Origin of the sequence: Micromonospora sp. DT228 (genome assembly GCF_049841595.1) — a bacterium.
In the GTDB taxonomy this organism is placed as follows: Bacteria; Actinomycetota; Actinomycetes; order Mycobacteriales; family Micromonosporaceae; genus Micromonospora.
In genome coordinates, this window is record NZ_JBNCKO010000027.1 from 1 (window position 1) to 57,671 (window position 57,671).

The 57,671-nt window shown below is 70.2% G+C and carries 43 protein-coding genes and 4 pseudogenes (1 of these 47 running past the window's edge); 22 read left to right on the forward strand and 25 right to left on the reverse strand.

Annotated elements, in window-relative coordinates; genetic code table 11:
• Positions 1 to 1,193: 1,193 nt before the first annotated feature.
• From ACLQ29_RS32960 to ACLQ29_RS32970, 3 genes are read right to left on the reverse strand one after another with little or no spacing between them, the layout of a single operon-like run.
• Complete coding sequence (locus ACLQ29_RS32960; RefSeq protein WP_425775278.1) at positions 1,194 to 2,015, reverse strand: S-methyl-5'-thioadenosine phosphorylase; 822 nt, start codon at positions 2,013 to 2,015, stop codon at positions 1,194 to 1,196.
• A 40-nt stretch (positions 2,016 to 2,055) separates the two neighbouring features.
• A complete protein-coding gene (locus ACLQ29_RS32965; RefSeq protein ID WP_425775279.1) occupies positions 2,056 to 2,529 on the reverse strand; it encodes a hypothetical protein in 474 nt (157 codons plus the stop codon).
• Positions 2,530 to 2,584: 55 nt separating this feature from the next.
• Positions 2,585 to 3,952, reverse strand: coding sequence for a molybdopterin-dependent oxidoreductase (locus tag ACLQ29_RS32970; protein WP_425775280.1), 1,368 nt, complete (start codon positions 3,950 to 3,952; stop codon positions 2,585 to 2,587).
• Positions 3,953 to 4,069: 117 nt separating this feature from the next.
• Between ACLQ29_RS32970 and ACLQ29_RS32975 the strand changes: the two genes are divergently transcribed.
• Positions 4,070 to 5,131, forward strand: coding sequence for an NAD-dependent epimerase/dehydratase family protein (locus tag ACLQ29_RS32975; protein ID WP_425775281.1), 1,062 nt, complete (start codon positions 4,070 to 4,072; stop codon positions 5,129 to 5,131).
• A gap of 17 nt (positions 5,132 to 5,148) precedes the next feature.
• On the opposite strand, the gene ACLQ29_RS32980 is transcribed toward ACLQ29_RS32975, so the two are convergent.
• Positions 5,149 to 6,549: a hypothetical protein gene (locus ACLQ29_RS32980; protein ID WP_425775282.1), complete on the reverse strand. Its 1,401-nt coding sequence runs from the start codon at positions 6,547 to 6,549 to the stop codon at positions 5,149 to 5,151.
• A 145-nt stretch (positions 6,550 to 6,694) separates the two neighbouring features.
• On the opposite strand from ACLQ29_RS32980, the gene ACLQ29_RS32985 reads away from it, so the two are divergent.
• The 3 genes and pseudogenes from ACLQ29_RS32985 (at position 6,695) to ACLQ29_RS32995 (ending at position 8,864) form a co-directional block, all read left to right on the forward strand.
• Positions 6,695 to 7,369 carry a glycosyltransferase family 2 protein gene (locus tag ACLQ29_RS32985; RefSeq protein WP_425775283.1) on the forward strand — a complete coding sequence of 225 codons (675 nt, stop codon included), beginning with the start codon at positions 6,695 to 6,697 and terminating at the stop codon, positions 7,367 to 7,369.
• A pseudogene (locus ACLQ29_RS32990) lies at positions 7,366 to 7,968 on the forward strand (TIGR04282 family arsenosugar biosynthesis glycosyltransferase); the annotation flags it as partial. The gene ACLQ29_RS32985 and the pseudogene ACLQ29_RS32990, both read left to right, overlap by 4 nt.
• 206 nt (positions 7,969 to 8,174) lie before the next feature.
• Entirely contained in the window at positions 8,175 to 8,864 is a 690-nt protein-coding gene (locus tag ACLQ29_RS32995) for a class I SAM-dependent methyltransferase (protein WP_425775284.1), read from the forward strand.
• A 258-nt stretch (positions 8,865 to 9,122) separates the two neighbouring features.
• Here the strand turns inward: ACLQ29_RS32995 and ACLQ29_RS33000 are convergent, their stop codons facing one another.
• A complete protein-coding gene (locus tag ACLQ29_RS33000; protein WP_425775285.1) occupies positions 9,123 to 9,773 on the reverse strand; it encodes a hypothetical protein in 651 nt (216 codons plus the stop codon).
• Between the two features lie 12 nt (positions 9,774 to 9,785).
• On the opposite strand from ACLQ29_RS33000, the gene ACLQ29_RS33005 reads away from it, so the two are divergent.
• Positions 9,786 to 10,076 (forward strand): PucR family transcriptional regulator, encoded by a 291-nt coding sequence (locus ACLQ29_RS33005; protein WP_425775286.1) that lies wholly within the window; start codon positions 9,786 to 9,788, stop codon positions 10,074 to 10,076.
• An 86-nt stretch (positions 10,077 to 10,162) separates the two neighbouring features.
• Here ACLQ29_RS33005 and ACLQ29_RS33010 read toward each other — a convergent pair whose 3' ends face one another.
• From ACLQ29_RS33010 to ACLQ29_RS33025, 4 genes are all read right to left on the reverse strand, one after another.
• Positions 10,163 to 10,462 (reverse strand): BON domain-containing protein, encoded by a 300-nt coding sequence (locus ACLQ29_RS33010; protein ID WP_425775287.1) that lies wholly within the window; start codon positions 10,460 to 10,462, stop codon positions 10,163 to 10,165.
• A gap of 138 nt (positions 10,463 to 10,600) precedes the next feature.
• Positions 10,601 to 10,876 (reverse strand): GlsB/YeaQ/YmgE family stress response membrane protein, encoded by a 276-nt coding sequence (locus ACLQ29_RS33015; protein ID WP_425775288.1) that lies wholly within the window; start codon positions 10,874 to 10,876, stop codon positions 10,601 to 10,603.
• Between the two features lie 126 nt (positions 10,877 to 11,002).
• Entirely contained in the window at positions 11,003 to 11,620 is a 618-nt protein-coding gene (locus ACLQ29_RS33020) for an STAS domain-containing protein (protein WP_425775289.1), read from the reverse strand.
• A 152-nt stretch (positions 11,621 to 11,772) separates the two neighbouring features.
• The gene (locus tag ACLQ29_RS33025; RefSeq protein WP_425775290.1) at positions 11,773 to 12,141 is read right to left on the reverse strand and encodes an STAS domain-containing protein; all 369 of its coding nucleotides are present in this window, start codon (positions 12,139 to 12,141) and stop codon (positions 11,773 to 11,775) included.
• A 202-nt stretch (positions 12,142 to 12,343) separates the two neighbouring features.
• Between ACLQ29_RS33025 and ACLQ29_RS33030 the strand changes: the two genes are divergently transcribed.
• From ACLQ29_RS33030 to ACLQ29_RS33045, 4 genes are all read left to right on the forward strand, one after another.
• Entirely contained in the window at positions 12,344 to 13,033 is a 690-nt protein-coding gene (locus ACLQ29_RS33030; protein WP_425775291.1) for a response regulator transcription factor, read from the forward strand.
• Entirely contained in the window at positions 13,030 to 14,385 is a 1,356-nt protein-coding gene (locus ACLQ29_RS33035) for a sensor histidine kinase (protein ID WP_425775292.1), read from the forward strand. The genes ACLQ29_RS33030 and ACLQ29_RS33035 overlap by 4 nt, the downstream gene beginning before the upstream one ends.
• Complete coding sequence (locus ACLQ29_RS33040; protein ID WP_425775293.1) at positions 14,382 to 14,942, forward strand: GerMN domain-containing protein; 561 nt, start codon at positions 14,382 to 14,384, stop codon at positions 14,940 to 14,942. Before ACLQ29_RS33035 ends, ACLQ29_RS33040 begins: the two co-directional genes overlap by 4 nt.
• A gap of 284 nt (positions 14,943 to 15,226) precedes the next feature.
• Positions 15,227 to 16,516: an SLC13 family permease gene (locus ACLQ29_RS33045; protein WP_425775294.1), complete on the forward strand. Its 1,290-nt coding sequence runs from the start codon at positions 15,227 to 15,229 to the stop codon at positions 16,514 to 16,516.
• A 3-nt stretch (positions 16,517 to 16,519) separates the two neighbouring features.
• Here ACLQ29_RS33045 and ACLQ29_RS33050 read toward each other — a convergent pair whose 3' ends face one another.
• From ACLQ29_RS33050 to ACLQ29_RS33070, 5 genes and pseudogenes are all read right to left on the reverse strand, one after another.
• Positions 16,520 to 16,966, reverse strand: coding sequence for a CBS domain-containing protein (locus ACLQ29_RS33050; protein WP_425775295.1), 447 nt, complete (start codon positions 16,964 to 16,966; stop codon positions 16,520 to 16,522).
• Positions 16,967 to 17,036: 70 nt separating this feature from the next.
• Complete coding sequence (nhaA, locus tag ACLQ29_RS33055) at positions 17,037 to 18,323, reverse strand: Na+/H+ antiporter NhaA (protein ID WP_425775296.1); 1,287 nt, start codon at positions 18,321 to 18,323, stop codon at positions 17,037 to 17,039.
• A gap of 106 nt (positions 18,324 to 18,429) precedes the next feature.
• A complete protein-coding gene (locus tag ACLQ29_RS33060) occupies positions 18,430 to 18,798 on the reverse strand; it encodes a hypothetical protein (RefSeq protein ID WP_425775297.1) in 369 nt (122 codons plus the stop codon).
• Between the two features lie 215 nt (positions 18,799 to 19,013).
• Positions 19,014 to 19,274 (reverse strand): annotated as a pseudogene (locus tag ACLQ29_RS33065) (transposase); the annotation flags it as partial.
• A 115-nt stretch (positions 19,275 to 19,389) separates the two neighbouring features.
• Positions 19,390 to 22,497, reverse strand: coding sequence for a BTAD domain-containing putative transcriptional regulator (locus tag ACLQ29_RS33070; RefSeq protein ID WP_425775298.1), 3,108 nt, complete (start codon positions 22,495 to 22,497; stop codon positions 19,390 to 19,392).
• 241 nt (positions 22,498 to 22,738) lie between these two features.
• Between ACLQ29_RS33070 and ACLQ29_RS33075 the strand changes: the two genes are divergently transcribed.
• From ACLQ29_RS33075 to ACLQ29_RS33085, 3 genes and pseudogenes are all read left to right on the forward strand, one after another.
• Positions 22,739 to 23,341: a hypothetical protein gene (locus ACLQ29_RS33075; protein ID WP_425775299.1), complete on the forward strand. Its 603-nt coding sequence runs from the start codon at positions 22,739 to 22,741 to the stop codon at positions 23,339 to 23,341.
• Positions 23,342 to 23,357: 16 nt separating this feature from the next.
• Complete coding sequence (locus ACLQ29_RS33080) at positions 23,358 to 23,930, forward strand: OmpA family protein (RefSeq protein ID WP_425775300.1); 573 nt, start codon at positions 23,358 to 23,360, stop codon at positions 23,928 to 23,930.
• 460 nt (positions 23,931 to 24,390) lie between these two features.
• Positions 24,391 to 25,390: pseudogene (locus ACLQ29_RS33085) on the forward strand (IS701 family transposase).
• 550 nt (positions 25,391 to 25,940) lie between these two features.
• Here ACLQ29_RS33085 and ectB read toward each other — a convergent pair.
• Together ectB and ACLQ29_RS33095 are read right to left on the reverse strand one after the other, a co-directional pair.
• Positions 25,941 to 27,191 carry a diaminobutyrate--2-oxoglutarate transaminase gene (gene ectB / locus ACLQ29_RS33090; RefSeq protein ID WP_425775301.1) on the reverse strand — a complete coding sequence of 417 codons (1,251 nt, stop codon included), beginning with the start codon at positions 27,189 to 27,191 and terminating at the stop codon, positions 25,941 to 25,943.
• 178 nt (positions 27,192 to 27,369) lie between these two features.
• Positions 27,370 to 27,567 carry an MbtH family protein gene (locus tag ACLQ29_RS33095; protein WP_425775302.1) on the reverse strand — a complete coding sequence of 66 codons (198 nt, stop codon included), beginning with the start codon at positions 27,565 to 27,567 and terminating at the stop codon, positions 27,370 to 27,372.
• Positions 27,568 to 27,745: 178 nt separating this feature from the next.
• On the opposite strand from ACLQ29_RS33095, the gene ACLQ29_RS33100 reads away from it, so the two are divergent.
• The 8 genes and pseudogenes from ACLQ29_RS33100 to ACLQ29_RS33135 all read left to right on the forward strand — a co-directional run bounded on the left by ACLQ29_RS33100 (position 27,746) and on the right by ACLQ29_RS33135 (position 48,135).
• Positions 27,746 to 28,693, forward strand: coding sequence for an ornithine carbamoyltransferase (locus tag ACLQ29_RS33100; RefSeq protein WP_425775303.1), 948 nt, complete (start codon positions 27,746 to 27,748; stop codon positions 28,691 to 28,693).
• Entirely contained in the window at positions 28,690 to 30,162 is a 1,473-nt protein-coding gene (locus ACLQ29_RS33105) for an amino acid adenylation domain-containing protein (protein ID WP_425775304.1), read from the forward strand. The genes ACLQ29_RS33100 and ACLQ29_RS33105 overlap by 4 nt, the downstream gene beginning before the upstream one ends.
• Positions 30,159 to 31,079 (forward strand): annotated as a pseudogene (locus ACLQ29_RS33110) (threonine ammonia-lyase); the annotation flags it as partial. The gene ACLQ29_RS33105 and the pseudogene ACLQ29_RS33110, both read left to right, overlap by 4 nt.
• Before the next feature lie 131 nt (positions 31,080 to 31,210).
• On the forward strand, positions 31,211 to 32,221 hold the full coding sequence (gene sbnA, locus ACLQ29_RS33115) for a 2,3-diaminopropionate biosynthesis protein SbnA (RefSeq protein WP_425775305.1): 1,011 nt from the start codon (positions 31,211 to 31,213) through the stop codon (positions 32,219 to 32,221).
• Positions 32,215 to 33,225 carry a 2,3-diaminopropionate biosynthesis protein SbnB gene (gene sbnB / locus ACLQ29_RS33120; protein WP_425775306.1) on the forward strand — a complete coding sequence of 337 codons (1,011 nt, stop codon included), beginning with the start codon at positions 32,215 to 32,217 and terminating at the stop codon, positions 33,223 to 33,225. The genes sbnA and sbnB overlap by 7 nt, the downstream gene beginning before the upstream one ends.
• Positions 33,222 to 39,686: an amino acid adenylation domain-containing protein gene (locus ACLQ29_RS33125; RefSeq protein WP_425775307.1), complete on the forward strand. Its 6,465-nt coding sequence runs from the start codon at positions 33,222 to 33,224 to the stop codon at positions 39,684 to 39,686. The genes sbnB and ACLQ29_RS33125 overlap by 4 nt, the downstream gene beginning before the upstream one ends.
• Complete coding sequence (locus ACLQ29_RS33130; protein ID WP_425775308.1) at positions 39,683 to 46,843, forward strand: amino acid adenylation domain-containing protein; 7,161 nt, start codon at positions 39,683 to 39,685, stop codon at positions 46,841 to 46,843. The genes ACLQ29_RS33125 and ACLQ29_RS33130 overlap by 4 nt, the downstream gene beginning before the upstream one ends.
• Before the next feature lie 5 nt (positions 46,844 to 46,848).
• Positions 46,849 to 48,135 carry an MFS transporter gene (locus tag ACLQ29_RS33135; RefSeq protein WP_425775309.1) on the forward strand — a complete coding sequence of 429 codons (1,287 nt, stop codon included), beginning with the start codon at positions 46,849 to 46,851 and terminating at the stop codon, positions 48,133 to 48,135.
• A 277-nt stretch (positions 48,136 to 48,412) separates the two neighbouring features.
• On the opposite strand, the gene ACLQ29_RS33140 is transcribed toward ACLQ29_RS33135, so the two are convergent.
• Genes ACLQ29_RS33140 through ACLQ29_RS33170 form a run of 7 tightly spaced genes read right to left on the reverse strand, consistent with a single transcriptional unit; the run spans position 48,413 to position 54,511 of the window.
• A complete protein-coding gene (locus tag ACLQ29_RS33140; RefSeq protein ID WP_425775310.1) occupies positions 48,413 to 49,342 on the reverse strand; it encodes an LnmK family bifunctional acyltransferase/decarboxylase in 930 nt (309 codons plus the stop codon).
• Complete coding sequence (locus ACLQ29_RS33145) at positions 49,342 to 50,403, reverse strand: histidinol-phosphate transaminase (RefSeq protein WP_425775311.1); 1,062 nt, start codon at positions 50,401 to 50,403, stop codon at positions 49,342 to 49,344. The genes ACLQ29_RS33140 and ACLQ29_RS33145 overlap by 1 nt, the downstream gene beginning before the upstream one ends.
• Positions 50,396 to 50,623: an acyl carrier protein gene (locus tag ACLQ29_RS33150; RefSeq protein WP_425775312.1), complete on the reverse strand. Its 228-nt coding sequence runs from the start codon at positions 50,621 to 50,623 to the stop codon at positions 50,396 to 50,398. The genes ACLQ29_RS33145 and ACLQ29_RS33150 overlap by 8 nt, the downstream gene beginning before the upstream one ends.
• Positions 50,616 to 51,680: a 4-hydroxy-2-oxovalerate aldolase gene (gene dmpG / locus ACLQ29_RS33155; protein ID WP_425775313.1), complete on the reverse strand. Its 1,065-nt coding sequence runs from the start codon at positions 51,678 to 51,680 to the stop codon at positions 50,616 to 50,618. The genes ACLQ29_RS33150 and dmpG overlap by 8 nt, the downstream gene beginning before the upstream one ends.
• Positions 51,677 to 52,573, reverse strand: a complete 897-nt coding sequence (locus ACLQ29_RS33160; RefSeq protein WP_425775314.1) for an acetaldehyde dehydrogenase (acetylating) — start codon at positions 52,571 to 52,573, stop codon at positions 51,677 to 51,679. Before ACLQ29_RS33160 ends, dmpG begins: the two co-directional genes overlap by 4 nt.
• A 31-nt stretch (positions 52,574 to 52,604) precedes the next feature.
• Positions 52,605 to 53,393, reverse strand: a complete 789-nt coding sequence (locus tag ACLQ29_RS33165) for a 2-keto-4-pentenoate hydratase (protein WP_425775315.1) — start codon at positions 53,391 to 53,393, stop codon at positions 52,605 to 52,607.
• 23 nt (positions 53,394 to 53,416) lie between these two features.
• On the reverse strand, positions 53,417 to 54,511 hold the full coding sequence (locus ACLQ29_RS33170) for a class I SAM-dependent methyltransferase (protein WP_425775316.1): 1,095 nt from the start codon (positions 54,509 to 54,511) through the stop codon (positions 53,417 to 53,419).
• Positions 54,512 to 54,855: 344 nt separating this feature from the next.
• On the opposite strand from ACLQ29_RS33170, the gene ACLQ29_RS33175 reads away from it, so the two are divergent.
• Both ACLQ29_RS33175 and ACLQ29_RS33180 read left to right on the forward strand, forming a co-directional pair.
• Entirely contained in the window at positions 54,856 to 55,458 is a 603-nt protein-coding gene (locus tag ACLQ29_RS33175) for a response regulator transcription factor (protein ID WP_425775317.1), read from the forward strand.
• A gap of 20 nt (positions 55,459 to 55,478) precedes the next feature.
• Positions 55,479 to 56,093 carry a helix-turn-helix transcriptional regulator gene (locus tag ACLQ29_RS33180; RefSeq protein WP_425775318.1) on the forward strand — a complete coding sequence of 205 codons (615 nt, stop codon included), beginning with the start codon at positions 55,479 to 55,481 and terminating at the stop codon, positions 56,091 to 56,093.
• Between the two features lie 126 nt (positions 56,094 to 56,219).
• Here the strand turns inward: ACLQ29_RS33180 and ACLQ29_RS33185 are convergent, their stop codons facing one another.
• Complete coding sequence (locus ACLQ29_RS33185) at positions 56,220 to 56,990, reverse strand: thioesterase II family protein (RefSeq protein ID WP_425775319.1); 771 nt, start codon at positions 56,988 to 56,990, stop codon at positions 56,220 to 56,222.
• Positions 56,991 to 57,351: 361 nt separating this feature from the next.
• Positions 57,352 to 57,671, reverse strand: partial view of a TauD/TfdA family dioxygenase gene (locus tag ACLQ29_RS33190; protein ID WP_425775326.1) — the 3' portion only. It continues 634 nt past the right edge of the window; only the last 320 of its 954 coding nucleotides appear in the window; its start codon lies off the right edge, out of view — the gene reads right to left on this strand; it ends in the stop codon at positions 57,352 to 57,354.

The window sequence follows — 57,671 nt, forward strand, 5'->3', positions numbered from 1 at the left end:
ACAGACGATCATGCGGTGGCCGTCCTCATTCCTGCGGGACCCGAGGTCACCTCACGAACGGCGGCTGCCGTACTAGTGTCCTGAGTCGTTAAATTCGACGACGACGGCCGGCGGGCCCTGATGTGGCTGCGCGACGATAGCCGATACCGGCGCCGGGTACGCGGCGAGGCGGCGACCGCCATTCGCACCTACCTGTCAGGCCGTACGAACACGGACGGTGTCGGCGTGCACGAGCTGGCCGGGCCAACTGTTCGTCACCGGCCACTGTGTCGCCGGCACGGGACTCGGATCCGAGACACCCGCGGCGATGATCCGGCTCGATTGGGCCCTCTCGAGTATTGGGGGCCGTATCACGCCGTCTGGCTGGGATCCGCGGTGGGTCGGCCGACCCACGCTAGATGCTGTGGGGCCACCCGGTCGTTTTCGCGGTGACGTCCTGTGAGGATGCCGACCCGCGTCGTGCCCTCCACAACCTGCAGCCCCGTCGTTGCGTCCACCAGCGATCGGTCGACCAGTATCGGCCACCGTTTCCACGTGCCGTGCGTCGCCCAGCACAGGGAGACACCCGCGTGGGCGCCGTGCTGGCGAACGCTGATCCAGTGGTTAGGGTCTGCGGCGTAATCATCGATGCAGGAGCCGTCCGAACGTCCTGTCGGCATCGCAAGGAACTCCTGCGTCGCAATGGCCTCGACGGTCCAGGCCACTGCGCTGAGGCGTACGTCCAGCCCGGCATCGGCGGGCCGCGCGTGCCGTGCCTTGGCGTTGGTCTGGGCGCGATCCGCAGCGGCGCCGAGAAGCTCTTACGGACCGTCACGCTGCCGAGCGTTCCCCTATTATTGCGGTAGGGCGAGTCGTGCCCTAATCTATGCCGCATGCACACCCAAATGGTGCGCACGTGTCACGTACAAGAGTTCGAATCTCGGACACATTATTTCCCTACGAAGCGTGATTTCTCTTCGCGTTTCGAGCGATCCTCGTCCCGTTGGGCGGGGATTTTTGCTGTGCGGCTCAGGACGCTCGTCGGTGCGGTGAGCGGGAAGACCGCCGTGTCAGTTCCGATGGTCCAGGCGTCGTGGTCACACACGATGATCATGCTGTGGAGCCGCAGGTAGCCAGCGACGCTGGCTGGATCCTGGTCGCGCATTGCCGGGTGGCTGCGAGCTGTTTGTCCTTCACCCGTCCTTCACCGTGTGTCAGGGCAAGGTGATCGGGAGCGGGACGTCCTCGTGGCCTCGCCCGCAGGCGCAGGTGGACGGGTCGGGCGGCAGTGCCGGAATGGCCTGGTAGAGCACCTCACGTAGTCGCTCGACGTTCGCGGCGAAGATGCGGAGCACCTCGGCGTGGCTGACCGCGTCGGCCGCGTGGAGTCCGGCGTCGAGGTCGGTGACCAGGGCGATGGGGGTGTAGCACAGCTCCAGTTCACGGGCGAGGATCGCTTCTGGGTGCCCGGTCATGTTGATCAGCTGCCAGCCCTGGCGGGCGTACCACTGTGACTCCGCTCGAGTGGAGAAGCGCGGCCCTTCCACCACCACCATGGTGGCGCCGACGACGGCTTCGAACCCGACATGACGGGCGGCGGCGGCGACAGTCGTGCGCCCGTTCGGGCAGTACGGGTCGGCGAACGACGTGTGGACCGCGCCGTCGTCGAAGTAGGTGCAGGCTCGTCCGTTGGTCCGGTCGACCATCTGGTCGGGGAGGACGAGCGTCCCGGGGGGCAGTGCCGTGGTGAGGGATCCGACGGCGCAGGGTGCGAGGATCTGGCGTACCCCGAGCATGCGCAGTGCCCAGAGGTTGGCCCGGTAGTTGATGCGGTGCGGGGGGAAGCGGTGGTCGGCGCCGTGCCGCGGCAGGAACGCGACAGTGCAGCCATCGACGTGTCCGACGGTGACCGGGTCGGACGGGTGGCCGTACGGTGTGGAGACCTCGACCGTAGTGCCGCCGGCTACCAGATGGTAGAGGCCACTGCCGCCGATCACCCCCACGTCGGCCTGGGGCAGTTCCGCGTACCTGGTCATGCTCGTGCCTTCCTGCGGACAGCGGCGGGGGATCACCCGTTCAACGCGTCGACCCGCCGACCCGTCGCCAGCGGATCTGCCGCACGAGGTACCAGACGCCGCTGACCAGGAACAGCGCGGCGGTGACTACCAGCCAGCGGGCCAGGTACGGATGCTGGTTCTGACCGGTGGCGGCGAGATAGGTTTCCTGGCCCTGCCGCAGGATGCCGGGGAGATATACCAGGAACAGCAGCCCGCTGGCGAGTGCCGGCACCCGGATGTGGTTCAACGGTGACGGCTGCCCCGCGCGGCCCGGTATCCAGTGGTGTGCAGCGGGCGATCGGCCATCCGGGCCGGCGGGGCCGGAGCGCCCGAGCGCAGCGCGCAGCACCCGGTCGGCCGAGGCGTAGATCGGAAAGAGGATGAGGTCGTGGGCGACGGCCGCGCCGACGAACCAGAGCAGCATCCGGCCAGCCGTGGCCTCGTCGGCGATTCGGAGCGCGACCCAGCCGGTGAGGGTGAAGCAGGCGATCATGACGACCAGATGCTGTGGGGACGATCCGTAGGCCGCTCGGAATCGGGGGAGAGGCTCACCCATCGGCGCCGGTCCGGAAGGTGATCTCGGTGACCCATTTCGTGCAGTGCACGCCGGGCAGGGCGGGGACGATCACCCGGGCGGGGAAGCCGTGGTCGGCCGAGAGGTCGACACCGTTGACCCGAAGAGCGAGCAGGGAGTCGGCGTCGAGGACCTGGTTGGCCTGGAGGATCGCCTGGTTGAACAACCCGGCCTTCTCCAGTGACCGCACCTGCGCCGACGCCGGGTCGTCCACACCGACCAGGGCGGCGAGGTCGCGCAGTCGTACACCTGACCAGGTTTGTCGTGTCGACCACCCCTCCACGCAGGCGATCGGCAGGCGGGCGGTGTGCTGGCTCATGGCGAGCAGGCGGGGACGGTCGAGGGTGACGAGGCGGTCGCCGCCGCGCACGGTCAGTCGCCATCGTTGCCCGGTCTCGTCCGCTTGGATGCCTGCCGCGGCGGCGGTGCGGTTGATCGGGAAGCCGTTCGGTCCGGTGCCGGGCTGACGTCCGCGGGGCAGCAGCAGCGCGGTGGGGCGCCAGCGCCCGTCGAGGCTCTGCCCGATCGTGAGGGCGCCGAGCAGCAGGGACAGGCCGCCGACCAGGGCTATCGCGCCGCGTCGGCTCATCGTCGGCGCGCCGGGTGCGGTGGCCACCAGGTCGTCCGGATCGGGTGGCTCGGGCCGGGTCGCGGCCAGCGGGGTGCGCAGCTCGGCCCGTAGCGGCTCGCTCTGCCCGGGTGGTTTGCGGTCCCGCAGGGCCGGCCGGGATCGGAGTGCGCTGACCATCCGGGGCAGTTTCAGCGTTACGTGTGCCACGAAGGCGGCGATGAAGACCCACGCTCCGAAGTAGTGCGCGGTGTAGAAGTCGAAGCCGAACAGGTACGCGTACTGGATGTTGAGCAGGCCGGTCGCGATCTCGAAGAGGATGCCGCCGACCAGTAGCAGCAGGGACAGTCGTTCGAGCACCTGGGCCAGGGAGCGGGCCGGTGGCCAGCTGAAGAGCTTCGGGATCACCGACCACAGCTTCCCCAGCACCACGGGGATCAGGATGATGCCGAGCGTCACGTGCAGCCCCTGGGTGACCCGGAACAGCCAGGACGGCCGAGTCGGCCAGTCGAACGGCGGCAGCCGTAACCAACCCACCTCGCGGGGGAGCGCCTGATCGAGCTGGGGGCCGTAGGCGGCGTAGTCGAGCAGCCCGGTGATGATCACCAGCGGCAGCCCGACGAGGAGCACGGCACCGTAGACGGCGGTGAGCCACGGACCGCGCAGCGGGCTGCGCCAGCGGTCCCCGGCCAGGCCGGGGACTGGTGGAGGGTGCCGTTCAAGGGCACGCCACCACCGCTGCGGGAAACCCGTCGGCCGGTCCGTCACACCCATACCCCGGGACGCTAGACGCCACAGGTGCCCGATCTGGTGCATTCCGGCGATACCGATCGCCTGGCAAGGCGGGTGAAGTGACCGCGCCCCGGCCGAGTGCGGTCTACGGTCACCGGGATGCGGGTACTGCTCACCGGCGCGGCCGGTTTCATCGGATCGCAGATCGCCGACCTGCTCGTCGCCGAGGGCCACGACCTGGTGGCGCTCGACGCGTTGCTGCCCCAGGCGCACGGCGGGGAACTCCCGGAGTGGTCCCGGCGGCACGCCCCGGTGGTCGGTGACGTCCGGGACGCCCGCCTGCTGGACCGGCTTCTGGCCGGCGTGGACGCGGTGTGTCACCAGGCGGCGATGGTCGGGCACGGGCTGGATCCCTCCGACGCCCCCGACTACGTCAGCCACAACGACTACGCCACGGTGGTGCTGCTCGCCGCGATGCACCGGGCCGGTGTGACCCGGCTGGTGCTGGCCAGCTCGATGGTCGTCTACGGCGAGGGTCGGTACGACTGCGCGACGCACGGCACCGTGCGACCCGCCGCCCGCAGCGCCGCCGACCTGGCCGCCGGACGGTACGAGCCAACCTGCCCAGACTGTTTGGGCGCCCTCTCGCCAGCTCTGGTGCCCGAGGACGCGTTGCTCGAGCCGCGAAGCACGTACGCGGCCACGAAGCTTGCCCAGGAACACCTGGCCGCCGCGTGGGCGCGGCAGACCGGCGGGAGCGTCTGGGCGTTGCGCTACCACAACGTCTACGGCCCCCGGATGCCCCGGGACACCCCGTACGCGGGTGTGGCCTCGATTTTTCGGTCCGCGCTGGCGGCGGGTCTGCCGCCGCGCGTGCTGGAGGACGGCCGGCAGCGCCGCGACTTCGTCCACGTCACCGACGTCGCCCGGGCCAACCTGCTGGCGTTGACCGCTTTGCCACCGCGGGGCCTCGTGCCGGTCAACGTCTGCTCCGGTGAGCCGCACACCGTGGGTGAGCTGGCCGTCGCTCTCGCCGAGGCGATGGCCGGGCCGGCGCCGCTGATCGCCGGTGGCGGCCGGGCGGCCGACGTCCGACACGTGGTCGCCGACCCCCGGCGGGCGGCGGAGCTGCTCGGCTACACCGCCCGGGTCGGGTTCGCCGAGGGGGTGGCCGCCTTCGCCACGGATCCGCTCCGGGAACCGGCCGCCCTCACCGTGTGAGACCGCTGCCCCGCGGATCAGGAGACCGTCCACAGTAGGTGGCTGACCGCGAGGGCGGTGACCACCTGCCCGGCCAGCCAGAACCGTTGGGCGGGCGGTGGCAGGTGGGCGGCGGCCACCAGCAGCCAGACCACGAACGGTAGCCAGATCCGTTCCACCTCCGCCTTGCTCAGCCCGGACAGGTCAGCAGCGCCGACCGCCAGCACGGCGGCCAGTGGCAGCAGCACCGTGGGCCCGGCTTCCCGCAGGGCGATCATCCCGGCTCGGTCCGGCCTGCGCCATCGCATCGCAACGGTCCGCGCCGGACCGGCCGACGCGTGCGCGGTCCGCCGCAGCGCGGGCCCGAGCACCGGGCCCACACAGAGCAGAAGCGCCGCCACGTTCGCCCACACCCAGTAGCCGTACGGGCGATCCGCCGCCCAGCCCTGGTGATACCGCTCCACTACCAGGTGGTAGCCGTCCAGCCACCAGAAGCCGGCCAGGGTGAACGCGGCCACCACCGTGCCGACCCCGGCCAGTGCCGCGAGCAACGCCGGCCACCGGTCCCGCAAACGCAGCGCCACCACCGCCAGGGCCAGGACGCCGACAAGCACGAAGCCGTACGACAGGTGGAGGGCGAAGCCGAGCAACAGGCCCCCGACCGCGGCGGCGGCCAGTCCGCGCACCGCCAGCAGGGCCAGCCCCGCCGCGACCACCCCGGTGAAGATGCCGTCGGCCGAGACTCCCATCCAGATCGCGCCGGGCAGCAGCACCAGGAACGGCAGCACGTCACGGGCTGCCTGTCCCGCACCGAGTGCCCGCAGCGTCACCGGCACCGACACGGTCACCGTCGCTCCCACCAGCACGCATGCCAGGGCGGCGGCGGTGGGACCGCCGAGGCCGATCCGGTCCAACCCGACGAAGACCAGCAGAGCCCCCGGTGGATGGCCGGCGGTGTGGGTGGACCAGGCCTCGGGTTGGAAGTCGAGAATCCGTGCGCTGAAGCCCGCCAGCATGGCCGTGACGTCGGTGACCCGGGGCACCTCGTGCAGGTATTCAGCCTGCGGGGTGAGTCGCCGGGTGAAACCGGCCGACCAGCCGTCCACCAGCGCCAACGACATCGTCCACGCGACCGCCGCAAGGTAGCCCGCGACCAACAGCCGACCCCACCCGGCGGTCCGCGCCCACCGCACGCCCCAGCCGAGCACCCCGGCGGCGACCAGCAGCGCGGCCGGCGTGCCCCAGCCCAGGTGCGGACGCCAGGTGGCGTACAGCGGCGCGGCGTCGGCGTGCAGACCGACACCGCGCGCGTTGAGCAGCAGCCCCACCGCCACCGCGGCGGCGACCAACGCCACCTCGACGCCGAGCACCACCAGGTCGGCGTCGGTGCGCCGGGCGGGCAGTTCCGGTCCCCGCCGCAGGGGCGCGAGCACTTTCATGACGACCGGACGGTACGGCCATCGCCGGCCCGATGATGCGGGAACGGGCAGGACATCACCGTTCGATAAGGGAGCGACGCTGACAAGGATGCTGATGGTCCGATTTCGCCCATCTCGGGCGGCTTGGCGTCCTAGCGTTTCCGGTATGCCATCACCGATCGACGTGGTACTGCCGTGCCTCGACGAAGCCGCGGCACTACCCGGCGTACTGACCGCCCTGCCACCCGGCTACCGGGCGATCGTGGTGGACAACGGCTCCCGGGACGGCTCACCGGAGGTCGCGGTCCGGCACGGCGCCCGGGTCGTCCACGAAGCGCGCCGGGGCTACGGCGCGGCCGTACACACCGGCCTCGAGGCGGCCGACGCCGCACTGGTCTGCGTGCTCGACGCCGACGGCTCCTTCGATCCGACACAACTCCCGGCGCTGGTCGCCCCGGTGGCCAGCGGATCGGCCGATCTGGTGGTCGGTCGTCGTCGGCCCGTCGCCGCCGGCGTCTGGCCGTGGCATGCCCGAGCCGGCACCGCGCTGGTCGCGGCGCTGCTGCGGCACCGGGGCATACCACTGCGAGACCTCAGCCCCATCCGGGTGGCCCGCCGCGAAGCGCTGCTCGGCCTCGGAGTCACCGACCGCGCCTTCGGATACCCGGTGGAACTACTCATCCGCGCCGCCGCCGCGGGCTGGCGGATCCGGGAACTCGACGTGCGGTACTCCCACCGCGCCGCCGGCACCCGGTCGAAGGTCTCCGGCTCGGTACGCGGCACGCTCCGCGCGACCCGCGACTTCGCCGGGGTCCTGCGTACCGTGGAGCGATCGCGGTGACCGTCCTGCTGGTGATGGCGAAGGCACCCGTACCCGGGGCGGTGAAGACCCGTCTCTGCCCACCGGCCAGCCACGTTCAGGCGGCCCGGATCGCCGCCGCGGCACTGCTGGACAGTCTGGACACCGTACGCGCCACACCCGGCGTGACACCCGTCCTCGCCCTGCACGGTCGGCTGGCCGACGCCGAAGAAGCCGCCGAGCTGACCGCCGCGATCGCCGGATGGCAGATCCTGCCGCAGCGTGGCGCCGACCTCGGCAACCGTCTCGCCAACGCCCACGCCGACGTGGCGGACGCCTACCCGGGTCGATCGGTGCTCCAGATCGGCATGGACACGCCACAGCTCACGCCGGCGCACCTCGACGACGCCGTCCACCGCCTCACCCTGAGCGACGCCGTGCTCGGCCCCGCCATCGACGGCGGGTGGTGGGCTCTGGGTCTGCGCAACCCGCGGCACGCCGCCGTGCTGGGGACCGTGCCGATGTCCACCGCACTGACCGGACACCACACCATCGCGGCCTTACGCCAGGGGGGTCTGCGCGTCGAATCCCTACCCCTGCTTCAAGACGTCGACGAGTGGGCTGACGCGCTGGCGGTGGCCGCGTCGACTTCCGGCGATGCGTCGGGGTGGTCCACCGACGTGATTGCGGACGGTCATCCTGGGCGGGCCGCGGCGGTCATGCCCGGGCAGTCCGGGGGCGAAGACGCGGCCCACCCGGAGGCCCGCCCGGCGCGGCATGGTACCGGCACCCGCTTCGCGCGCCAGGTCGCGGCGGTCCAGCGCAGCCTGACGCCCGGGATCCCACGATGAGCCGCAGCGTCCGGGCCAGACCGACCGACGCATTCGGCAGCGCGCTGCGGCGCCGCACCGACGACCACTGGCTGGTGCACGGCGACAACGGCTGGCGCAGCCGCCTACCGGTACGCCGGTGGCACGGCCCCGCCGAACCGGCGGTGGCCGCACTCGTCGCCCGGTGCACCGGCCCGACCCTCGACCTGGGCTGCGGTCCAGGCCGGCTCACACTGGCACTCACCCGGGCCGGACTGACAGCGGTCGGAGTCGACATCTCCGCGCAAGCGGTTCGCCTGACCCGGGCCCGAGGCGCGATCGCCCTCCAGAGAGATGTCTTCGCCCCCCTGCCCGCCGAGGGACGTTGGGCGCACGTGCTACTGATCGACGGAAACATCGGCATCGGCGGTGATCCCACCACCCTGCTCGGCCGGTGCCACGACCTGCTGCGTTCCGGCGGCACCGTGCTCGTCGAACTCGAAGCACCAGGTCCGGGATTGTGGCGCGGTCAGGCCCAACTGGCCCTCCAGGCCGCCGGCGGTGGATCGCGCCTCGGGCCACCCTTCCGGTGGGCGCGGCTCGACACGATGGCGGTCGCCGGGGTTGCATCGGCGGCCGGGCTCACGATCCGCGAGGTGTTCCGCCGCGATCACCGCTGGTTCGGCGAGCTGGCCGCGGACAGCTCTGGCGCGGTCGACCCAACGTGAACCGAGCAAGGCCTCGGCCGGTGATCACCGCGGCCTGCCCAGGGAGCACCATGCCCGCCCGGCCCGGCTACCGCGGGCCGCCCTGTCGTCGAGATGGTGACGACATCCGCGACACGCCCAACTGGCACCACGCGCTGCGCCGGGTGTGTCGACGGATAGCGGTCCCGCGTCGGCCTGCCGGCGACCCTGCGGCGACTGCCGTGCCGGATATCGACGGTGAGGCCGAGGAAGGTCAGGCAAACGCGAAGTAACGGCTGGTCAGGAATCCAGGTCACGCCGGCGGTAGCCGATCGTGCCGGCGACCACTCCTACTGCGGCGATGCCGGCCATCACCGACGCTGCTGGCCACGCCGGCGCCGATGCCGGCACTGCGGCCAGGTGCGCGAACGGGGACAGCCCGCCGATCCAGATGGGTGCGTCGACGCTGTCGGCGATTACCTGCCACAGGAACCCGCCGGCGGCCGGAAAAGCGCCGATCGCCGCAACGGCGCGCGGTGCCCATCCGAGCGCCAGGACGCCAGCTCCCAGACACGGCAGGAAGACCGGCACGACGTTCCAGGCCCCGGCGAGGGCGTCGCCGGCCGAGAGGCCGGCATGGACACTGGCCGTGCCGGCCCACATGGCGATGCCCGCGACCGTGATCAGAATCAGCGCGGCGCACCCAGCGACGGCCGCTTCGGCACCCAACAGCCGTGCCCGGGCCACCGGTGCGGCCAGCAGCAGGGTGAGACGCCGGGCATTCTCGTCCGCGGCGACGGCGGCGAGCCGCACGGCGACGAACACCCCGGCCGGAACGGCCAGCAGCGCGTACAGGGTGGCCGCGTAGCCCTCGACCGTGCCGAGCGCCGGAAAACCGGCCTGGGCCGCCATCGTCGCGAACTCGGGGTTGCTGGTCAGGAATTCGGTCATGGTGGTTTCCCCGTGCTGCTGCGTGACCGCGACGCCATCAGCGACCTGGTGACCACGGTCCTCGGGCCACTGACCACGGCGCGCGGCGGCGCCGAGCCGTACCTGCAGACCCTGACCGTGCTCTTCGACAACCAGGGCAACCACACCGCCACCGCCCGACAGATGCACCTGTCGGTCCGCGCGATCACCTACCGCCTCGACCGCATCCGGGACCTGACCGGCTACCACCCCGGCGAGCCCACGCAACGCTTCACCCTGCAGGCAGCCGTGCTCGGTGCTCGACTACTCGGCTGGCCGAGTTAGCGCACGAAGGCCCGGATCAGGACGGCGTCATCCTGGTCGACTGCTTCTCATAGACGTCTGGTACCCGCCTCATCGAGGATCGTCGGTTACCAATGGCTACGCCGCGGGTCGCTGAGCCGCAGTGTGTTGCAGATGTCGAAGACGCCGGGCACGTCGTAGGCGAGTTCCGCCGCGACCTGCCGCGCGTTCGCGTCACTGACAAGGCCGGCGAGGATGACGACCCGGTTCTGCACGGAGACGGTGATCTGCTGACGCCGAGTCGTCCAGTCGATGCTCAACCGCTGCGCGACCAGCGCCTCGAGCCGCAGGTCCTCGCAGTTCGGCTCGGGCTGGTTCGAGGTGTCGGCGAACCAGTTTTCATCGGGCAGTGGCCATGGCATGTACACGGTCAGCTCCTTGGGTGTGCCGACGCCGCGTGCACTCGGAGATGAGCGTTCGCTCCTGCTCTTCGTCCACGTCGAGCCGGCATAGGCCTCGCCATGCTGGCGGACGGTCTGTTGGTGCCGGCACTGCGTCATGTCGGTTCATGGGGAGTCGGTTGGCTCGGGCCTGGAGGTGGCGACGACGAGCACGACGCTGCTGCCGGCGAGACCGACCTGGATGACCAGGACCATGATGTTGAGGGTGCTGGTACCGACGCCTGCCAGATGGGCGACGATGGTGCCCGCCAGCGCGGCGACCACCCCGACGGACACGGTCAGCCAGGCCGGGGCCTCCCGGCGTCCTGGGATGATGAGCCTGCCGAGCAGGCCGATGGCGACGCCGACGAGGAGCGCGGTGACGAGATCGGCGATACTCATGGGCTTTCCTTGGACGTTGTTTGAGTACGGGTGCTACGGCGCGCGGCGGTCGGTCTGGAACTTGGCTGCGGACCGGTGGCCATTCGACCGGTCGCTAGCTCCTTCCCGGGGCGGGTCCGATATCGATCAGGAACTCGCAGCCGTCGCGGCGACGGCGGTTGGACGCTTCGGCACCGAAGCCTCAGACAGTTTGGCGAGGGCGTCGTCGCGGCTGTCAAAGATGGGGAAGGCTCCGTCCAGGCGCATTGTGTGCAGGACGGTGCGGATGAAACGCGACGGCGCGGCCAGGCAGAGCGTGACCCCGCGGTCCCGCGCATCGCAGTGGGCGCGGACGAGGTGCCCGAGGCCGGTGGAGTCGATGAGGTGCACTCGGCTCAGGTCGATCACCACATGTCCGCCCATGTCGGCCGCGTGTCGCAGGGCGGTGCGCAGGGTATCGCCGGTGTCGAGATCGATGTCACCGGTCGCGGCGACGACTGTCACGTCGTCGAGGTGGTCGATGCCGAGGATGCCACCAGGACCGTGCTCGCCGTACGACGCGTGTCCGCCACCGGTTGGTGGCAGCAGGCTGCAGTGCGGGCAGCGGTGCGGGCCGACGGCGAACGGGGAACCGCTCCAGCCCTGTTCGGACACCAGGGTCCAGACGACCTCGGCGTCGGGGAGCACGCACGCGGTGGCCTTGACGGTGTCGCCGCAGGTGTCGCAGATCAGGGTCATCAGGTGGTCGTCCGGGACAACTGTCATTCTGCTGGTCCTTCCTGGGTCCGTGTCTCTCCAGGCGGTGCGACACGGCAATCGTGCAGAGCCGAGGCGGAGGCCGGCTCTCGAGCTTGACGCTTACGGCGCTGATGGGCCGTTAGGCCCGATAGTGGGTATGGCGAGCCCGCTGGTGATCGTCAGTGAGCGACTTGCACCGAGGCGCGACCATGAGCGACCAACGCCGGCTGTACGCCGGTGGGCTCCTGCCCAATAGGCGGGGTGCAGGACGCCGGCGATGGGGCAGTGTCGACGACCGGCAGGATCTGGTCCACACGGGCGGTGTGCAGGATGCGCCGGATACGCGGGTTCGGATTGCGGAGGGTGAGGACCCCGTCGGCGCGGGCCAGCCGCCGGTGCACATCGAGCAGCATGCCGATGGCGGCGGCGTCGATGTGCCGGCACCCGGACAAATCGACCACCACCCGTGCGGGATGGAGGGTGAGCAGACGGTCGAACACTGCTCCGGTCGCCGGCAGACAGGCCAGGTCGAACTCGGTGACGGCCACCTCGACCAGCGGCAGCGTGCACGGCGTAGGTGCCAGTGAGCCGGTCACAGGCGTACCCCTCTCCCTCGCGGTTCCGGTCGCCTGTCACCCTGCCGGGCGGGTTTGGCGGCCACCACGCGGATCTGTGACAGTTCCATGACAAATCCGCCAACCGGCCGCCACGGTTGGCCACCGTGCCGGTCGGCTGGGGATGATGCCGGGTATGACGGCCGTACTGGTGATCGAGGACGACGACCGCATCCGCTTGGCGTTGTTGCTCGCACTGGAGGACGAGGGCTACGACGCGGTGGGCGCGGCCACGGCCGAGGAGGGTCTGCGCGCGCAGCGCCGCGACCCCGCCGACTACGTGCTGGTCGACCTGATGCTGCCCGGCCTCGACGGTTTCGAATGCATTCGGCAGCTGCGTCGTGACGACGACGTCCCGATCGTGGTGGTCAGCGCCCGCGACGACACGCACGACATCGTCGCCGCCCTGGAGGCCGGCGCCGACGACTACGTCGTCAAGCCGGTGGCGATCAAGGAGCTGACCGCGCGGCTGCGCGCCCTTCGCCGCCGGGCCCGCAGCGGCGTCGCGGGGCACGCGTCGGAGGCCGTGCCGGCGTTCGTCGTCGGCGAGTTGGAGATCAGCCCGGACGGGGGAGAGGTTCGCCGAGCCGGCCAACCCGTACCGGTCACCCGCACCGAATTCCGGCTGTTGTGCGAATTGGCCGAGCACGTCGGCCGGGTGCTGTCCCGCCAGCAACTGCTCGAACGGGTCTGGGGGTACGACAGCGGCGACGAACGACTGGTCGACGTGCACGTGGGCCGGCTGCGGCAGAAGATCGAGTCGGACCCGGCGAATCCCCGGCACCTGGTCACCCTGCGGGGCCTGGGCTACAAGTTGCAGCGATGAGACGCCTCGGACTGCGTACCCGGGTCACCGCCGCGTTCGCCGTCGGGGCGCTCCTGCTCGCCGCGTCGATGGCCCTGGTCTCGTACGAGCTGACCCGCCGCTCCTTGCTCGACGAGCGGGAACGCACCGCCCTGCGCGCCGCGTACTTCGACGCGACCGTCGTCCGCGCCGGGATCGACACCGACACCCCCGACGTCGTCCAGGTGCTCCGGTCGCTGGACACCGGTGGCGGCCGCCGCCCGGTCCTGCACCTCAACGGCCAGTGGTACGCGCGCACCGCGGATCCCGGACCTACCGCGGCCGTCCCCGTCGACCTGCGACGTCTCGTGGCGTCCGGGCAGCCGGCGGTGCAGCGGGTCCGCGTTGACGGACAGTCCGCCCTGGTCGTCGGTGTGCCCCTCTCCGCGACAGCGACGTACTTCGAGGTCAACTCGCTGCGAGAGCTGGAGGAGACATTCCAGGTCCTGGCGCTCGCGCTGACCACCGTCGCGATCATGGTCGCCGGATCCGGCGCGGCCCTCGGCTGGTACGCCACCCGGCACGGACTGCGTCCGCTGACGGCCGTCGCCGATGCCGCCGAGAAGATTGCTGGCGGCGATTTCACCGCCCGCCTCGACACGGCCAGCGACCCTGACCTGACGCGCCTGTCCTCCTCGTTCAACCAGATGGTCGATCGCCTCGCGCAGCGCATCGAGCGTGACCGCCGTTTCGCCGCCGACGTCAGCCATGAGCTGCGCTCCCCGTTGCAGACCCTCGCCGCTGCGGCCAGTGTCCTGGCCCGTCGTCGCGAACAGCAGGACGAGCGGACGGCGATCGCGGCGGGGCTTGTCGCCGAAGAAATCGACCGTTTCCAGCGTCTTGTCAACGATCTGATCGACCTGGCCCGCAGCGACCAACCCGCCCACCGTGCCCCCGTGGACGTGTTGGCGCTGGCCCGGGACGCCTGCCATGCCCTGGATCTGCCCGCGTCGATCGTCCGCGTCGCACCGGAGGTGTCCGCGACGTGGCTGGTCGAGCGGCGGCGTGTCGCGCAGGTGCTGGCGAACCTGTTGGACAACGCCGGGACCTACGGGGGCGGTCCGACGTGTGTGCTGCTTGATCGCGACGGCAGCGCGGGCGTCATTGAGGTCGAGGACGAGGGCCCGGGTGTGCCCGTCGAGGACCGAGAGGTGATCTTCGACCGTTTCGTCCGCGGGCGAGCCGCCCACACTCGGGGTGCCGGCGACGGCACCGGCCTCGGCCTCGCGCTGGTCGCCCAGCACGCCGCCGCCCACGGCGGACACGTCACGGTCACCGACCGCCCCGGCGGGGGCGCCCGCTTCCGCGTCACGCTGGCGGAGAGCCTGACGTGAACCGTCGCTATCTCCTCGCCGTGGGGCTTGTCGCGTTGCTGAGCGGCTGTGGCATCCCCACCGACGACGCACCCCGCGCCGTGCAACCGCCGCGCGGGCCGTTCCCCACCCCCGCTCCCAACGTGACCGCGCCGGTCGGCCCGGCCACCGAGACCCTCTGCCTGGTTCGCGACAATCGGATCGTCCCGGTGCTCCGGCGCGTGGACCGCCCACCCACCATCGAGGACCACCTGCGGCACCTGCTCGCCGGGCCTATCGAGGCCGAACGCGACGCCGACCTGACCAGCGCACTGCCGGGAGCGGTCAACGCCGCCGGTGCGACAGTGACCGGCACCCAGGCCCGAGTCGCGGTCGACGAACCCGGTGATGACGCCGGGCGCAGCGACGAGGTCCTCGCCTTCGGGCAGATCGTCTGCACCCTCACCAGCCGCGATGACGTCACCAGCGTGTCGTTCCTGCGCGACGGCAAGCCGTTGGGTGTGCCCCGCGCCGACGGATCACTGTCCGAACAGCCACTCAGCCGTACCGACTACGTCCCACTGATCACCCCACGGTGAGCCGGCCACTGCCGGGATGGCGGCCGACGAAGGCTGCACACGCAGCGCTCACTCACTCACTCACCGCCCGGGTGCGATCGAAAGGACCCGCCGCTCCCGCCGGCCGGGGCGCTTGTTCCGCCAGACCTTGGCCGGCAGCGAGGATGTCACCGCAGGAGACGCGCCTGTCGCCCAGGGTCGGCACGCCCGTCGCTGACCGACCAGGCTGATAGGTTGATCTCAGGTGTGCCGGGAAGTCTGGTCGGCGTTGCGATGACGGCTGACCAGAACAGGAGAGGCGCCGAATGAGCACCCTGGCCTGGATCGCGGTGGCCGTGTTCGCCGCCGCGTACGTCCTGATTGCCACCGAGAAGATCAACCGGGTGGCGGTGGCTCTGGGTGGGGCGTCGATCATGCTGGCGATCGGGGCCACCGACGCCGAGCACGCGTTCTTCTCCGAAGAGGCGGGCATCGACTGGAACGTCATCTTCCTGCTGCTGGGGATGATGCTGATCGTCGGCGTGCTGAAACGCACCGGCCTGTTCGAGTACCTGGCGATCTGGAGCGCCAAGAAGGCCCGGGGCCGCCCGTTCCCGATCATGGTCATCCTGGTCGTGGTGACCGCCGTGGTGTCGGCGGCGCTGGACAACGTCACCACGGTGCTGCTGGTGGCGCCGGTGACACTGCTGGTCTGCGAGCGGCTCGACGTGCCACCGATCCCGTTTCTGATCGCCGAGGTGATGGCGTCCAACATCGGTGGTGCGGCCACCCTGGTCGGCGACCCACCGAACATCATCATCGCCAGCCGGTCGGGGTTGAGTTTCACCGACTTCCTGAACGTCATGGCCCCGCTGGTGCTGATCGTGCTCGTCGTGTTCATCGGCCTGTGCAGGATCATGTTTCGCAAGGCGTTCCGCTACGACGCCGAGCGCGCCGCCCGGATCATGGCTTTGCGGGAGGCGGACGCGATTCGCGACCGCCGCCTCGTCGTGATCAGCCTGGTGGTCCTCGGCGCGGTGCTGCTCGCGTTCAGTCTGCACACGGTGCTGCACCTGGAGCCGTCGGTGGTGGCCATACTCGGCGGCCTGCTGTTGCTGGCGTTGTCCCGGCTGGATGCGGAAGACGTGGCCAAGGACGTCGAGTGGCCGACGCTGGTGTTCTTCGCCGGCCTGTTCATCATGGTCGGAGCACTGGTCGCTACCGGGGTGATCGACAGCATCGCCCGGTCGGCGACCGAGGCCGTCGAGGGCAAGCTGTGGCCGGCCACCATGTTGCTGCTGTGGGCGTCGGCGGGGTTGTCGGCGATCGTGGACAACATCCCGTACGTGGCCACGATGAGCCCGATCGTCGGCGAGTTGGTGAACGCTGAGGGCGGGATCGGTAAGGCTCAGGTGCTCTGGTGGGCGCTCGCCATCGGGGCTGACTTCGGCGGCAACGCCACTGCCGTCGGCGCCTCGGCGAACGTGGTGGTGCTCGGCATCGCCGACCGCGCCGGACACAAGATCACGTTCTGGGGGTTCACCAAGTACGGTCTCATCGTCACCGTGATCTCGGTGGCAATCTCGGTGCCGTATCTGTGGCTGCGGTTCTTCTGACGCTCAGGTGCCGAGCATCCGGTCGAGCAGCCCATCCAGGGTGATCGCGCCGGTCATCACCCGGTTGCGGTCGACGACCGCGACCAGCGGCACATTCGATCGGGCCATCACCGAGGCGACCTCGAGCAACGTGGCGTCGGCGCTGACCGCCGGCAGGTCCGGACGGTTTCGAGGCAGCAGGTCGGCGACGGTGCGGTTACCGATGCCCTCCAAGATCACGTCGGCGGCGGCCTCGTCGATCACCCGGGCAAGCGCCGGATCGTCCTGACAGTAGGACGGCAGCGCCATCCGCAGCACCTGCGTGCCGGCCAGCACCGTCGACGGGCGGCCCATGCTATCCACCACGATCAGGCCGGGTAGGTCCTGCGCCGCTAGGATCCGCGCGGCCTCCCGGGCGGGCATGTCCTCGGTAACGGTTTCCATCGGGATGGCCACGTCGCTCGCGCGCATGTACCGACGATACGCCCGGGCCGCCGCCTCGACGGCGCTGATGCGGCGTGTCAGCCCGGCCGCGGCCGACCTACTGCTGATAGACGTCGGGAACGTCGTCGCGGTCCCGGTCGACCTGCTCGGCCTCGTAGATCTGCTGGTACACGCGGTTACGCACCCGCAAGATGACCATGGCGAGCACGGCGGCGATCAGGGAACCCGCCAGCACGGCGATCTTGACCCGGCCGTCGGCGTCGCTGCCGATGCCGAAGGCGAGTTCACCGATCAGCAGCGAGACGGTGAACCCGATGCCGGCCAGCACTGCCAGCCCGGCAACGTCGATCCAGGCCAACCCCGCGTCCAGCCGGGCCCGGGTGAACCGGGCAACGAGCCAGGTCGCGAGCAGGATGCCGATCGGCTTGCCGACGACCAGACCGAGCATGATGCCCACGGCGATGGGGTCGGTGACCGCCTCCGCCAGGCCGTCGAGCCCGCCGACGGCCACCCCGGCGGACATCAGCGCGAACACCGGCACCGCGACGCCGGCGGAGATCGGCCGGAATCGGTGCTCGAAGTGCTCCGCCAAGCCAGGCCCCGGGCCGGCGCCCCTGGAACGCAGCACCGGGACGGCGAAGGCGAGCAGCACCCCGGCGACGGTGGCGTGCACGCCTGAGGCGTGCACCAGCGCCCAGGTCGCGAACGCCAGCGGCAGGAGCAGCCACCATGAGCGCACCCGACGCTGTACCAGCAGCGCAAACAAGCCCAGCGGCACCGCCCCGGCCAGCAGCGGCAGCACCGACAGGTGGGCGGTGTAGAAGATCGCGATGATGACGATCGCCAGCAGGTCGTCCACCACCGCCAGGGTCAGCAGGAAGGTGCGCAGCGCGCTCGGCAGATGCCGGCCGATCACCGCCAGTACGGCGAGGGCGAACGCGATGTCGGTGGCGGTCGGAATCGCCCAACCCTTCACCGCGCCACCCCAGTTCACCACCGCGTACAGCAAGGCCGGCACGAGGACGCCGCCGACCGCGGCGGCGACCGGGACCGCGGCCCGGCGGGGATCACGCAGATCGCCGGCGACGAACTCGCGCTTGAGTTCGAGACCAGCGACGAAGAAGAAGATGGCCAGCAACCCGTCGGCGGCCCACATCGCCAGCGACAGGTCGAGGTGCAGCGCGTGGGGCCCGACGGTGAGCGCCGTCATTGCTTGGTAGCGGTGCGCCCACGGCGAGTTCGCCCAGATCAGCGCCACGACGGCACCGATCAGCAGCAGCGCGCCGCCGATCGTCTCCTTGCGCAGCACGTCGGCGATGCGCCGTGCTTCGGCCCAGGAACCACGGCCGAGGACACGAGGGGGCGACTGGGGGTTCGACGTCACAAGCGGGCCAACTTTCAGAAGACGGGTCGGAGCCATTGCCGACCAGACTTCCCGGCGCACCGGGACCCATCGTACCGGCGCCTACCGCTGTAGAGGCCTCGACCACCTACTGCCGGCGGTGCCCCTCGTCACTGCGCATCAGTCGCAGGCGCCGGTTCCCCACACCCAGCACCACCGCCACCACGAAGATTGGCGTGAAACCCTGCGGAGCGGGAGTCGGTGGCGCGCCGTCAGCGAGGACGCCGACGAACACGCCAGCGGCCATCGCCGCCGTGACCAGTGTCGCGCGCCAATCGCTCAGCGATGCGGCGAGCAGGCCGCAGGCGGCCGCCATCACCATCACGCGCCCCACCGGCTCCTCGGCGGGAAAAACCACCGCAGCGGCGAACGCGGCCACCACCACACCGGCCGCGCCCGCGACCAGCTCCCGGATCAGCACGATCCTGCGGTTCTCTGCTTCCTCGGCAACGCTCACGGTTCCAGTCTCATCTCGCGCCCACCCAGTCCCGCACGCTCATCCGGCCGGGAACCTTCCTCCAACGATAAGCCTGCAGGGCGGATGATGGGGACTGCCGTGGATGTCCTTACTGGCCGTTCCCGCCGAGGAGCTCCGTCGCCGAACGGAGTGATGGGCCTTGGCGCGTAGCTGTCATGACAGGACATGGCGCGTCCTTAGGCCTAAGCCGCACGCCCCGTCTTCGTGGTCCGTAGCCGGTCGACATCGATGCGGCCCCGGTTCAGCGCCGCATACATCGCCCCATGACCGCGCCGATGAGCGCCGGTCAACGACAACTCGACCAGCGACCGCACTGGCGTGTCCCCGCACAACACAGCGTCCGCCAGCTCGAACAACGCATCCGCACGACCGGTCAGACAGCGACGCAACTCGGCCCGGAACCCGACCAGACGCCCGAGAGCACCAGCCGGATCGACGTCAGGCACACTGATCATCAGACAGCCCTTGATTCGGTTTTTCTTCCTCCCTCGACAAGAGGAGTCATCGATCAAGGGCTGTCTTCATGATCAGCCGGGGTCGATGCCACCCAGCCGCAGGTTAAAACTCAAGTTAGTGGTGCGGACACCTCAGCGCGTACCCGGTCTCCTCCACCAGCCGTGCCGCGCGCTCGTCGAGCCGCAGCGCCTCGGCCGCGTCTCCGGCCTCCTCCGCGGCGCGGGCGAGGATGCGGTAAACCCGGATCTCGATCGGCTGGTAGCCCGAGCGGGCCGCTAGGGCCAATGCCGCCCGGCCGTGCCGGCCCGCGGCAACCGGATCATCCGCGGCCAACGCTGCTGCGGCGAGGCCGGTCAGGGCCGTCGCCTCGCTCCAGCAGAAGCGGGTACGCCGCGCCAGATCGAGCGCCCGGCCGTGCTGCTCGGCCGCCTCGCTCAGGTGCCCCAGCGCCAGCAGCACCCGTCCCAGCGCGTCCACCACCCACGCCTCGGTGCCTTCGTCGCCGATCTCCCTGGTCAGCGTCACCGCCCGCTCGGCGTCGACAAGAGCCTTCTCTGCCCGACCGGTGTCACACCAGAGCACCGCCCGTCCGGCAAGAGCGGTCGCCTCGCCGTAGCGGTAGCCGAGATCCCGGTTGGCGACGAGCGCACGGGCATAGAGGTCATCGGCGCCGGTGTGGTCGCCCCGATCCCGGCGCACGTTCGCCAGGTCCACCAGGAGCACGGCAACGTTGTAGTGCGCTCCAGCGCGCTCACCCCGTTCGAGTGCCGCCGAGAAGTGCGCGTCGGCCTCCACGAGGGCGCCGAGCTGCCAGTACGAGAACCCGAGGTTGGCCAGGGACATCGCTTCGCCGCCGTCGTTGCCCGACTGACGACTGAGCGCCAGTGAGAGCCGGGCGCAGTGAATCGCCGCTCGCGGGTCACCCAGGCGCTGGTGGACCGCGCTGAGGTTGTTGAGGATGCCGTTACGCCCCTCCTCCCAGCAATCCACATCGGTACAGAGCAGTCCGTCGAGCAGGTGTTGGCGTGCCTCCTCGTACCGGCCGCTGTTGACCTGCACCAGCGCGATGCTCTGGTGCATCGCGGCCTGGGCCTGGGCGTCGTTCTCGGCCTGGGCCGCGGAGAGCGCCGCCGTCGCCGTGATCAGCCACTCCTCACGACGACCCCGCTGGTGGAAGTAGGCGCGCATCGCGTCGGCGAGGTGCCAGGCGTAGTGTCTGGGACCCTGCAGGGCGGCCTGCTCCACCGCCGCGCTGAGGTTCGCCGACTCGGCGTCGAGCCAGGTCAGGGCTGCATCGGTGTCGGTGAACGGGTCCGTGCCCGGCGGGCGTGGCAGCCGTACGAAGTGCGGAATGATTCGACGGCCCGCGGCGTCCGCTATGTTGAGGTAGTGGTCGAACAACCGCTGCCGGGCCGCCTCCCGGGCGGCATCGACTTCCTCCCCGGTGAGCCGGTCCATGGCGTATTGGCGCAGCAGGTCGTGGAAGCGGTAGCGATCTCCGGGATTCCGCTCCAGGAGGTGCGCTGCGGCCAGCGCGCGTAGCCGTCGGGTGGCGGTGGCCGTCGGCACGTTCGCAAGCGCGCCCGCCGGGCCGGCGGTGATGCTCGGACCGGGTACCAGACTGAGCCGGCGGAACAACTCCCGCAGCGAGGCCGGTAACGCCCGGTACGACAGGGCGAAGGCCTTCGTCACCGCGCCCTCCTCGGCGCCATCGATGGTGAGCCCGCCCAACAGGTCCCCGTCGGTCAGCTCGCGGACCAGCCCGGCGATGTCCGGTCCCCCGGGCGCCTGGACGTTCGCCGCGGCAATGCGCAGTGCCAGCGGCAGGTGACCGCAGAGCCGGGCCAACTCGGCCGCCGCGGTCGCTTCGGCCTGCACAACCGGCTCACTGAGCAGCGTCGCCAGCAGCCGTATCGACGCCTCTGGTGTGAGCACGTCGAGCGGGAGCGACCGCGCACCGGCTCGCACCACCAACTCGCCGAGGCGGTGCCGACTGGTGACCAGCACTGTGCCTGAGGACGGGAGCAGCGGCAGCAACTGGCCGACGTCACGGGCGTTGTCCAGGACCAGCAGCACGTCTCGGTCGGCCAGCAGGGAGCGGAACAGTGCCGCACGGGCGTCCACGTCGTGCGGCACCGCTCTCGGGTCGATCCCGAGCGCCGTCAGCAGCTGGGTGAGTGCCGCTTGCGGCGCTACCGGGTCGCGGTCGGCGTCGAAGCCCCGCAGGTCCAGGTACAGCTGCCCGTCGGGAAACGCCGCGCTGACCTGGTGCGCCCAGTACAGGGCGAGAGCTGTCTTGCCAACCCCAGCGGTGCCGCTGAGCACCCAGATTCGGGTGCCGATAGCCGGTTCGGTCAGCCCGGCGTTGAGCCGGGCCAACTCGAGGTCCCGGCCGGCGAGGTGCGGGATGTGGTGGGGCAGCCCGGCAGGGCGAACCGCCGGGGAGCCCGCTCCCCCGCCTGCTCTGGCGGCTTCAGCGGACAACTCCAGGGTCGGGTCAGCACGTAGGATCAGTGCCTCGAGCGTGCGCAGGGCTGGACCCGGATCGAGGCCCTGTTCGTCGGCGAGACGATCGCGGACCTGCCGATAGGTGGCCAGCGCGTGGTCCGCGCGGCCCTCCCGATAGAGGGCGAGCATGAGTTGACCTACCAGCCGCTGCCGGCTGGATTGCCAAGCCACCCGGTCGGTCAACTCGTCGATGACCTGCCGGGAACGGCCTTGCCGCAGCAGAACGTCGGCCCGATCCTCCACTGCCGCCCAGCGGGCCTCGTGCAGGCGCGCGCAGAGCAGGTTTCGCACCTGCTCGTCGGCCACGTCGGCGAGCGGTTCTCCGCGCCACAGAGCCAAGGCTTGGTCGAACAGATCCACCGCGGTGTCGTCGTCGACGATACGGGCCTGCGCGACCAGTGCGGTGAACTGGTGGGCGTCGACCGCCAGTGGATCGACCCGTAGCAGGTAGCCGGGCCCGCGACCGATCAACTCCACCGGTGCCCCGGCCTGCCGTAGCGCGGCACGCAGTCGCGAGATCAACGCTTGGACGGTGCCTCGGGCACTGCGTGGCGGTTCCTGACCCCACACCAGGTCGATCAGTCGGTCCATCGACGTCAATCGATTGGGCTCCAGCAGCAGCACCGCGAGGACCAGTCGGGGCTGACGTCCGCCGAGGTCTATCCGAGCGCTTTGCGCCCACGCCTCAACCGCCCCCAACACCCGGAACTCCATCGACCCGCCCCCTCTCCGCGAGTATGCCGGTCCCCCTGTGGTGGTCTGCAAGCCGGTTGCAAAGCCCCTGCATCCACTGTTGCGGATCATTACGCCTACCCCGACCGGCGGTCAAACGAGCCGTCCGACTTCGACGTGCGGCCGACAGCAGCCGCACTCACCCTCGAACGGGGACGGCGAGTACCTGAACTCACGCGGTCGGCAGCCTGCGGCGACCGACCGATCCACGGGAAGGAATTTCGTGCCCTCGCGTCATCACACAATCCGCGCCGGCTCGCTCGCGTTGGCGATGACCCTGGCTCTCACCGGCTGTGGTCTCGACAGGACCGACCGAACAGAGGGTGCCACAAAGGATACGAAGGACACGATCGGTGCCGTGCCGGGTCAGCCCGAGCCGATCGGCGCCGCCATCGCGAGTCGTGACATTCAGATCAGCGAAGGTGGCACCCTCATTTCGATCAAGGTGGAGTTGTACCAGCTGCGGCGAGACAACGGTTTCGTCAATCTGAGCGTCCGATTGACCCGCACGGATGCCGCAGGTAGTCCGAACCGCTGGCAGATCGCGAGCGCCTTTCAAGGCGACACCATCTCGTTGGCCTTCTCCGGTGCGACCCTGATCGACCGGAAGAACCGCAAGCGGCACCTGGTGGCCCGGACGGGCGAACCGGACGCGAAACCCGGTCAGATGAAGTACCTCGCTTCGTCCGACCTCCAGTCGGTATTCGTTCAGGCCGGTCAGTCGGTGGACCTGTACGCCATGTTCGGCGCCCCGCCGGATGATGTCACCGCCGTCGATGTCGTCGTTCCCCGCGTTCCGGTCTTCGAGAATGTCCCGCTCGGTTAGCCGGCAGGCGGCGCCGGTGGCGATCGCACTGACCCTCCTGCTGGTCAGTGATCCGGCAGTCGCCTGGTCCGCGCCCACGTCCCCGGACACGGTCCTGCCCGGACCAACGCGAGAAATCGGCGATCAGGTGAGCAGCCCGATCCTCGACATTCAGGTGCCGATCGAGGACGTCTATCTACGTACCGAGGACCTCGACGGCAACACCCGAGAGGCGGAGTCCGGTGGGCGCATCGAGCTGACCCTAGCGGCGGACGTGCTTTTTGCATTCGGCAAGGCCGACATATCTCCGGCGGCTCGTACCCGGCTGACCGAGATCGCCACGCGACTCCGCGAGCAGGCCAGCGGCACGGTCCAGATCTTCGGACACACCGACTCGGTGGGCGGCGACGAGGCCAACCTGGCGTTGTCGCTCCGGCGAGCCGAAGCGGTTCGAGACGCTCTGGCCCCGGCACTCGTCGACAGCCACCTCACCTACGCGATTGAGGGCTTCGGGGAGACGCGACCCGCCGCGGCGAACACCATAGCGGGCAAGGACAACCCGAGGGGCCGGGCCAGCAACCGACGGGTCGAGATCCGTTTCGACAAATGATCCATCTGTGTACGGGCACGGCGGGACCAGGTCGAGCTGACCGATTGGTCGGGCTGCTGCGGGGATGCTGCGGGAACTGACGGGATCGGCCCCGCGCGGCGCCACAGCAGGTCCCGCCGAGTCCACTTCTGGAAGTGGTTGTGTCGAGAATCAGCGCCCGCCTGCCCGAGCTGCTCCGTGAGGCGCCGTTCCGGCGTTACTGGTCCGGGCAGGCCGTCTCCCAGTTGGGCGACGAGATCTCAAGAGCCGCCGTACCCCTCGCCGCTTTCTGCTCCTCGACGCGGACGCCGCGGAGATCACGCCGAGGATCAGCGCGGCGTTTGCCAGCTTGTAGAACAGGTCCGAACGCGGCACCGCAGCCGGGTCAGGGCTGATCCGACCGAAGTGAGTTGTGTGGTCGCACCGTCTGTCTGTTGTGGTCGGTCGCAGCGCGGGCAGCCTCCCGTGCTTGTGTTGATCGATGAGATTTGTGGGCTGGCGGGCGGGTCTGGATGATCTGCTGGCGCGGTTCGCGCACCGGTTCGGGCGTGCGGAGCCGCGCCGGCAGGCGCTGAGCTACCTGGTCGGGTTGCTGTCGCCGCTGGCAAGCAAGAACGGTTGGACCTTGGCCGAGGCGGCCGGCGACACCACCCCGGACCGGATGCAACGGCTGCTGAACAAGTCCGCATGGGACCCGGACGCGGTCCGCGATGACCTGTTCGCCTACGTGTCCGAGCACCTCGGTCACGACGACGGGGTGCTGATCGTCGATGAGACCGGCTTCCTGAAGAAGGGCATCAAGTCCGCCGGGGTGCAGCGTCAGTACTCGGGCACGGCCGGGCGGACGGAGAACTGCCAGCTCGGGGTGTTCCTCGCCGATGCCAGCCCGGCCGGGCGCACGCTGATCGGCCGGGAGCTGTATCTACCCCGCGGCTGGTGCGACAACCTCGCCCGCCGTGAGGAAGCCGGCATCGCCGCCAGCGTCGGGTTCGCCACGAAACCCGCGCTGGGCCTGCGGATGCTCGGACGCGCCATCACCGCCGGACTGCCGGCAAGGTGGGTCACCGCGGACGAGGCATACGGGCAGGACTCGAAGTTCCGGACGTGGCTGCAGCAGCAGCGCATCGGTTACGTCCTGGCTGTGCCCCGCAATCATCCGACGCAGCATCACCGACCCCACGGACCTGGCCTACTACCTGTGCTTCGGCCCGGCCGGGACGCACGACGAGGATCTGATCCGGGTCGCGGGGACCCGTTGGGCGATCGAGGAGTGCTTCCAGACCGCGAAGACCGAGGTCGGCCTGGACCATTACCAGGTGCGTCGCTACGACGCCTGGTACCGCCACATAACGCTCGTTCTGTGCGCCCACGCCTACCTCGCCGTCACCGCCGCCCACGCCAGAAAGGGGGTGCCGGATTCGAGCAAGAGGGTCTCATTCCTCTCACGCTCGGCGAGGTCCGACGTCTCCTGGCACACCTGATCACCACCATCCGACCCTTCGACCACATCCATCGATGGTCACGATGGCGACGCCGACACCAGTACCGCGCCAAAACAGCCCACTACCAGCGAAGACTTCAACTTCAGCAGGTGCGGCTGGAGTACTAAGGCCGCCGGCTGCGTCCTCGCCGGTGCGCGCGACACCCTTGCCAGCGCCGGGATCAGCGTCAAGAAGACCGTCCCTAGCTTTCTGCGGGCCAGTTCCCGGGACCCGCGTCGGACAGCAGCTTGGCCTGGCCGCTGCCCATACGGCTGGACCCGGAGTGGGGCTGCACGACCGATGCGATCTTCATCGCGACTGGCAAGCAGCTGCCCAGTCGGTGACCGCGGCGAACGTGCACGCCCCGGCCACACCGGACATGCCACCGCCGTCAGGACGCTGACGAGCCGATACCGCCGGCCTCGTGGATCCCGCGGGTCGTCGATGACCTCCATGGCCACGAACAGGCTGCGACGGTCACCATTGGTGACTACCGCCAGGATCGACACCCAGGCCGCATAACCCCCGAAGGAATGACGACCGGGACCACTTAGCGGTCGTCCGCTGCCGTCACCGACTGCTCCAGGATGTCGAGGCCCTCGGCCAGTTCCTCATCCGTCAGGGTCAGGGGCGGCATCAGCTTCACCACCTCGTCGGCGGATCCGGACGTCTCCACCAGCAGCCCACGGGCGAACGCCTCCTGGGCGACCCGTCGGGCCAGCGGCGGTTCCCGGAAGGCCAGACCCCAGACCAGGCCCCGGCCGCGTGACGTCACTGCGTGCGCCCGGTGCCGACCGGTGAGTTCCGCAAGCCTCGCCTCAAGCAGGATGTCCCGTTCCGCTGTCTGCTTCTCCAGTTTGCTGTCGACCCAGAATTCCTTGAGCGCGGCCGCCGCGGTGACGAAGGCGAAGTTGTTGCCGCGGAAGGTTCCGTTGTGTTCGCCGGGTTGCCACACGTCGAGTTCGGGGCGGAAGAGCGTAAGGGACATCGGCAGGCCGTACCCGCTGATGGACTTGGAAAGGCAGACGATGTCGGGAGTGATTCCGGCGTGCTCGAAGCTGAAGAACGGGCCGGTGCGACCGCAGCCCATCTGGATGTCGTCGACGATCAGCAACACCCCGCGGCGGGCGCACAGCTCGGCGAGGTCGGCGAGCCAGATCGCGCGGGCCGGGTTGATGCCGCCTTCGCCCTGCACGGTCTCCACGATGACGGCGGCCGGTAGGTCCATTCCGCTGCTGCTGTCGGCGAGCATGGTGTCGAGCAGGGTGAGCCCGGAGACCTGGCCACCGGCGAAGCCGTCGTACGGGACGCGCCAGGTGTTTCCGAGTGGGACACCGGCGCCCGCGCGCAAGGTGGCGTTTCCGGTGACGGCCAGTGAGCCGAGTGACATGCCGTGGAAGGCGCCGGTGAAGGCGACGACGGTGTGGCGTCCGGTCACTTTGCGGGCGAGTTTGAGTGCCGCCTCGACGCTGTTCGTGCCGGTGGGTCCGGTGAACTGCACGCGGTAGTCCAGGCTGCGGGGGGCGAGTACCTGCGATGCGAATTCGGCGAGGAAGTCCTGCTTGGCGGCGGTCAGCATGTCGAGGCTGTGGGTGACCCCGTCCCGCTCCAGGTAGGCCAGCAGGGCTCGCTTGAGGATCGGATGGTTGTGGCCGTAGTTGAGGGCGCCCGCGCCGGCGAAGAAGTCAAGGTAGGCGCGGCCGTCGTCGGCGAACATTCGGCTGCCACGCCCGTGGTCGAACACGATCGGCCAGCTTCGGCAGTAACTACGGACCTCTGACTCGATAGTGGGGGCCATCATGATGTCTCCTCGGAGTTGGAGCTGCCCGTCCATCACGGTTTCGGAGCCGCGTCGATGTAGCTGCCTGCGTCCACGGCCCTGAGCTGCGGGCCCTCGGCGACGGGGCGTTGTGCTGCCGCCCCGCCGCACGCCATGTTCGGCGGGGCGGGGCGGCATGAATGCGGTACGGATTTCGGCCTCAGGCCCGGGCCATCTGCTCCCGCAGGCTTCGCGGCCGCATGTCCGACCACACCTTCCCGATGTGGTCCAGGCACTCCTGCTTCGACCCGGACGTCCCTTCGGCGGTCCAGCCGAGCGGCAGCTCCCGGTCGGCCCACCAGATCGAGTACTGCTCCTCGTCGTTGCGCACGACGCGGTAGACATCGTCGTCAGTCATGACCCCTCCGGCCTGGTCGGGTGATCCGAATAGCTGAACCCGATGGTGCCGGGCCTACGCGTGCCGTCCATAGAGACGAACACGCAGACGCGTCGTGCGGCTCCGTCCCTGTTCGACGGTCCGCACCTCGCGCAGGCTCTGGGCTCACGGCCGATCGCCACCTGGAAGGGGGCTCGGCATGACCGAGCGACGCCATCTGATCTCCATCGACGACCTCTCCGACGACCAACTGCGCTGGATCGTCCAGCGCGGCGCCGAGTACTCGCGTGGTTCCGCGGGAGCCGAACAGCACCTGTCCGGGGCGGTCGTCGGCGTGCTGTTCCGCAGGACCTCCACCCGTACCCGGACCGCGTTCTCCGCCGGTGCGCTGCGTCTCGGCGCCGGCCTGATCACGTACGGCCCGAACGACCTGCAACTGGCCACCGGCGAGTCGGTGGAGGACACCGCGGCGGTGCTCTCCGACATGCTCGACGTCCTGGTCGCCCGCACCGTCGGGCCGGAGTCCGAGATTCGGGCGTACGCCGCCCAGAAGCGCATGTCGGTGATCAACGCGATGAGTGCGGTCGAACACCCGACTCAGGCCCTCGCCGACCTCACCACGATCGTCCGGCACTTCGGTCGGGTCGAGGGCGTACGGGTGCTGTATGTGGGGGAGGGGAACAACACCGCCTCGGCGCTGACCCTCGCGCTGTCCCGGTACCCCGGCGCCGAGCTGCACCTGCGTACCCCGCCCGGGTACGGCGTGGAGCGGCGGTACCTCGACCAGGCGGCGGTGTCCGCCCGGCGTAGCGGCGCGCGGGTCGAACAGCGGCACGACCTTTCGGGCCTGCCACCGGTGGATGTCGTCTACACCACCCGCTGGCAGACCACGGGTTCGACGAAGCCGAGGCCCGACTGGCGTTCCGAGTTCGCCCCGTTCCAGGTCAATGAGGCTCTGATGGCGGCCTGCCCGGGCGCGGTGTTCATGCACGACCTGCCGGCACATCGGGGCGAGGAGGTGACCGGGGCGGTGCTCGACGGGCCCGACAGCATCGCCTTCGCCCAAGCCGAGAACAAGTACCACAGCGCCCGGGCGGTCCTGGAGTGGTGCGCCGTCGACAGGCCGAGCGGCGGAGCGGGGCTGTGACCACGTTTCTCGACGACATCCTGACCCACGCCACGACCCGGCCCGACGCACCGGCGATCGTCACCCCGGACACCGCCCTGTGCTACGAGGACTTCGCCGCCCGGACCGACCGGCTGGCCCGGGCGCTGGTCGCCCGGGGCGTCGGACCGGAGCAGGTCTGCGCGGTCATGGTTGACCGGGGCCCGGAGGCCGTCATCGCGATGGCGGCCGTGCTTCGGGCCGGCGGCGCCTTCCTCACCCTCAACACCGAGCTGCCCGATCAGCGACTGGCGGCGATGGTCCGCACCGCCCAGGCCCGGTTCCTGGTCACCACACCGGCCCGGGCCGGGCAGCACGACCTCGCCATCGACGGCCCGACCGTGTTCGTCGACGCGCCCGACGCGCCGGCACCCCTGCGACCGTTGTCGCCCCGATCGCTGGCCTACGTCAGTCACACCTCCGGTTCGTCCGGGCCGCCGAACGCGGTACTGCTGGAGCACCGCGGCGTCACCAACTACCTACGGTTCATCGTCGACGACTACCAACTCGGTCCGGACACCGTGGTGCTGCAACTCGCGCCGTTCGGGTACGACGCCTCGATCCGCGACACGTTCGCCCCGCTCGTCGCCGGCGGGCAGGTGGTCCTGGTGCCGCGCTCCACCCTGTTGCGCGCCGGTGAGTTCGTCGCGGCCCTCCGCAGGTGGGGGGTGAACACGATTCTGTCGGCCACCCCGACCTTCCTGACGTCGCTGCGGCGCAGCGATCTGCCCGACCTGCGGTTGACCGTGTCCAGCGGTGAGTCGCTGCGACCGCTCCTCGTCGCTGGTGGCCGCGCCCGGGTGCCCGGACGGATGATCAACCAGTACGGCCCGACCGAGACCACGATGACCTCGACCCGCTTCGCCGTGCCGCCGGTCCCGGACACGACGGACGACCTGATCGGGACACCGATCGACGGTGTGAGCGTGCATCTGCTCGACGACGAGCTGCACGCCGTGCCGGACGGTGGTGTCGGCGAGGTGTGGATCGGTGGATGTGGTGTCGCGCGCGGGTACAGCGGCCGGCCGATGTTGACCGCGGACCGGTTCCTGCCGGACCCACACGGCGCGCCCGGCGCGCGCATGTACCGCACCGGTGACCTGGCGCGTCGGTTGCCCGACGGTGGCCTCGTGTATCTCGGCCGCATCGATCGGCAGATCAAGGTCCGGGGCTACCGGATCGACCCGGCCGAGATCGAGGGCGCGCTGCTGGCCCATCGCGCCGTCACCGGCGCGGTGGTCACCGCGGGTACCGATGCCGGCGGCCGGGTCTTCCTCATCGCGCACGTCGCCGCCGCGTCGGCGCAGGTGACGGACGCAGCGCTGCGCGCCCACCTGGCGATGACGTTGCCCCACTACATGATCCCGCGACGGTTCGCCCGGATCGACCGCCTACCGACGACGGTCAGCGGCAAGACCGACCGCAGGGCGGTCACCGTGGACGGGCCATGAGGACGACAGGTGTCGGGCCCACCCTCGCGGACGTGCGCCTGGCCGCCGACCGGATCACCGGTCTGGTGGATCGCACTCCGGTGCTGCCGCTGGATTCGCGGGTGCTGATCAAGGCCGAGCACCGCCAGCGCGGCGGCTCGTTCAAGATCAGGGGCGCGGCGAACGCGATGCTTACCCGGTACGCCGACGAGGTGGTGGCGGGTTCCTCCGGTAACCACGGCATCGCCGTCGCCATGCTCGGCGCCGCGTTGGGCATCAGGGTGACGATCGTGATGGCTGCTGGGGCCAGCGACGGCAAGGCCCGGACGATCCGGGCACTCGGCGCCAGCGTGGTCCAGGTGACCGGCGGCGTGGTCGAACGCGACCGCCGGGCCGCGGACATCGCCGCGGCGACCGGGGCGGTCTTCGTGCCCTCCTCCGACGACGAACTGGTGGTGGCCGGGGCCGGCACGGTCGGGCTTGAGGTGCTCGAACAGGTGCCGGGCCTCACGACGATCTTCGTACCGACCGGCGGTGGTGGCCTGCTGGCCGGCGTCTGCCTGGCGGCGTCGGCGCTGTCCCGGCGGGTGCGGGTCGTCGGGGTGGAGCCGATGTCCGCACGCCGCTACGCCGTTTCCGTTGCCCAGGGTGCGCCGACCGAGCTGCCACCGTCCATGACGATCGCCGACGGCCTGCGCGGGCAACGACCCGGTGCGGTTCCCTGGCCGATCATTCGGCACCGGGTCGACGACCTGATCGGCGTGACCGACGAGGCGATCACCCACGCGCTGGATGTCCTTCGACGAGCCGGTGTCAGCGCGGAGCCAAGCGGTGCGGTAGCGCTGGCCGGCGCGCTACGGCACGGATCTGCCGGCCGTGCGGTGGTGATCGTTTCGGGTGGAAACGGCGCGGCCGGCCGCAGCAGTACGAAGAAAACAGGAGAACCTCCGGCAGAACTGCTGCCGGCGTCAACCGGTGAGTCTGCATGTTCTTCCCTGCGCTGTCTCGATGGTGCGGAGGAATCTCTTAGTAGGCGCATCGCGGCGGATGCAATTCGAGGAGCGGCTCTATGACCGAACAAACCCCCACCGGGTCAGGAGTGCTGGCGACCATCGGAGCGACACCGATCGTCGAGCTGGTGAAGCTCGACCCCGAGAGTACGTTCAGGACGTTCGCTAAGTTGGAGTCCCACAATCCGGGCGGCAGTATCAAGGACCGCTCGGCGCTGGAGATGCTGCGAGGACGCATACACGACGGGCGGCTCGTACCCGGAAGATCGGTGGTGATCGAGTCCAGTTCCGGCAATCTCGGAATCGGGCTCGCACAGGTCTGCGGGTACTACGGAATTCGCTTCATCTGTGTGGTGGACCCGCGCACCAACAAGGACAACATCGCCATCATGCGGGCGCTGGGCGCGCAGGTCGAGGTGGTCACCGATGTCGATCCGGCCACCGGAGAGTACCTGCCCGTCCGTATCCGTCGGGTGCGTGAACTCGTCGCTACGATCGATCACGCGTACTGCCCGGACCAGTATTCGAACCCGCTCAACCCGCAGGCACACCATACGACCGTACGAGAGATCGTGCGCGCCCTGCCGGACATCGACTACCTGTTCTGTGCCACGAGTTCCTGCGGGACCCTGCGGGGGTGCGCCGAATACATCCGGACGCACCAACTGCCGGTGACCATCGTGGCGGTGGACGCGTTGGGTAGTGCGATATTCGGCCCAGCGGTCGGGTGGCGGATGATTCCCGGCCACGGCGCATCGGTGCGTCCGAAGCTATACCGCAGCGATCTGGCCGACGTCGTGGTCCGAGTCGACGATCTCGACGCGATTGTGGCGTGCCGCAGGCTGGCCGCCCGCGAGGCGATTCTCGTCGGTGGCTCGTCGGGTGCCGTCGTGGCGGGCCTGGAGCAGATGCGCGATCAGATCCGACCCGGGGCCACCTGCGCGATGGTCTTTCCCGACCGCGGTGAGCGGTACCTCGACACCATCTACGACGACGACTGGGTCTTGACGTACTTCGGTGACGTGTCGCACCTGTGGACCAAGCCCGACATGGAGGTGACGCCATGTTGATTCTCGGAGCAGGTGAGGTCCGTTCCGTCCTCGACGGGGGCGAGCGCGAGGTGGTGTCCGCGGTGGAGGCGGCGTACCGGTCGCACGCGTTGGGCCGTACCCGGGTACCGCAGTCGGTCTTCCTCCGCTTCCCCGACGGAGAGCGCGAGCGGATCATCGCGCTACCGGCCTATCTGGGAGGTGAGACGCCGACCTGCGGGGTGAAGTGGGTGTCATCCTTCCCCGGCAACCTCCACCGGGGGATGCACCGGGCCTCGGCCGTGATGATCCTGAACTCGGTACACACCGGCGTGCCGGAGGCGATCCTCGAAGCGTCGGCGATCTCGGCCGGACGTACGGCCGCGAGCGCCGCCCTGGCGGCGTCCACGCTCTCCTCGTCCAGCCCCGAATCCGCGGTGACGCTCGTCGGCTGCGGTCCGATCAACTTCGAGGTGCTGAGGTATCTGCGCACCGTGCTGCCGACGCTGGACACGGTGACCCTGTACGACCTCAGCGTCGAACGGGCGCAGACCTTCGCCGCCGAGGCGCGGTCGGTCTGGCCGACGTTGAAGATCGACGTGGCCGAGAACGCGGCCGACGCCATGTCCCGCCACAAGCTGGTGTGCCTGGCTACGACGGCGAGCGCCCCGCACCTGGGTACCGAGCACTGCCGCCCGGGAACGCTGGTGCTGCATCTGTCCCTGCGTGACCTCACCACCGACTCGATCCGTTCCAGCGTGAACATCGTCGACGACGCGGACCACGTGTGCCGGGCCGCGACCTCGCTGGATCTGGCCCAACAGGAAGCCGGCCACCGCGACTTCATCGCCGCCTCGCTCGGCGAAGTCCTGGTGGCCGGTGAGCGGTACGTCAGAAGCGACGAAGCCGTGACGGTGTTCTCGCCGTTCGGACTCGGCTGCCTGGATCTGGCGGTGGCCGACCTGGTCCGGCGTGCCGCGACGGGCCGCAGCCTGGGCACCACATTGGATGACTTCCTACCGACGAAGCAGCAGGTGTGCGCATGACCGACATCCTCGAAACCGACAACCAGCTCCGACTGTCGTTCGAGCAGGAGCAGCTGTGGTTTCTCGACCAGGTCCGGTCCGGCACCCAGGAGTACCTGTTGCACTGGGGATTCCGGCTGCGCGGGCCGCTGGACCGGGTGGCGCTGACCGCCGCCTTCACTGACATCGCTGGCCGGCACGAGATTCTGCGCACCCGCTATTCGACGGTTGACGGACAGCCGGTGCAGATCATCGACGAGCCGGTGGCGGCTGACCTCACGGTGGTGGACCTCACCGGGCACCCGGCAGCCGAACAGGACCGACGGGTACGGGAGATCGGCGAGGCGGCGGTGACCACACCGATCGACCTGCGTGGATCATCCTCCTGGCGGCTGACCCTCGTGCAGCTTGCCCCCGCTGACGCGATCTTGATGCTGGTGGTGCATCACATCGCCTTCGACGGCCCGTCGCTGGGAATCCTCGCCCGGGAACTGGGCGTGCTCTACGCGGCCCATGCCGCCAGCGAGCAGTCGCCGCTGGCGCCGCTGGAGCTGCAGTACGCCGACTTCGCCGACTGGCAGCGGAGCCGATGGGACGCGAACGACGCGGCGTCCGTCCGGCACCTGGACTACTGGCGTGAGCGACTGACCGGACTGCCGTCACTGGAACTGCCCACGGACCGGCAGCGCCCCGCCGCCTGGGAACCGGCCGGCGACGTGGTGGCGTTCGCGGTGCCGGCCCCGTTGGCGGCCCGGATCAGCGCCGTGGGACGCGCCGCCCGAGCGACGCCGTTCATGGTGTTCCTGGCCGCCTACCAGCTTCTGATCAGCCGTTACGCGGACCAGCTCGACTTCGGTGTCGGGGTGTCGACCAGCGGGCGGAACCGGGTCGAGCTGGAACCGGTGATCGGCTCGCTCGCGCAGACGGTGGTGCTGCGGACCGACCTGTCCGGCGATCCCACCTTCGTCGAGTTGCTCGGCCGGGTCCGCGAGACGGCCCTGGACGCCTTCGAACACAAGGACGTACCCCTGCAACGCCTGGCCGCCGAACTGTCGCCGGACCGCGGCCTGTCCCGCAACCCGCTCTTTCAGGTCGGGTTCGCGGTCCTGAACGGCCAGGGGGAGCCGCTGAGTCTGCCCGGCATCGAGGTCGACTGGGTGCCGACCCCCGTACGCAGTGCCACCTTCGACATGTCGCTCCAGATGACCGAGGAGCCGGACGGATCCTGGGTCGCCCGGATCACCTATCCGACCGCGCTCTTCGACCGGGCCCGGATCCAGCGGATGGCCGACAACTACGTGGCGCTGCTGGAGAACCTGGCGGCGGCGCCGGAGACGCCGCTGCGCGACGTGCCGACGGTGACCGGCGCGGAACAGCAGCGGTTGCTCGGCTGGCACCCAGCACCGCGCCCAGCGACCGACGCGCTGCTGCCGGACCTGTTCCGGGCGCAGGCCGAGGCCACGCCGGACGCGGTGGCCGTGGTCTGTGGTGACACCGAGCTGACCTACGCCGAGCTGAGGTCCAGGACGGACAACCTGGCCAGCTTCCTGCGCATGCGCGGAGTCGGCGCGGAAACCGCCGTCGGCGTTGCCCTGCACCGCGGTACCGATCTCGTGGTCGCGCTGCTCGGCTCGCTCACCGCCGGCGCGGTCTACGTCCCGCTCACACCCGACCTGCCCGACGAGCGACTCGAGTTCATGATCGAAAATGCGGGCGTCGAACTGGTGCTCACCGACACGGCGCTGCGACAGCGGATCCCGCAGCAGACCCCGGTGGTGGTGCTCGACGAGCAGTGGGACGACATCGCCCGCGCCACGCCACCGCCGCCGGTGGCGCGCGACGCCGCGAACGCCGCCTACGTCATGTACACGTCCGGCTCCACCGGTCGCCCCAAGGGCGTCGTGATCAGTCACGGCGGGATCCGGAACCGGGTGCTGTGGGCGGTGGACCGGTTCGGGCTCACCAGTACCGACCGTGTACTCCAGAAGACGACCATCGGGTTCGACGCGTCGATGTGGGAGTTCCTGGCGCCGCTGGTGTCCGGCGGTTCTGTGGTGATGGCGCCGCAGGACGCGCACCGCGACACCGCGGTGATGGTCGGTGCCCTCGCCGCGTACCGGATCACCGTGGTGCAACTCGTCCCGTCCGTGCTGCGCACCGTGGTCGAGGAGCCGGAGCTGGCCGCCTGCGACGCGCTGAGGCTGGTCTGCTCGGCCGGCGAGCCGCTGCCGACCGAACTGTGCGAGCGACTGCTCGGCGTGCGGGAGGTGGAGCTGTACAACACCTACGGCCCGACCGAGTCCTCGATCGACGTGACCGCGTGGCGCTACGCGCGTGGCGAGAGCGACGGTACGGTTCCGATCGGTGCCGCGCTGCCCGGCGTCGACCTGTACGTGGTGGACTCCGCCGGCCGGCTCGCGCCCATCGGCGCACCGGGTGAGTTGTGTATCGGCGGTGTCGGCCTCGCCCGCGGTTACGCCGGGCGCGGCGACCTCACCGCCGAACGCTTCACCCCGAACCCCTTCGCCACCCGGCCCGGCCAGCGGTGGTACCGCACCGGCGACCTCGCCAGGTGGCGTGACGACGGGGTCCTGGAGTTCGTCGGCCGCCTCGACGCGCAGGTCAAGGTGCGGGGGGTGCGTGTCGAACCCGGTGAGGTGGAAGCCGCGCTGCGGGCGCATCCGTCGGTCGCGGCGGCCGTGGTCACCTCGTACCGGTCCGTCACCGGTGACCTGGAACTCGCGGGCTACGTGGTGCCGACCGCCGGGGCTACGGTGGAGACCGACGAGTTGTCTGGATTCCTCGGCACGCGGCTGCCCGCCGCGATGGTTCCCGCCAGCATCGTTCCGCTGGCCGCGCTGCCGTCGCTGCCCAACGGAAAGGTCGACAGGTCGGCGCTGCCGCCCCCCGGCAGCCGCCCACCCGGCGACGACCCGGATCACGTCGAGCCCGATGACGTAGCCGCCGGTCACGTCGCCCCACGGACGCAGACTGAGCGGGCCGTCGCCACCCTCATGGGTGAGCTGACCGGGGTCGAGCGGGTCGGCGTCGCCGACGACTTCTTCGCGTTGGGTGGGCATTCGCTGCTGGCGATCCGGCTCGCGCACCGGTTGCGCCGCAGGTTCGGGCTGGAGCTGACGGTGGCCACCCTGTTCGAAGGACGGACCGTGGAGCGGGTCGCCGCGGCGATCGACGCGGGCACGACACCCGACAGCGAGCCGCAGATCGTGCCCGTACCCCGCGACGGCACCCTGCCGACCTCGTTCGGCCAGCAACGACTGTGGTTCCTGGACCAGCTCGAACCGGGCAGCGCGGAATACCTGATCCCGATGGTGTACCACCTCACCGGAGCGCTGGACACCGCGACGCTGCGCCGCGCGGTGGAGCAGGTCAGCGCCCGGCACGAGGTGCTGCGCACCCGCTACCTCGGGGACAGCGGTGTTCCGCTGCAACTCGTGGATCCCCCCGGCCCGGTGCCCTTCGACGTGGTGGACCTGATCGGCACCGCCGAGGCCGCGAAGCGCGCCAGGACGATCATCGAAGCGGTGAGCGCCCGGCCGTTCGACCTCACCCACGAGCGTCCGCTGCGGGTCACGGTCGTGCACACGGCGGCCGACGAACACCTGGTCGCGATCACCCTGCACCACATCGCCTTCGACAACTGGTCGCTGGGCATCTTCCTGCGCGAGCTGAACGATGCGTACGTGGCCGGGCTCACCGGTACCCCCTGGTCAACGCAGCCGCTTCCGGTGCAGTACGCCGACTTCGCCGCCTGGCAACGCGACCGGCAGGCCGACGGCACCATCGGCAACCAGATCGAGCACTGGCGAAACCGGCTCGCCGGGCTCGTTCCGGTCGAGCTGACCCCCGACCGGCCCCGCCAGCCTGGGCGTGACCTGCGCGGCGAACTGTTCATCGTCGACATACCGCAGGACACCGGAGCAGCAGTACGCGAGCTGGGCAACCAGACCGGCGCAACCCTGTTCATGGTGCTGCTGGCCGCGTTCGACGTGCTGCTGAGCCGCCACACCGGCCGCACCGACATCGCGATCGGCACCCCCGTCGCCGGTCGGACGCGGCCGGAGACCGAGGACCTGGTCGGCTTCTTCGTCAACAACCTCGTGGTCCGGGCCGACCTGGGCGGGAACCCGACCTTCCTCGACCTGGTCGACCGGGTCCGCCGGAGCGCCCTGGAGGCGTTCGCCAACCAGGAGGTGCCGTTCGAACACCTCGTCGACGCCCTGCAACCGGACCGCGACCTGTCCCGCAACCCGCTGTTCCAGATCATGTTCGAGGTACAGCACACCGGTGCCGGTAACGCGACGTCCACCCTCGCCGGGTGCGCCGCGACCGGCCTGGACAGCGGCCTGTCGGTGGCCAAGTTCGACCTCACCCTGTCCGTGATGGAGCAGCCGGGCGGCCGGCTGGAGTGCTGGTTCGAGTACGCCACGGCGCTGTTCGACCGCTCGACGATCGAACGCCTCGCAGGCCAGTACCTGCGCCTGCTGGGCGGCGTGACCGCCGCCCCGCAGACCCGGATCAGCGAGCTGGATCTGCTGTCGGCCGACGAACGCCACACGATCGTGCACCAATGGGCGGACCCCGACGCGGACCGGCTGGACCTGCTCGACCCGCCCGGCGAACGGCACCTCTCGGTACCGCAACTGTTCGAACGGTGGGCGGCCCGGACTCCGGGGGCGACCGCCGTGGTGTTCGGTGCCGAGCGGCTCGGCTACGCCGAGCTGAACGCCCGGGTCAACGAGCTGGCGCACCAGCTCCGTGCGATGGGGGTTGGTCCGGAGGTCATCGTCGGCTCGTGCCTTCAGCGCGGGATCGCACCGGTCGTGGTGCTGCTGGCGGTGCTCAAGGCCGGCGGGGTGTACGTGCCGTTCGACCCGGAACATCCGCCGGAGCGGCTGCGCTACATGCTCGCCGACGCCGGAGCGCACCTGGTGGTGACCACCGGCGCGTTCGCCGACCGGTTCGCCGGGCACGACCGGCCGGTGCTGGTCGTCGACGACGGGGACCGGGCGAGCGGCCGGCCAACGGCCGACCCGGCATCGGTCACCGTTCCGGACAACCTCGCGTACATCATCTACACGTCCGGGTCGACCGGCCGCCCCAAGGGCGTGACGATCTCGCACCGGGCGTACGCGCACCACTGCCGGGTGGTCGCCGACCAGTACGGCATCCGCCCGGGCGAACGGGTCGTGCTGCTCTCGGCACTCACCTTCGACGTCGCGATGGATCAGGTCGGCGCCACCCTGGCCGCCGGTGCCACGATCGTGGTGAGCGACCCGGTCTTCTGGGCGCCGAGCGAGCTGCCGGCCAAGCTGGCGCAGTACGGCGTGACGATCATGGAGATCACCCCGGCGTACTACCGGGAGATGATGGAGTCCGGCGTGGACCGGCTCACCGGGCTGAAGCTCGTCAACGTCAGCTCGGACGTGGTGACCGTCGCCGACGCCCAACGCTGGGCGGCGACCGGCCTACCCGGCCGGTTTCTCTGCTCCTACGGGCCGACCGAGGCGACCGTCACCTGCATGTTCAACCCCGTGTCGGGCGATCTCGCCGACGAGCGCAGCACGGCCACCCTGCACATCGGCCGTGCGGCCGCCGGTACCCGGGTGTACGTGCTCGACGCGGAGCTGCGTCCGCTCCCGGTCGGGGTACCCGGCGAGCTGTACCTCGGCGGCGTGCGCCTGGCCCGTGGCTACCACGACCGGCCGGAGCTGACCGCGGAGCGTTTCGTGCCCGATCCGTTCGCCACCGAACCGGGAACGCGCCTCTACCGCACCGGCGACCTGGTGCGGCTCCGGCCGGACGGCGCTGTCGACTTCCTCGGCCGCCTCGACACCCAGGTGAAGATTCGGGGTTTCCGGATCGAACTCGCCGAGATCGAAGCCGTGTTGGCCAGGCACCCCGCGGTGTCCGCGGCCGCCGTCGTCGCGAAGGACGTCGGGCTTGGCGACAAGCGGCTCGTCGCCTACCTGGAGTGGCCCCACGACACCGGACCCGACCTCGACGAGCTGCGGGCGTACCTACGAGAGTCGCTGCCCTCGTACATGATCCCGTCGGCCTGGGTCACCGTCGCGGCCCTGCCGCTGTCACCGAGTAAGAAGGTCGACCGGGCGGCGCTGCCAGATCCACAACCTTCCGAACTCGACCGCGCCCGCGGGTACGTGGCACCGCGGGACCCGGCGGAGGAGACCATCACCGGGATCTGGTCGGACATTCTCGGCGTCGACCGGGTCGGCGTCGATGACGACTTCTTCGGGCTCGGTGGTCACTCGTTGCTGGCCACCCGGGTGCTGGCCCGGCTGCGGGCGGCCTTCGCCGTGGAGGTCCCGCTGCGCTGCCTGTTCGAGGCGACCACCGTGGCCGAGCTGGCGGTGGTGGTGACCGACCTGATCACGGCGGAACTCGACGAGTTGACCGACGCCCAGATGAGCGAACTGCTCTCCCAGGATGGTGCCCTGTGACTGAGACAATCGATCGAGCCGGTCTGCGCGCGGAGTTGCTTCGGCGCAGGCTCGTAGGTGCCGCGAACGCCGCGCCGGACGAGGGGATCACCCGGGTCTCGCGTGAGACGCCGCCCGCGCTGTCGTTCGCGCAGCGCCGGCTGTGGATTCTCGACCAGGTCCGGCCGGGCGGTACGGAGTATCTGGCCAGCGCCGGCCTGCGCCTGTTCGGGCCGTTGGAACCCGGCGCACTGCGGGCGGCGCTGGACGCAATCGTGGCCAGGCACGAGGTGCTGCGCACCCGCTACGTGGTGGTCGACGGTGAACCGGGCCAGGTGATCGACCCTCCGCAGCCGGCCACGCTGCACGAGGTGGACCTGCGGGGCCTCGACCCCGCCGCCCAGGACGAACGGATGGCCGGCTGGATGACCCACGACCGGGCACCCGTCGACCTGGCGACCGGCCCGGTGCTGACCGGAACCCTCGCGCGGCTGGCCGACGAGGAGCACGCGCTGGTGGTGACCCTGCACCACATCGCCTTCGACGGCTGGTCCGAGCAGGTGCTGTGGCGTGAGCTCGACCGGCTGTACACCGCCGCGCTGACCGGCGGGCCGTCCCCGCTGGCGCCCCTACCGGTGCAGTACGCGGACTTCGCCGCGTGGCAGCGCGATGCGATGTCCGGTGCCAAGCTGGACCGTCAGCTCGACTACTGGCGGCAGGCGCTGGCCGGCGCCACCGCGGTGGAACTGCCGCTCGACCGGCCCCGCCCACAGGTCTGGGACAGCGCCTGCGACCTGGTCCCGATCGCGGTGTCCGCGCCGGACGCCCGAGCCCTGCACGAACTCGCCCGCCAGTCCGGCGCGACGCCGTTCATGGCGCTGATGGCCGTGTACGCGATCACGCTGGGCCGGTTCGGCCGGAGCAACGCCATCACGATCGGCACCCCGGTGGCCTGTCGGGACCGGGCCGAGGTGCAGGACCTGATCGGCTTGTTCCTCAACACGCTGGTGCTGCGCACCGACCTGTCCGGCGACCCGTCCTTCCGCGAGGTGCTCCGGCGGGTCAAGGAGATGGCGCTCGGCGCCTACGCCCATCAGGAACTCCCGTTCGAACGGCTGGTGGACGAGCTGGCCCCGGTGCGCGACGCGTCCCGGACCCCGCTGCTCTCGACCATGTTCCTGTGGGCCAACGGGGACTCCACGGCCCGCCGCGTCGGCGAACTACGCGCCGAGGAAATGCCGGTCGGCGAGAGCGACGCCAAGTTCGACCTGACGCTGGTGGTCGTCGACCAGCCCGACGGCACCCTCACCGGCTTCCTGAACTACGCCACCGCGCTGTTCGACCGGGACACCATCGAGCGGTTCGCGAGCCACTTCACCACTTTCGTCGGCAGCATCGCGGCCACGCCGGACGCACCGATCAGCCAGCTGGTCGAGCCCCCACCGGCGGAGCGGGAGCTGGTGGTGCGGACGTGGAACGAGACCGAGGTGGCTTACCCGACCGGCACCCTGCCGGAGCTGTTCGCGCGACAGGTGGCCCGGACCCCGGCCGCCGTCGCCCTCCGCTTCGAGGGCGAGGACGTCTCCTACGCCGAGCTGGACCGGCGGACCGACCGGCTGGCGCGGTACCTGGTCGACGCAGGCGTCGGGCCGGAGTCGATCGTCGGCGTGTGCCGCCGACGCGGTATCGAGCTGGTGGTGGCCCTGCTGGCGATCCAGAAGGCCGGCGGCGCCTACCTGCCGCTGGACCCGGACCACCCGGCCGAGCGCCGGGACTACATGTGTGCCGACGCCGGTGTCACCATCGTGCTCACCGACGGCGAACCGGCCATCACCGGCAGTGGATCGGCATCGGCGAGCACGACCCCGGCGGGGCCGGACCACCCGGCGTACGTGATCTACACGTCCGGCTCGACCGGCCGGCCCAAGGGCGTCGTGGTCACCCACCGCGCGATCGTCAACCGGCTGCGCTGGATGCAGGACGCCTACCGGCTGGACGACTCCGACCGGGTGCTGCAGAAGACCCCGTACAGCTTCGACGTCTCGGTGTGGGAGTTCTTCTGGCCGCTGATCACCGGGGCCACGCTGGTGATCGCCCGGCCCGACGGCCACCGCGACCCGCACTACCTGGCCGACCTGATCGCCACCGAGCAGGTCACCACCCTGCATTTCGTACCGTCGATGCTGCGGATGTTCCTGGCCGAGTCGTTCGGGCCGCTGCCGTCGGTGCGCCGAATGATCTGTAGCGGCGAGGCGCTCCCCGCCGACCTGGTCGCCGCCGTCCACGAGCGGATCGGCTGCGAGCTGCACAACCTCTACGGGCCAACCGAGGCGGCCGTCGACGTCACCGCGGTGCGGTGCGTGCCCGGGACGCCGGTCACCATCGGACGGCCGATCGCCAACACGCGCACCTACATCGTCGACGAGAACCTGCGACCGGTCCCGATCGGAGTGCCGGGTGAGCTGCTGCTGGGCGGCGTGCAGTTGGCCCGCGGATACCTCAGCCGCCCGGGGCTCACGGCACAGCGGTTCGTTCCCGACCCGTTCGAGGAGTCCGGCGGTGGAGGGCGGCTGTACCGCACCGGTGACCTCGCGAGGTACCTGCCGGACGGTCGGATCGACTACCTCGGCCGGCTCGACGACCAGGTGAAGATCCGTGGGCACCGCGTCGAACTCGGCGAAATCGAGGCGGTGGCGGCGGAGCACCCGGGAGTGTCCGCGGTCGCCGTCGCGGTGCACAACGGCCAGCTCGTCGGCTACCTCGTCGCCCGGGACACGGACGCCGGCGTCGAGGTGAGCGACGTGGCGTCGTTCCTGCGCGGTCGACTGCCCGAGGCGATGATCCCGAGCCACTGGCAGCTGCTGCCCGCGCTGCCCCTGACCACCAGCGGAAAGACCGACCGGCGCGCGCTGCCGGCCCCGACACCTGGCCGCGCCTGGGCGGCCGGAGCGTACGTCGCCCCCCGCACCGAGGCCGAAGGCGTCGTCGCCGAGGCGCTCGCGGCGGCGCTGGGCATCGAACGGATCGGTGTGCACGACCGGTTCTTCGACGTCGGGGGTGACTCGATCCGTGCCATCCGCGCGATCGGAACCCTGCGCCGGGGCGGGCTGAACCTGTCGGTGCAGGACATCTTCACGCACCAGACCGCGGCGCAGCTGGCGACGCTCGCCGACCGGCCGGCGACCGGTGCGGACGAGCTGCCGGTCGGCCCGTTCGAGCAACTCGACCCGGCCGACCGTGACCGGCTCCCCGACGGCCTGGTGGACGCCTACCCGATGGGTCAGGTGCAGGCCGGCATGGTGTACGAGATGCTGGTCAACAGCTCGCACCCGGCATACCAGAACGTCACCAGCTTCGACATCGTCGACGACGGCCCGTTCTCGCTGGCAGCGTTGCAGCAGGCCGCGCAATGGCTGGTCGACCGGCACGAGATCCTGCGCACCACGTTCGACGTGTCCGGCTACACCGAGCCGATGCAGCTCGTCCACGCCGAGGCGCGGGTCGAGGTGGGCTTCGACGATCTGCGCGAGCTCGCGGAAGCTGAGCAGCAGGACATCCTGGAGCGGTACCGGGAGACGATGAAGCTGGCGATGCTGCCCATCGATCACGCGCCGCAACTGCGCTGGCACGTGCACCGCACCGGGGAGCGGACGTGGGTGCTGACCCACACCGAGTGCCACGCCATCCTGGACGGCTGGAGCCACCACTCCCTCATCGCCGAGCTGCGGGACACCTACCGGGCGATCCGGGACGCGGACCCCGATGCGCTGAAGCCCCCGCCCCCGGGGCGGTACGCCGACTTCGTCAGGTTGGAACGGCGATCGCTGTCGGCCGGGCCGGACGAACGGTTCTGGCGGAGCCGGGTCGGCGAGTACGATCGGATCGCGTTGCCAGCGGACACCGCCCCGGCCGGCCACGGCGCGGTGCCGGAGCTGCGGATGTCCTGGCGGCATCTCGAACCGGGGCTGCGTGAGCTGGCCGCGCGGACGCAGACCTCGCTCAAGGCCGTGCTGCACACCGCGCACCTCGCGATGATCGGCGTCGTCACCGGCCAGCGGCGGTTCTTCAGCGGTCTGGTCGTCAACGGCCGGCCCGAACTGCTGCGCGGCGACGAGGTGATGGGGATGTACCTCAACACGGTGCCGTTCGCGGTGGACCTGCGTACGCCCCGGTGGCGCGACCTCGTGCGCGCCGTGTTCGCCGAGGAGCTTGCCGTCTGGCCGCACCGGCGCTACCCGATCCCCGCGATGCAGCGTGCCTGGGGCACCGGTACGCCGCTGATCAGCAGCATCTTCTCCTACCTCGACTTCCACGTGCTCGACGCGCAGGAGGACGTTTTCGGCACGGTCGTCGACGACAGCCCCAACGAGTTCACCCTGGTCACGTTGACCTTCCCGGGCGAGCTGCGACTGGAGTGCCGGGCCGGCTGGGCGACCCAGGAGCGGCTGACCGCCCTGGGCGAGACCTTCCTCGAACTGCTCACCGCGATGATCGCCGACGACGGCGCGAACCCGGTCGACCTCAGCTCGACCCCGGCGCACCGGTTCACCGAGCCGCAGCAGGACTGGCCCGCCCTGCCCGAGGCGTGCGTCACCGACCTGTTCACGACCCGGGCGCAGGCCGGGCCGGACGCCGTCGCACTCGAGTGCGGCGATTCGCGCCTGACCTACGGCGAACTCGACGCCCGGGCCAACCAGTTGGCGTGGGCGCTTCGTGAGCGCGGCGTCGGCCTGGAAACGCCCGTCGCGGTCTGCATGGACCGCGGGATCGACGCGGTGGTCGCGCTGCTCGGCATCCTCAAGGTCGGCGGCTGCTACCTTCCGCTCGACCCCAAGTATCCGGACGGCCACATCGAGTACCTCCTCGACGATTCCGGCGCCCAGGTCCTGGTGAGCGGGCCGACCCACGCCCACCGTTTCGCGGCGCGTGCCGGGCTGACCACGCTGAGCCTGGGCTCCGGCTGGTGGTCGGACGGCAGCCGGTCGACCACCGCGCCACAGGTGACGCTGTCACCGGAGAACCTCGCCTACATCACGTACACGTCGGGGTCCACCGGACGCCCGAAGGGCGTGCTGGTCCCGCACCGCGGCGTCGTCCGGCTGGTGCACGGCCAGGACTACGCGCAGCTGGACGCCGACCAGGTCATGCTGCAAGCCGGCACGCTCGCCTTCGACGCGTCGACGTTCGAGGTCTGGGGCGCGCTGTGCAACGGGGCGCGGCTGGTCGTCTCCCCGGAAACGCCGACCGCCGACGAGCTCGACGAGCTCCTGCGCCGGCACGGGGTGACCGTGCTGTGCCTGCCCACCGGCCTCTTCAACACCATGATGGACGTTCGGCCGCAGGCGTTGGCCGGGATACGGGAAGTGGTGGTCGGTGGCGAGGTGCTGCCGCCGCTGCAGGTGCGCAAGGCGATGGAACACGGCGTGCTGGTCAGCAACGGGTACGGCCCGACCGAAAGCACCACGTTCGCCACCGTCCATCCACGGATCCCACTGCCGGCGCTCACCGACGTCATTCCGATCGGGAAGCCGATCCATCACACCTACGTGCACGTCGTCGACGAGAACCTCGACCCTGTCCCGTTCGGCGTGCCGGGGGAGCTGCTGCTGGGGGGCCCGGGCGTCGCGCGCGGATACCAGAGCCGTCCGGACCTAACCGCCGAACGCTTCGTACCCGACCCGTCCGGACACGCGCCGGGAAACCGGCTCTACCGCACCGGGGACATAGTCCGCCAGGATCCGGACGGCACGATCCACTTCATCGGGCGGCGCGACCACCAGGTAAAGATTCGTGGACACCGCGTCGAGTTGGGCGAGGTGGAGGCCGCGATCGCCGAGCTGCCTACGGTGCGGGCTGCCGCTGCGGCGGCGTACCCGGGCGTGGACGGCATCAAGCAGCTCGTCGGGTACGTCGTGCTCGACGAGGGCGGCCCGGCCGACCCCGCCCGGCTCGGTGACGTGATGCGCAGCAGGGTGCCCGGCTTCCTGGTCCCGACGGCCTGGGTCCGCCTGGACCGGCTCCCGTTGAACAACAACGGCAAGCTCGACCGGGCCGCGCTGCCGCGGCCGGCGGCGGGAACGTCGGTACGGGAATACAGCGCGCCGCGTACGCCCACGGAAGTGGCCGTCGCCGAGGTCTGGACCGAGGTCTTCCACCTGCCCCGGGTCGGCCGTGACGACGACTTCTTCGACCTCGGCGGGCACTCGCTGCTGACGTTGCGGGCGATCGCGATGCTGCGGGACCGGCACGGCATCGAGACGACCGTGCGAACCTTCGTCGAGCACCGCACGCTCGCGGCGCTCGCCGCGTCGATCGACGGCGAGCGGCAGCCGGTCACGGCGTTGCTCTGGCTGCGCCGGACCGGTGACCAGCCGCCACTGGTGTGTGTGCACCCCGGCGGCGGCAGCGCGCACTGGTACCGGCGGCTGGCCGAGCACCTCGATCCCAATCTGCCGGTGGTCGCCTTCGAATGGCCGGGCCGCGACCCGTCGACCGGCGCGGTGCCGTCCACGGAGGACATGGCGACCCGCTACCTCGCGGAGTTGCGGGAGGCGGTCCCGCAGGGGCCGTACCGGATCTTCAGCTGGTGTGGTGGCAGCGGGGTGAGCACCGAGCTGGCCAGCCGACTGATGGCCGAAGGCGAGGAGGTCACCTTCATCCTGCTCGACCCGGGGCAGGACGCCTGGCAGAAGGAGCACCTCTGGTCGGAGTACGGGCTGATCAAGCAGTGTGTGACGAACCTGGAGCGGCTCGACGCGGCGCCGCCGGACGAGGACACCTCGGTGCTCCGGCAGGAGACGCTGGCGCTGCTCGAACACATCGTGGACGACATCGTCGGCAACGACGGGATCACGCTTCCCGAGCGCGGCGCGGGAACGATGTGGCTGCCCGGCGCGCGGATGTGGGAGGAGGTGATGGAAATGGTGCTGTCCTACCGGGACCGCCCGTACGCGGGCCACCTGGATCTGATCGTCAGCGACGAGCTGGCGCTGGGCGAGCACGAGGTCGTCAGCTCCGGCCAGAGCTACCACGACTACCTCCAACGGTGGCGCGAGCGGACCGCCGGGCTGGGGGTACACCGGGCGAAGGGTGAGCACTTCTCGGTCATGAAGGAATACGTGGCGGACCTCGCCGGCATTCTGACGGGGCTGATCGACAAGCCGGCCGGCCGACGGTGAACGGCATGTCGACCGCGCCGTCTCCCGCACCGGGCTCCACCAGACGGGCCCTTGCGGCGGTGTATGCCGCCGGCGCCGGGTCCGCCGTCGGGACCCAGATGACGACGCTCGCGCTGCCGTGGCTGGTGCTGGAGAGCACCGGCTCGGCACCGCGGGCGGGTCTGGTCTTCGCCGTGTCGGTGCTCCCCATGGCGGTGCTCGGATTCGCGGGCGGCGAGGTCATCGAACGGTACGGCGCACGCCGAACCATGGTGGTCATCGACTTCGCGCAGTTCGTGGCCATCGGTTCGATACCTGCGCTGGCCGCGGTGGGCCTGCTCAGCTTTCCCCTGCTCCTGACGATCGTCGCGGTGATCGGCGTACTCGGAGTGCCCTACTTCGCCGCGCAACGTGACCTGGCCACCGAACTCGCCGGTCCGGACCCGAAGGCGCTGATGCGGGCGAACAGCGTGTTGGAAGGGTGCTTCAACATCGCCGCGTTGGCCGGCCCGGCCATAGCGGGCGTGCTGATCGCGACACTCGGCGCGGAGAAGGTGCTGTTGTTCGACGCCGTGACCTCGGCGGTGTCGGGTCTGCTGTTGTGGTGGTTCGTCGCGCGTTCGCGGCGGACGGAGCCGGCGACGTCGGCACCGCAGGAGCGGCAGACCCCGGATCACTCGGGAATCCTGGCCGGGGTACGCGCATTGCTCCGGGACGACTTCCTGCGACGGGTGATGGTCACGACCGTCAGCTTCGGCTTCCTCATGCGGGTCCTGATGCTCGCGCTGCCGCTGCTGGCGTTCGCCCGCTTCGCCGGCGATGCCAGGGTTGGTGGGCTGCTGCTCTCCGGCTTCGGTGCCGGCGCGGTCGCCGGGGCGGCCGTCAGCTATCTGATCGGCAGCCGGTTGTCCCCGACGATGGTCTTCGGGCTGGCCGCCTTCCAGCTTGTCCTGCCCTGGTGGGTGCTGCTGTTCGACGTGCCGGTGCCGGTCCTGGTCGCCGCGCTCGCGGTGTCCGGTGCGGCGCTTCCGTTGTCCAACGCTCCGTTCTTCAGCATCCTGGCCACCCGGTTCGCGGCGGACATCCGAGCGAAGGTGATCCAGGCGGTCATGACCATCAGCAACATCGCCGGCCCGCTGGGCTTTCTGGCCGGCGGGATGGCGATCGGCCGCTTCGGCGTGACGACGACCCTGCTCGTCCTCGCGGCCCTGGCCACCCTCGCTGCGGTCAACCTGGTGGTGGCACTGCGGCACGTCAATCCGGTGGCGCTGACCAGCCCGCAGCCCGAGCCTGCGGCGGCAGCTGCTCGGTAGCCCGCTCGGGCCCAGTGCCCGCGAACCAAGGTGGTTTCCTTGCGGAACGGTTCACCCGACATACGCGAAGGATGTGATGTCCGGGCCGACGTCGGCCCGGACATCACCGGGTGATGACGCGGAGGAAGCGCCCTGGTGCCGGGTCCTCCGACGACGATCGCACGGGCGTAGCTTCAGCCATGCACTGATGGGCGCGGTTGCAGGTTCGCAACCGCGCCCATCAGGTGGCCGGGTGGGGTGCCGGCCGGGCTCGCAGTCTGTCGGGTCGAGGCACTCCTCAGGCCAGCGTCGACGGGGTTTCCGTCTCGATCGCCGCGACGGCCAGCAGCCGACCGCTGGCGGAGTCCCGCAGTTCCAGGTCGGCGATCTCGGAGAGCGGGTCGGTGACGTTCTGCCACCTCCGGGCGGTGACGGTGAAGAGCGAGCCCAGGTCGGCGTTGCCGAAGAAGCCCACCTTCTGATCGATCACCCGCCGCTGGAGGAACTGCCGCTCGGTGCGGCCGAGCCCACGCCACAGACGCAGCAGCGCCGTGTCGAAGATCGAGAAGTACGAGGCGAAGTAGACCAGACCGGCGCCGTTGATGTCCCGCACGGCGTCCAGTGCGTACTCGAAGGACAGCTCGCCCCCGGCGACCGCGAATCCCGGCGGCGCCGGGGTGAGGAAGCTGCCCGCACCGCGGGCGCGGCCGACGAGCGTACGCGGTGAGAACTGATTGGGCAGTCGCGGCAGGTCGGCGTTGTCGAAACCATCGGGGATGGTTTCGGAGAGAACCCGGTTGCTGCCCGGATTGCCGCGCGCGATCCACCGGTTGAGCGTCTCCGCGTACATGCACTCCGGGTCCGGCGTCTCGTAGACCTCCGCCGGATCGAGGACCGCGGTGCCGAGGCCGGAGCCGGCAGGCGCGAGCCGGTGCAACGTCAGAACCGAGCCGCCGCCGAACTGGAAGACCCTCGACGTCACCTCAAGCTCGTCACCGAAGGCCAGGCCGTGCGGATGAACGACCTTCCCGCCCCGGACCCGGTAGTAGTAGAACGAGAGGTAGGTCGGTTGGCCTTCGGCGGTACGGGCGGCGTGCACGTTGGTGCGGCAGGTCTCGGCCACCGATTCCCACGTCCAGTCGCCGATCCGCCCGAAGATCAGAGAGCCGCCGCTGGACATTCCCGGCGCGACGATCACCTTCCGGTGAAGGGCTGTGTTCTCGGGCATCATCTCAGCGCTCCAGTCGTGAGGAGTTCCGGTGCGTTGCGGACGCGCCACTGGTGTACCGCCGCGAGGAACGCGTCGTTGTCCGAGGGCGAACCGAGCGACACCCGGACGCCCTCCCCGTCGAAGACCCGCAGCTCGATTCCGACCCGGGCACACCAACTGCCGAACGGGCCCGCGTTCTCGCCGAGCCGGAGCCACAGGAAGTTGGCCTGGCTGGCCGGGACCGCGAAGCCGTCGGCCAGCAGGGCAGCCCGCACCCGGGTCCGCTCGGCGATCGTCTGCCGGACCCGCGCCAGGAGCACGTCCTCAAGGGCGAGGGCGGCGACCGCCGCATGCTGGGCCGGCGCGCTCACCGCAAAGGGCAGCGTCATCTCGCGCAGCGACGCCACGATGCGCGCGGCGCCGATGAGATAGCCGACCCGGAGCCCGGCCAGGCCGTACGCCTTCGAGAACGTGCGCAGGACCACCAGGTTGGGATACCTGTCGTACAACGCGAGACCGCCGGTTCCCATCGGCTCGTCGACGTACTCGAAGTACGCCTCGTCGAGGGCGACCAGGCAGGTCGGCGGGACGCGATCGAGGAACGCGCGCAGCCGGTCCAGGCCGAGCAGCGTACCCGTGGGGTTGTTGGGGTTGCAGATGACGACCAGCCGGGTCGTGGCGGTGATGCGATCGGCCATGGCGGCGAGGTCGTGCACGTCGTCGGCGAGTGGCACCCGCTCCGAGTGGACCCCCAGATGGCCGGCGAGGATCGGGTAGTACTCGAAGGAACGCCAGGCGTAGACGGCCGTCGTACCCGCCCCGGCGAGCTGGAACACCGCCTGGAGCAACGCACAGGATCCGGCGCCGACGGCCACCCGATCCGGTTCGACACCGTGCCGCCGGGCGAGCGCCACGGTCAGGTCGGTACACGCCGGGTCGGGATAGCGGTTGACGTCCCGGCTGCTCGCCGCGACCGCGGCGACGATGTCCGGCAACGGGCCGTGCGGTGACTCGTTGCGCGACAGGGGCCGGGTGACGGCATGGGACGTTCCGGCGGTCGGCCCCGCGGCCTCACGCACGACAGCGCTCCGCGACCAGGTCGGCGATATCGCCAACCGTCGCGAGTGCCAGCAGTTCGTAGTCGGAGACGTGGATGTCCAGCCGCTTGCTGAGCAGGTCCGACAGCTCAACCACGGCGAGGGAGTCGAGGCCAACCTCGACGCGACCGGCCGTGGCCACGACGTCCTCGGTCCGCATCTGCAGATCCTCGACCAGGATGGTCTTGAGTTGGTCAAACATGGCTCGCCGTCCGTTCAAGCTGACCCGTGGACCCGGCACGCAACGCGAGCGCCACGTCCTCGATGAGGTCCTCCTGCCCGGCCACCGCCTGTAGGCGGCCCAGTTCGAAGAAGACGTCGCGCGGGTCGACGCCCTCGCGGGCGGCGACGTCCAGCACCCGGTTCTTGAAGCCGGAGAACACTCCGGCGAGACCACTCACCACGCCGATCGAGTCGATGGTGGGCGGCGCGGGCATCAGCTCCCGCTCGGCGATGTCCGCCGCGTCCAACAGCCGATAGAGATCGATGCCGGTGTCATAGCCCAGCCGTTCGAGCACGGGCACGAGAACTTCCAGCTGCGTGTTGCCGGCCCCCGCCCCGAACCCCCGGGCGCAGGCATCCAGGATGGTGGCGCCCGCCTCGGCGGCGGCGATGGAGTTCGCCACCGCCATACCGAGATTGTTGTGCCCGTGGAACATCACCGGCACGCTGACGGCGAACCGGATGGCCGCGATCCGCGTGCTCACGTCCTGCGGCAGATAGTGGCCGGAGGAATCGAGGATGCCGACGCCGGTCGCACCGAACTCGACGAGCCGCGCGCACTCCTCGGCCAGGCGCTCCGGACTGGCCATATGGCTCATCAGCAGCACGCCGTGTGCGTCGACGCCCGCGTCGCGCAGCAGCCCGAGGTGCCGTTCGGCCAGGTCGCTCTCGGTGCAGTGGGTGCCGATACGGACGAGGTCGACGTCGTGCGAGACGGCCAGCCGGATGCTCTCGGTCGTGCCCCAGCCCGGCAGCATGAAGACGCCGAGCTTGGTGGTGGTCAACGCATCCCGGACCACCGACAGCATCGCCTCGTCGCTGAGCAGGGCTCGGCCGGCTTGCAGGGACGAGGCGCCCAGGCCGTTGCCGTGTCCCACCTCGACGACGGGTACCCGGGCGGCGTCGGCGGCGGCAGCGTACGCCCGAAGTTGCTCCCGCCCGAGCTGGTGGCGGACGGCGTGGTGCCCGTCGCGCAGCGTCGGGTCGTGGATCAGGATGGGTTGTCTCGGCGAACTTTCGGCAGCCTGCTGGCTCATGACACGACCTCCATGGCCTCGATCGGTCGGCGTTGCGCCGCCCAACGCTCGGCGACCCGGATCGCAGCCGAGTTGATGATGTCGAGGTTGCCCGCGTAGGCAGGTATCTGGTCGCCTGCGGAGGTCACCTCCACGGCGATGAACGCCTTGTTGTCGTTCACGATGCAACTCGTCACCCGGTAGCCGGTGGCGAACGCACGGACGTCGGCGGCGGCGGACGCCACGAGCGGGTGCACCGACTCGTGGGTCAGGCCCTCGCCGACCAGCGACATGGCCACCCTGAAGGTCGCCGGAGGACGAGCCGGGCTGACGTTGAGGATGGCCTTCACGTCCCCGACGCCGGTGAACTCGCGGAGCGCGTCCTGAGTGGTCTCCACGTACTCATCGAGGTTCAGCCTGGTCCCGCGGCCGACGCTGAGCGTCGCGGCGGTCGCGACCACCTCCACGTAGTCGATGCGGTGCGCTCGGGTGATCGCTCGTACGATCGGCACCGATGCCTGCCCACCGCAACTCACCATGTTCAGGTCGCGGTGAGCGGCGGCCTCCGCGCCGTTGACTGTGGGCACGACCATGCGCCCGATCCGGCTGGGTGTGAGGTCGATCAGCAGCGTGCCGAGCGGTGCCAGCGCCTCGGCGTGCTCGGCGTGTGAGCCGGCGTTGGTGGCGTCGAAGACCACGTCGAGCGGCTCGTCGAGGTCGGCAAGTGACGACAGACCCCGGCTGGTGGCCGGCAGCCCCAGCCGAGCGGCCCGCTTGAGGCCCGGGCTGTCGGCCGTCCGGCCAGCGACGAGGCGAAGGTCTAGTGCAGAGGACCGCTCGACCTTCACCGCCAGGTCGACGCCGATGAGCCCGGCGCCGAGCACTCCGGCTGACAGCCGTCGTTCTGAGTTCATCGAGGAGATCGCCTTCCTATCCGCGTCGGGACTATGTGTTGGTGACGTGCAGAGTGACCGAGCCCAGATGATCGAATTCGGCGGTGTAGGTGTCACCGGGGCTCAACGGGACCGCGGCGTGCAGGGCGCCGGTCATGATCAACTGGCCGGCCTCCAGTGTGACGCCACTTTCGCCAAGCAGGTTCGCCAGCAGCGCCACCACCGCCACCGGGTTGCCCAGGGCGTCGGCGCCCTCACCGGACGCGACCAACTCCCCGTTGCGACGGAAGGCCATTCGCACGAGCCGGTAGTCCAGCTCCGCGCTGGCCGGGATCGAGCGTCCCAGCACGGCCGCGCCGTTCGAGGCGAGGTCGGCGATCGTGTCGCCCAGCCGGATGCGCCAATCCGTGATCCGGGAGTCGACGATCTCGAGACCGGCGATGACCTCTCCGATCGCCGCGTGGGCCTGCTCCACGGTGACGCCAGGACCGGTCAAGCGCCTCGCCAGCCGAAAGACGATCTCGGCTTCCACCTTCGGCGAGATGAACTCGCCGCGAGCGAAGCACGCACCGTCCGCGCGGACGGTCGAGGCGAACACCGGGCCGTAGTCCGGGGCGTGGACCCCGAACATCTCCTGCATCGAGGCGGAGGTGAGCCCGGCCTTGTAGCCGATCACCCGTTCGCCGTCGGCGATCAGGAGTTCGGTCAGCCGGCGCTGGACGGCGTATCCGCCGGCCGCGTCGAGCGTGGGGCAGGCGTCGGTGAACGGAGCGATCGGCACGCGGTTGCTCCGCGCCTCGTACAGGGCCATGGCCATGCGCGCGGCGTCGTGCTCCGCCATCGTTGCTGCTCCGCCGTTCCGGCTCATCGCGTGGCCACGAAGAGGCGGCTGCCGGGCATTCCCAGGGCGGTGCTGGCCACCTCGGAGAAACCGGCCTGCCGGAAGAGTTCGCGCCACCGGTCCTCGGTCGGCAGCCGTACGCCCATCGAGCTCTCGTGCAGGTAACTGAAGAGGGCGCTGAAGGCGCGTTCGCCCGGCGTGTCCACGTACGGCACCGCGTCGGTGACCACCAGGCAGCCGCCGTCGGCGAGGTGCTCGCGGCAGGCCCGCAGGACGCCTGCGAAGACCTCGGGATGCTGAGCGACATCGTGCATGACGAAGCCGGCATGGATGATGTCCGCGCCGTCGAGTGGAGCGGGGTCGTCGACGAGCGTCTCGACGGACCGGTTGACCACCGTGAGCCGATCGTCCACCTGGGCGTGGCGGCCGGCGCGTTCGGCCTCCTCGCACGCTCCCGGGCTGAGGTCCAGGGCCACGCCGGTGCTGGTGGGCAGCTCGGTCAGCAGCCGGATCAGCAGCGCGCCCGCGCCGGAGCCGAGATCGACGATGTGTCGGGGCTTGCGGCTGATGATCTCGGACAGCACTCCGGGATAGAAACCGCACGAGCCGATCCAGCGGGACGACACCGCCACCCGTCTGCCGTCGCGCTGGTGCTGGCGGCCGGCCGCGTCCGGCTCACGCAGAAACCGCTCCGCGTGATCGATGTACGGCCGGTTCGCGCTGAGCGACCAGGAGAGGTAGCCCGCCTCGTACCGCCGGTCCGCGAGATCCGCGCAGGGCGTGAACGGCCCGGTCTCGGCGGCGCGCTCCAGCAGCCCGGCGGCGGACATGGCGCGCAGGAAGAGAAGAGCGCGAGCTTCGGGAACGCCGGTCGTGGTCGTTGCCTCGGCCAGCGTGAACGGCGTCCCGCGATCGAGTAGCGGCGAAAGTCCCAGATTCTCGGCGATCTCCAGAAGAGTGGCGTTCGCCGCAAGGTCTGCGGCGATGTCACTGACGTCAGAACTAATCACTGGTTCACCCACGTCCTGCTGATTCGGCGATTTTTCGGTACCGACCCTTGCTTCTCCGATTCGTGTCCGTCCAGGTAGGAGGGCCGGCGATGAGGTGACGGCCTCCATCAACCGCTCCTTCCGCAACGGCGGCAATCGACGTTCTCGGCACGGATCTACAACGGTTGTCAATGTGCCACGGAAACACGGATCGCCTGCAGAGAAGAGTCGGCAGACATACGGGAAGGCTGCCGCCACCGGTCGGCCGCCGGAGCAGCCGGCCGTCGCCCGACGGGCAGGACGACCGGCGCTGACGCGACGAGGGCAAGTCGATGCTCCGCTATCAGGCTGCGCCGACGGCCGACAGCGAGTCGACAGCGAGTCGACAGCGACCTGTTAGTTCGTCGCGGAACCCTCCGGCCAGGACATTCCGACGCCACGCCACGCCTCGGCGTGACGACGAAGGAGGCGTGATGGGCGAACCGATGTGGGTCAACGTCATGGCGACCGACCCCGTGCTGGAGGCGGGCGTGACGAGCGCGATGCTCGGGTGCCCGGACATCGTGGTGGTGACAACGCGGGAGAGGGCGGCGGTCACGGTCCTGGTGGTCGACCATCTGGGCCAGGACGCGCTGGATTCGGTGCGGGCCGTCCGCACCGGCGCGGACCGGCCCGAGGTGGTGCTCGTCGTGCCCGAGGTGGAGCCGGCTGACGCGCTGCGAGCCATCGCGGCGGGTGCGCGCGGCCTGCTTCGGCGCCGGGAGGCGACCGCCGAGCGGCTCACCCGCACCGTGCTGGCCGCCGGCGAGGGGGACTGCACGGTCTCGCCGGACATGCTCGACCGGTTGCTCGCCGCGCCGGCGGTTCCGGCCGGCACCCTGGCGTCGAACATCAGCGACCGCGAGCGCGCGGTGCTGCGGCTGATCGCCGAGGGCCGGGAGACCGGTGAGATCGCCAAGGAGCTGTGCTACTCGACGCGAACGGTGACCAGTGTCGTGCATGACATCACGCGACGATTCCGGCTGCGCAACCGGGCCCACGCGGTGGCCTTCGCCCTGCGGGCCGGGATGTTGTGAACGGCGAACAGGAGAAGATCATGATGGCATCGACTGCACACGTGGTGGCCCCGAACGCGACCATCCGGGCCGAGGTGCTGGGTGCGCTGCGGCGTGCCGGCGTCACACTCGTGCCCGACCCGTACGAATCACCGGACACCGTCATCCTCACGGCGGTCGACACGGTGCATGAGGCGCTGACGGCCTGCCCGGCGCGGCCGCGGTCCACGGCGCAGCGGACGCTGCTGGTCGCCGACCGCTTCTCACCGACGGACGTGGTACGCGTACTGCGTTCGGGGACTCTGGTGATGCTCCGCTTCGCCGACGTCACACCGAGCCGACTGGCCGCTGCGGTGCAGGCCGCCCGGGACGGGGAGGTCCGGCTGCCGCACGAGGTGCTGGTCGGGGTGCTCGGTGGCACCGGTACGCCGAACCAGGCCGAAACGTCCTGGACGGCCGGCCGGTCGCCGCTGACGCCCCGTCAGACGAGGGTGCTCGCGTTGATGGCCGAGGGCCAGGACAACGCGATGATCGCCCGGTCGTTGCTGTGTTCCAACCACACGGTGAAGAACGTCATCTACGACATGATGGCGCGGTTGCAGGTTCGCAACCGCGCCCACGCCGTGGCCTGTGGGGTAGCGGCCGGGTTGATCTGAGCCCGTCGTGCGTGGGTGCACACCGGCGTGCAGCCACGGACGACGTGTCACTCGGGTGCGGTTGGTCGCTTCGACGGTCGGCAGCGGATCAGCGGAGGCTGCGCGGGCGAGGCGACCGTGCCGTCGTCACCACTCGGCCGGCCGACGGCGGTCAGCGGCCGGCATCCGGTCACCGATGACCCGCAACAGATCGGCCGGCTCGGTCGCATAGCTCAATCCGGATCCGGGCAGCTGCACCAGATCGGTGTCGCCGTACGCCGACCAGCCGGCCACCACCTCCGCCTCGATGCCCTGGTCCAGCCACCGAATCGCGGTCAGCGGACAGGGCAGCGGCGCCGGGTGGGGCACTTGATAGGCCCGCAACGCGGCCAGTTCGGCCCGGAGCGCCCGTGCGCCGGCCGCGACGATCGACGGCAGCGGGATGGTGCCCATGGCCACTGCGGTCGCCAGCACCCGCTCGGTCAGTTCGTCGTCGGTCGGTTCGGTGTGCGCCTCGCCGGCATAGCGGCTGAGGAGCTGGGGTGCGGGACAGCCTGAGATGAACAGGCGCAGTGGTGCCGGCGCGCCCTGCCGGTCCAGCTCGACCGCGACCTGGTAGCCGAGCAGCGCGGCACCCTCGTGGCCGAACAACGCGAACTCCTCGACCCCTCGGCGCTTGAGGTCCGCCACGAGCTCCGCCGCCCGCTCCGGCAACCCTGAAGGGGGCTGGGCCGCAGACCGCGTTCCCGGTGCTTCGCCGCCCAGGTCGCCCACGACCGGCGGGCGGACAACGCACCATGGGCCGACGGTGTCGGGCCATCGGTCGAACTGGAAGTCACCGTTACCGGCGCTGGGTATGCAGATCAGCGTTGCGGTGCCGACATGCGGAGCGGTCCGCTGGTCCAACCATGAGGCCATGAGGGTCGCCTTCGTTGACGGAGAGTAGGCAATTCTTGCTCAACCGTCGTCCCGGGCACCTCCACACCGCTATCACCGAACGGGTAGGCAGCCGCCGGCGAGGAAAGCGTCGTGATGGGGAGCCGAAAACGGCCGGCCATAGCTTCGTTTCTGTCGGCGGCAGCCGGCACAAGAACCGAAGCAGACAAGGGGTACTGAGTTGCTAGTTTCAATGGTTTCCGGTCCGCGCCTGATCGTCTCGTCGGCCACGTCGGTGGTCGCTGTTGCCGGCGACACGCCGTGGGGCTGATCAGTCTCTCCCGGGCAGGCCGACGGAGGGCCGCCGCAGCGGTGTCCCTCCGTCGGTCAGGTGCCACCTTCCTCACGAAGTCGGAAATGGTTCGGCCATCGCCACGGCTATCTTGCGTGGCCCGGTGAACGGCTCACGGGCGTGAGCCGCAAGCATGTTGTCGACGATCAGTACGTCGTCGCGCTCCCAGTCGAAGCGGCGCTGGGCGGCTCGGTAACAGTCGCGCAGGTGCGCCACGACCTCGTCGGGGATTCGCCCGCCGTCGCCGTAGTACGTGTTGGTGGGCAGGTCCGCCTCGTCGAACATCTCCCGCAGCCCCTCGCAGTCCTCCTCGGGCAGCGTGGTCACGTGGAAGAACGTGAGGTGGTTGAACCAGACGGTCTCGCCGGTCA

Bases quoted from the DNA above. Each gene is read 5' to 3' on its own strand.
- ACLQ29_RS33045 (WP_425775294.1), top strand. From the start codon at position 15,227: ATGAGCACCCTGGCCTGGATCGCGGTGGCCGTGTTCGCCGCCGCGTAC.
- ACLQ29_RS33000 (WP_425775285.1), bottom strand. From the start codon at position 9,773: ATGACCGAATTCCTGACCAGCAACCCCGAGTTCGCGACGATGGCGGCC.
- sbnA (WP_425775305.1), top strand. From the start codon at position 31,211: ATGACCGAACAAACCCCCACCGGGTCAGGAGTGCTGGCGACCATCGGA.
- ACLQ29_RS32980 (WP_425775282.1), bottom strand. From the start codon at position 6,549: ATGAAAGTGCTCGCGCCCCTGCGGCGGGGACCGGAACTGCCCGCCCGG.
- ACLQ29_RS33035 (WP_425775292.1), top strand. From the start codon at position 13,030: ATGAGACGCCTCGGACTGCGTACCCGGGTCACCGCCGCGTTCGCCGTC.
- ACLQ29_RS33170 (WP_425775316.1), bottom strand. From the start codon at position 54,511: ATGGAGGCCGTCACCTCATCGCCGGCCCTCCTACCTGGACGGACACGA.
- ACLQ29_RS32965 (WP_425775279.1), bottom strand. From the start codon at position 2,529: ATGATCGCCTGCTTCACCCTCACCGGCTGGGTCGCGCTCCGAATCGCC.
- ACLQ29_RS33070 (WP_425775298.1), bottom strand. From the start codon at position 22,497: ATGGAGTTCCGGGTGTTGGGGGCGGTTGAGGCGTGGGCGCAAAGCGCT.
- ACLQ29_RS32995 (WP_425775284.1), top strand. From the start codon at position 8,175: ATGAGCCGCAGCGTCCGGGCCAGACCGACCGACGCATTCGGCAGCGCG.
- ectB (WP_425775301.1), bottom strand. From the start codon at position 27,191: ATGATGGCCCCCACTATCGAGTCAGAGGTCCGTAGTTACTGCCGAAGC.
- ACLQ29_RS33185 (WP_425775319.1), bottom strand. From the start codon at position 56,990: ATGGCCTCATGGTTGGACCAGCGGACCGCTCCGCATGTCGGCACCGCA.
- ACLQ29_RS33150 (WP_425775312.1), bottom strand. From the start codon at position 50,623: ATGTTTGACCAACTCAAGACCATCCTGGTCGAGGATCTGCAGATGCGG.
- sbnB (WP_425775306.1), top strand. From the start codon at position 32,215: ATGTTGATTCTCGGAGCAGGTGAGGTCCGTTCCGTCCTCGACGGGGGC.
- ACLQ29_RS33125 (WP_425775307.1), top strand. From the start codon at position 33,222: ATGACCGACATCCTCGAAACCGACAACCAGCTCCGACTGTCGTTCGAG.
- ACLQ29_RS33020 (WP_425775289.1), bottom strand. From the start codon at position 11,620: ATGACAGTTGTCCCGGACGACCACCTGATGACCCTGATCTGCGACACC.
- ACLQ29_RS32960 (WP_425775278.1), bottom strand. From the start codon at position 2,015: ATGACCAGGTACGCGGAACTGCCCCAGGCCGACGTGGGGGTGATCGGC.
- ACLQ29_RS33015 (WP_425775288.1), bottom strand. From the start codon at position 10,876: ATGAGTATCGCCGATCTCGTCACCGCGCTCCTCGTCGGCGTCGCCATC.
- ACLQ29_RS33175 (WP_425775317.1), top strand. From the start codon at position 54,856: ATGGGCGAACCGATGTGGGTCAACGTCATGGCGACCGACCCCGTGCTG.
- ACLQ29_RS33095 (WP_425775302.1), bottom strand. From the start codon at position 27,567: ATGACTGACGACGATGTCTACCGCGTCGTGCGCAACGACGAGGAGCAG.
- ACLQ29_RS33030 (WP_425775291.1), top strand. From the start codon at position 12,344: ATGACGGCCGTACTGGTGATCGAGGACGACGACCGCATCCGCTTGGCG.
- ACLQ29_RS33180 (WP_425775318.1), top strand. From the start codon at position 55,479: ATGATGGCATCGACTGCACACGTGGTGGCCCCGAACGCGACCATCCGG.
- ACLQ29_RS33100 (WP_425775303.1), top strand. From the start codon at position 27,746: ATGACCGAGCGACGCCATCTGATCTCCATCGACGACCTCTCCGACGAC.
- ACLQ29_RS33165 (WP_425775315.1), bottom strand. From the start codon at position 53,393: ATGGCGGAGCACGACGCCGCGCGCATGGCCATGGCCCTGTACGAGGCG.
- ACLQ29_RS33135 (WP_425775309.1), top strand. From the start codon at position 46,849: ATGTCGACCGCGCCGTCTCCCGCACCGGGCTCCACCAGACGGGCCCTT.
- ACLQ29_RS32970 (WP_425775280.1), bottom strand. From the start codon at position 3,952: ATGGGTGTGACGGACCGGCCGACGGGTTTCCCGCAGCGGTGGTGGCGT.
- ACLQ29_RS32975 (WP_425775281.1), top strand. From the start codon at position 4,070: ATGCGGGTACTGCTCACCGGCGCGGCCGGTTTCATCGGATCGCAGATC.
- ACLQ29_RS33160 (WP_425775314.1), bottom strand. From the start codon at position 52,573: ATGAACTCAGAACGACGGCTGTCAGCCGGAGTGCTCGGCGCCGGGCTC.
- ACLQ29_RS33140 (WP_425775310.1), bottom strand. From the start codon at position 49,342: ATGCCCGAGAACACAGCCCTTCACCGGAAGGTGATCGTCGCGCCGGGA.
- ACLQ29_RS33050 (WP_425775295.1), bottom strand. From the start codon at position 16,966: ATGCGCGCGAGCGACGTGGCCATCCCGATGGAAACCGTTACCGAGGAC.
- dmpG (WP_425775313.1), bottom strand. From the start codon at position 51,680: ATGAGCCAGCAGGCTGCCGAAAGTTCGCCGAGACAACCCATCCTGATC.
- ACLQ29_RS32985 (WP_425775283.1), top strand. From the start codon at position 6,695: ATGCCATCACCGATCGACGTGGTACTGCCGTGCCTCGACGAAGCCGCG.